This window comes from Streptomyces sp. NPDC005728 (assembly GCF_040630895.1).
Lineage (GTDB): Bacteria > Actinomycetota > Actinomycetes > Streptomycetales > Streptomycetaceae > Streptomyces.
The window spans coordinates 1-54,001 of record NZ_JBEXYL010000035.1 but is presented as its reverse complement, the minus strand read 5'-3'; the positions used below and the strand labels follow the sequence as shown (position 1 = coordinate 54,001).

The window sequence follows — 54,001 nt, the reverse complement described above, 5'->3', positions numbered from 1 at the left end:
GCCTTGTTGTCCGCGTCGACGTACAGCATCGCGGTCGGCAGTCCCTGCCCGGCCAGGTGGCGCAGGCCGATCGTGGTCAGGGCCTTGCCGAGGCCGCCGCCCTGCCGGCCGGGCCGGACCCCGAGCACGTACACCTCGCCGAGCCCCTCCTCGGCATGCACCTTGGTCCAGTGGAAGCCGACCAGCTCGCCGTCCCGCTCGGCCAGGAAGAACCCGGCCGGGTCGAACCACGGTTCGGCCTTGCGGTCGTCCAGGTCGCGCTGGGTCAGCGAGCCCTGTTCGGGGTGGTGCGCGAAGGCGGCCGCGTTGACGGCGAGCCAGGCCGTGTCGTCCTTGCCGGGCTCGAAGGTGCGCACGGTCACGCCCTCCGGCAGCGTCGGGTCGGGCAGCTCCAGGTCGGTCAACGACCGCCGCATCTGGCGCAGTTCGCGGAAGAGCGTGAGCCCCAGGACCTGCGCGAGGTGCCGCGCCGCGGAGTGCCCGCCGTGCGCCCACACCCGTAGCCGCTTGCCGGACGCGGCGAGCAGCGCCGAGCCCAGCGCCCGCCCGTGCCCGTGCCCGCGGTGCGCGGGGTGGACGACCAGTTCGGCGGCCGGCGCCTCCACCGGGTCGGTGTCCTCCAGCTGGGCGTAGCCGACGAGTTCGTCCCCGACGGTCAGCAGCAGATGCGACACGCCGGGGCGGGCACCCCCGCGCAGCTGGAGCCGCCCCTGCTCCGACACGGACTGCTGCCCGTCGACATGGGCGGCCTCGGCGAGCAGCCCGAGCACGGCCTCGGCCTGGTCCGGGTCGAGTTCGGAGCGGGTCTCGATGGCACGGGAGGTATAGGGCCGCAGGGCGTCGTCGCTGCTCATGCGTACGAGGGTACGGGGCGGCCGGGGTGAAGTGCCGACAGCGCAGCAGGTAAAGGAATAGGCAAAGGGAAACCAGGATGTAACCGGGAACCACCTGTCGCGCTACGCGCGTTGACCCTAGGCTGCGCGGCGAACGGGCCACTAACCACAGTCGACCCACAGGGGGGTCCCATGACAGCCGCGCCCCGGCGCACCAGACGTCGTACCTACGCGTTCCTCGGCACGGCCGCCGCGCTCGCCACCGCCGCCGCCCTGGCCGCCGCGCTTCCCGCGCAGGCACACGCCGACCAGAGCGGGCACGGGCGCCCGAGCCGTTACCAGGACGTCCAGCTCCTCTCCTTCAACGACCTGCACGGCAACCTCGAACCCCCGTCCGGTTCCTCCGGCCGGGTCACCGAACTCCAGCCCGACGGCACGACGAAGACGATCGACGCGGGCGGTGTCGAGTACCTCGCCACCCACCTCCGCCAGGCCCGCGAGGGCCACCCGTACTCGGTCACCGCGGCCGGCGGCGACATGGTCGGCGCCTCCCCGCTGCTGTCCGGCCTCTTCCACGACGAGCCCACCATCGAGGCGCTCAACAAGCTGAAGCTGGACGTCACCTCGGTCGGCAACCACGAGTTCGACGAGGGCGCGAAGGAGCTGGGCCGCCTGCAGAACGGCGGCTGCCACCCGACGGACGGCTGCTACACGGACAAGAGGTTCAAGGGCGCGAACTTCCCGTACCTGGCCGCGAACGTCCTGAACGAGAAGTCCGGCAAGCCGATCCTGAAGCCGTACTGGGTCTGGAAGAAGAAGGACGTCAAGATCGGCTTCATCGGCGTCACCCTGGAGGGCACGCCCGGCATCGTCTCCGCCGACGGTGTCAAGGGTCTGACCTTCAAGGACGAGGTCGAGACGATCAACAAGTACGCCAAGGTGCTGCAGCGCCAGGGGGTCCAGTCGATCGTGGCCCTGATCCACGAGGGCGGCTTCCCGGCGTCCGGCGCGTACAACTACGACTGCGACTCACCGGGCGCGGGCAACGGCATCTCGGGCCCGATCACGGACATCGCGAAGAACGTGACGCCCGCCGTCGACGCCCTCGTCACCGGCCACACCCACGCCGCCTACGTCTGCACGATCCCCGACCCGTCGGGCCGGCCCCGCATGGTCACCTCGGCGGCGTCCTTCGGTCGCCTCTACACGGACACCACGCTGACGTACGACCGCTACACCGGCGACATCGCGCGTACGGCCGTGAAGTCCGCGAACCGCGTGGTCACCCGGGACGTCCCGAAGGCCGCGGACATGACGGACCTGATCTCCCGCTGGAACACCCTGGCGGCCCCCATCGGCAACCGTGCCATCGGCTACATCTCCGCCGACGTCAACAACACCGGCACCGAGTCCCCGATGGGCGACCTGATCGCAGACGCGCAGCTCGCCCACGGCCGGGAGCTGGACCCGAAGACCAGCCTCGCCCTGATGAACCCGGGCGGCGTGCGGGCGGGCCTGACGTACGCGGCCAAGGGGGCGGAGGGCGACGGGGTCGTCACCTACGCCGAGGGCTTCACGGTCCAGCCCTTCGCCAACACCGTGAACCTCCAGGACTTCACCGGCGCGCAGCTGATCCAGGTGCTCAAGGAGCAGGTGAGCGGGGTCAACGCGGCGGCCCCGAAGATCCTGCAGCCCTCGGCCGGTCTCACGTACACCCTGGACCTCACCAAGTCCGGCGCGGACCGCGTGGTCACCGACTCCATCCGCCTGAACGGCGCCCCCGTCGACCCGACGGCCACCTACCGCGTCGCCACCAACAGCTTCCTGGCGGGCGGCGGCGACGGCTTCCCGACCCTGGGCCAGGGCACGAACGACCTGGTGGGCAGCGACGACCTGGGCGCCCTGGAGAAGTACCTGACGGCGAACTCCTCCGCCGCCTCCCCGCTCGCACCGCCGGTGGCGAACCGGATCACGGTCGTGCAGTAAAAGCCGTGCTGTGAATTCCGTGCAGTAAAACCTGTGTGAATACCACTGTAGTTCCGGAATGACCCTGAGAATTGATCTCAGGGTCATTTCATTTAAGTCTCAGCAGAATTGGCCTTTTCTGGCTCCCGGCTCCCGTAATGTTTTCCATGTCGAAAGCGAACGACTCGGAAAGGGAAATCCAATGAGCCTTCACAAGATCGTCCCGGTCAAGAAGCACTGCAAGCCCGCCTCGGCCCCGAAGAAGGCGGCTCCGAAGAAGCCCGCGCCCGCGCCGAAGCGCCGGCCGGTCGGGAACAAGGGCTGAGGCAGATCGCCGCGAGGCGGGGTCACCGGGTGCGTGCTCGTACCGGTGCCCCCGCCTCGGCCATATCCACAGCTGTGGAAAGGAAAGGGTCGATGGTGAGGGAAGCCCGCGAGGCGTTCCGCCGGTTCTGGCCGCTGACCCGCGGCGACCGCGGATGGCTGGCCGTGATCGTGGCCTGCGTGGTGGTCGCCGCGCTCGCGGAGACCGCGGCGATCCTGCTGTTCGCCCAGTTGACCGACCACGCCTTGAAGGCCGGTTCCCTGGCTGCCTTCTGGGGCCCGGCCGGCGCCTGTCTCGGGGTGGCCGCGCTGGCCGCGCTGGTCGGCTATCTCGGCAACTCGCTGGCCACCTGGACCGCGGAGAGATTCGTCCTGCGGCTGCGGGCCGGCGTGTTCCGGCATGTGCAGGACCTGCCCCCGCACTTCTTCCAGAAGCACCGGCAGGGAGACCTGGTCGAGCGGCTCACCGGGGACGTCGAGGCCATCGAGCAGATGGTGGTGTCCGGTGTGGTGGGCGCGGTCTCGGCGGGCTTCTCCGCCGTCTTCTACGCGACCGCGGCCCTCTGGCTGCGCTGGGACCTGGCGCTGGCCACCTTCGTCCTCGCGCCCCTGTTCCTCTTCGCCGCCCGCCGCTTCTCCGGGCGCATCCAGGAGGCGTCCCGGGACGAGCGGGCCGCCGACGGCGCGATCACCTCGGTGGTGGAGGAGGCACTGGGCAACGTCGTGCTCACCCAGGCCTACAACCGGCAGCGGGACGAGGAGCGGCGGCTCGACCGCGAGGCCCGCGCCTGGATGCGGGCCAGTGTGCGCGGGGCCCGGCTGAGCGAGCGGTACGAGCAGTTCGTCGAGGTCGTCGAGACGCTGTGTGTGCTCGCGGTGATCGGCCTCGGGGTGTGGGAGATCTCGGCCCACCGGATGAGCCTCGGTCAGCTGCTCGCCTTCGCCGCCTTCCTCGGGTATCTGTATCCGCCGATCCGCAGCCTCGGCGTGCTCGGGCTCACGCTCACCGCGGCCACCGCGGGGGCGCGGCGCATCGGGGAGATCCTCGACGCCGAGCCCGCCGTCGCGGACCCCGCCGAACCGCTCGCCCCGTGGTCGGTGCGCGGCCGGGTCGGCTTCCACGGCGTCTCCTTCCGTTACCCGGAGTCCCGCCGCGCCGGCCTGCGGGACGTGAGCCTCACCGCGGGACCGGGCGAGCTGGTCCTGGTCACCGGCGCGAGCGGCGCCGGCAAGTCCACCCTCGCCAAGCTCCTGACGCGCTTCTACGACCCCTCGGCCGGCGTCGTCACCCTCGACGGCGTCCCGCTCACCGACGTACCCCTGCACTTCCTGCGTGAGCAGATCGCCCTGCTGCCGCAGCAGACGCTGATCCTCAACGGCACCATCCGCGAGAACATCGGCTGCGGCCGCCCCGGCGCCACCGACACCGAGATCGAGCAGGCGGCCCGGGAGGCGGCGGCGCACGACTTCATCACCACCCTCCCCGAGGGCTACGACACCCCCCTCGCCCCCGGCACGGCCGCCCTCTCCGGCGGTCAGCTCCAGCGCATCGCGATCGCCCGCGCGATGCTCCGCCGTGCCCCGGTCCTCGTCCTGGACGAGCCCACGGCGGGCCTGGACGCGGTCGCCGCCCGGCAGGTCGTACAGCCCCTGCGCCGGCTGATGGCGGGCCGTACGACGATCATGATCACCCACGACCTGAGCCTCGCGCCCGACGCGGACAGGATCCTCGTCGTCGACCGTGGGCGGCTGGTGGAGACGGGCACCCATGAGGAACTGGTCGCGAAGGGAGGTGCCTACGCGGCGCTCGCCGAGCCGCTGCCGGACGCCGTGGCCGACGCGCCGCCGGCCACCGACGAGACCATGGTCCTCAGGTGGTAGCCGATCGTCGGGCAGTGCTCCTGAGGGTGTGACCCACGGTCTCGGGAAGGGCGGTCCTGTCAGGGCGCCGGCGGCTTGTCGGTCGGGGTGCATTCCGTGTCGTGCTGGCGGGGGATCTTTCCGCAGATCGTGATGGTGGAGGCGGGGGCGCCGGCGGTGGAGAGCATGCGGGTGTAGGTGTCGGTGCCGACCCGGATGGTGGCGTCCTCGGTGCGGCCCCAGCGGTCGGTGATGGAGACGGCGTCGCCGACGGTGCCGTTTTCTATGCGGCCCCAGACGGCTTTGCAGCGGGCGCTGTAGCGCAGCTGGATCTGCAGACCGCGCAGCCAGGTCTCGCGTGCGGTGACGGCATCCCACTGGCAGTTCTTGGCCTGGGGTTCGCCCTCGAGGCAGCTGTCGCCCCGGCAGTCGGGTTCGGGGTCGGGGGAGGCGGCCGCGACGGGGGCGGCGATCCCGCGGGCCGGGTTCGACCGGGGCGTGGTCGTGGCAGCGTGGCCGTTGTCCGTGAGCAGGACGGTGCCGAGGGCCCCGAGGAGGGCGCCGGAGACGACGTAACAGAGGGGCAGGAGCCGGTGCAGCCGGTGGCCCCGGTTTTCCTTGGGGGCGACAGCCTCCCGGTTGTCGTCCATGGCCGGGAGCGTGTCCCGCGGTGTCTCGGCCAGCTCGCGGGACATCGTGTCGAGGGCGTCCCAGAGGGCGAGGAGCGGGGCGGGTTCCTCGCCCACGGCGGCCGCCAGCTGCTCCACCGCGACACGGGTGGGCAGTTGCTTGCCGTTCAGGAACCGCTCCCACGACGAGCGGCTGTAGTGCGTACGGCTCGCGAGGCGCCCGTAGCTGAGTCCGGAAGCGTCCTTCATCCGGCGCAGCTCCGCGAGCAGCCGTTCTCTGGCACCGACGGACGAACCGCTGTCGCCCTTGTCCCCCACGCTCACAAGTCCCCCTGGTTTTCTCCTGGTCATGAGCATTTTGCGGGCGCCCACCGACACCCCGACGCCGCCCAGACGGTGATGTGCGTCACGGGATGTCCCAGACGTCTCTGGGATCCCGTGAACCCTGGTGGGACGACGCCCCGCCGACCACGCTGGTGGACGTTTCCCGCCACTCGTTCAGGAGCGTGACGTGACCCATTCCTCCCTCGACCGCCGCGGTTTCCTCCGCCTCGGCACCGGCGCCGTCGCCGCCGCGGCCGGACTCGCCGTCGTCGCGGACCTCGGCCTGGCCGGCCCTGCCTCCGCCTACGGCTGGGGCCGCACCCTCTCGCAGGGTTCCTCCGGCGGCGACGTCGCCGAACTCCAGATCCGCGTTGCGGGCTGGGCCGCGGACTCCGCGTCGCAGACCTACGTGGCCGTCGACGGCTCGTTCGGTCCGAGTACGGACGCGGCGCTGCGGCGCTTCCAGTCGGCGTACGGGCTGTCGGCGGACGGCATCGCCGGGCCGCAGACGTTCTCCGTGCTCAACAGCCTGGAGAAGTCCGACGGTTCGACCGCGCACTTCGACTTCTCGGAGTTCACCAGCCACGACGGCTCCGGCTTCGGCGGCGGCAAGGTCGGCGCGAGCGAGGTGAAGGAGAACGTACGGCGGACCATGTACAAGCTGGAGGCGCTGCGCAAGAAGGCCGGCGGCAGCGCGGTCACCATCAATTCCGGCTTCCGCAGCGTCGCGTACAACGCCTCGGTCGGCGGTGCGTCCAACTCGATGCACGTCTACGGTGTGGCGGCCGACCTCGCCGTCTCCGGCCACTCCACGCTGCAGGTGTACCGGATCGCCGAGACGTGCGGCTTCTCGGGCCTGGAGACGTACACCGTGTCCTGGCAGCACGTGGACAGCCGGGTCGAGCACTCCGGCTACGGTTCCGGCTTCTGGTGGTGGCAGGACGGCGTGGCGTAAGCAGGCCGCGCGCGGACGAGGGTGCCCCCGCAGAGCAGGTTCTGCGGGGGCACCCTCATGTCGTCGTACGGACGACGTGTCTCACGCGCGTCTCATGCGCGTCTCATGCCACCAGGCGGCTCCAGGTCCGCGCGTCCACGACGCCGTCGGCGGGCAGGCCTGCCGAGGACTGGAAGGATCGCACCCCGGCGGCGGTGTTGGGCCCGAAGGCGCCGTCCACCGTGGTGGCGATGGAGTGGGCGGTGAGCTGGCTCTGCACCGCCTTCACGGCGCTGCCCGAGGCGCCGTTCGCGAGCGGCGCCACCGCCTGGTTCCACGTCTGGTTGCCCGCGATGCCGTCGGCGGCGGCGTGCGAGGTGTTCTGGAAGGCGGTGACCGCGGCCTGCGTGGCCGGACCGTAGGAGCCGTCGACGGTGAGCGACTGCCCGCGCTGGACCAGCAGATACTGCAGCGTCCGCACCCTCTCGCCGGTTGCACCGACGGAGAGCATCGGCCAGACCGGGGCGGTCGGATCACCGCCGATGCGGGCGGCGACGTCCTTGCGGATCTGCGGGATGAGCGCATAGAGGCGGTCGCCCGGGCACTCGGTGTTGTTGAAGTCCCGGTGCCCGTAGACCTGGTAGGCGCGCAGGCCGTACTGCCGGCAGATGTACGTGATCAGGTCCACCAGAGCCGCGTACTGCGTGCCGAGCGGATCGACCGTGCTGTACGTGCCCTCGTTCTCGATGCCGATCGCCACCGTGTTCTGCCCGGTGCAGTGCGCCGACTCCACATGCTGCGTGCCCGACTGCAGCGTGGACAGACTGCTGTGACGGCCTTCCGCGATGTAGCCGCCCCGGCTGATCGTGAAGTGCTGCCCGGTGTCGATCCAGCCCTCGCTGTCCATCTGGTACGTCTGCATCGCGCGGGCCAGCGCGTAGGCGTGGGCCTGGGAGTAGTCGGTGACGTTGTCGGTCGCGGTGTGGTGGACGATGACCTTGTCCGGGGCGCTCCCGATGACGTTGAGTGCCTTCGACGGCGGCCGGGCGCCCCACGTTTCGGTCCCGGCGATGGTCGGACCGCTCGCGGCCCGCGCGGTCCCGGCGCCGAGCCCCGACGCCATCAGGGTGCCGGCACCGATCGCGAGCGCCCCGGTGAGGACCGTACGGCGGCGGGGTGTGGGCGTCGGCATCAGCAGGGCTCCAGTCCGGCGGGCGGGTCGGAGGGGGTGTTGACGTTGCCGCCCCACGAGTAGACGTCGTAGTACTGGGTGCTGGTGCCGGGGTCATGGACGTTGCCCTTGTACCAGACGTCCGTGTGGTAGTGCCCGTCGTCCACGTAGGTGCCGCGGGAGTAGCAGTAGATCCAGAAATCCAGCGTCTGGGTGGTGATCCCGCGCGACCCGCTGGAGGTGGAAGGGCCGTTCCGCAGACGCGAGTTGGCGTCGATCGGGTAGTGCTGCCAGTCGTACGCCTGCGCCGTCGGCGCGGAGACGGCGAGGCCGGCCATCGAGGTGAGGGCGACGGTGAGGGAGGCGGCCGCAGTGCCGGCCTTGTGTCGGAAACGCATGTTCAGCTCCATGGGAAGGTTCAGAACCAGTCCGTGCAGATCTTGTTGTTGCCGTGGTCGTCGTACTGGCAGGCGTGGGACTGGAGATCGGCGTCCTGGATCATGGCCGTCCACTGGCTGTATGTGCCGGTGGGGATGAAGGAGTAGCCGAAGTACCGGTTGTTCATGACCTCGTACTTGTAGAAGGGCACGGGGTTCTTCACCCGGGCCCAGGCGGTACGGCAGTACGGGCTGTAGCGCAGTTCGACGCCGGTGTACGTGGTGTGCACGGTCTCCGCGTCGTTCTGGCAGACGGTGGTGGCGGGGTCCAGGCCGTCGCACAGGTCCGTCTGGCACCAGGTGGCCGCGGACGAGGGCGAGGCGGCGCCGAGGACCAGTCCGGACGCGGCGAGCAGCAGCGAGGCGCCGAGCGGGGCGAGCCGCCGGGGAAGGGTGCGCATGGCGGGGTGGGTCCTTCCGGGGGCCGTCAGTACTTGGCCGTGCAGTTGTAGCCGCCGTCGACTCCGACGCTGTCGCAGGCCCGGGCCCAGATGTCCTTGTCATTCACCATCGCGGTGAAGTAGTTCCCCGACGCGTTGCTCGGGACGTCCACGGAGTACGCCTGGCCGTTCTCGTTCTCGACCCAGAGCGAGTCCACACCGCCGTTGAGCCCGCCGGCCCGTCGCCCCCAGGCGGCACGGCAGGTGGGGCTGTAGCGCAGCTCGATGCCGCTCCAGGTCGTGTCGATCGTTCTCGCGTCGTTCGCGCAGATCGTGTTGGCTGGATTGAGGCCGTCGCAGGTGGACCCGTAGCAGCGGGTCGCGGCCGAGGCGGGCGACGCGACGCCGAACAGCAGGCCGGAGGCGGCGAGGGCCATGACGGCGCCGGTCGTACCGAGACGGCGGGGCAGGGAAGGCATGCGGAACTCCGTTGTCTTCAGAGGGAGATCGAGCTGGCTCGGTTACCGAGCCAGCTCAATCTCCACCGCCGCTCCGCGTCCCGGTAACCGTCCCGCGTCCAAGGGACGTCCCAGAGACAGCCGTTGGGTTGGCCTTCGGGTGGTCAGGAACCCGTGGGGGTCCAGTCCCCGAGCCAGTCCGCGACCTCCTGCTGCGCGGCCTGGGCGTCGGTCAGCTGCGGCCGGTCGGCGCTCCCGCTGCCCGCTCCCGCCCCGCTGTTCCTGTACTCGGCGAACCGGTCGTCCTTCCAGGAGAAGCCGCCCATGTCCGACCAGGGGATGGACCTGATCGCCGCGTTCAGGGTGCTGTTGCGGACCGTGGTCTGCGGGTCGACGGTCGTGTCGCCGCCGGGGTGCCAGTTGCGGCCGAGGAAGAAGGAGGCGGCGGAGACGTCACCGTTCACCGTGGACCGGTTGATCAGGATGCCCTTGCGGCCCGAGGGGGTCGAAGGGGCCGTGACATAGCCGGCGGAGGTGCCGTTCCAGCGCTTCTTCAGCGTGATGACCGATCTGTCGATGACGGCGGTGGCCCGGCCGAAGACGAAGTCGACGTTGCCGGTGATGTAGGAGTTGGCGACGTAGACGCGGCCGGGCTTGTCCTTGGCGGCGGTCTCCATCTCCAGGGTGTCCTGGTCGCCGTTGACGATGACCGAGTCGAGCACGACCTTGTCGGCCGACGTCAGCAGCGCGACCGCCTGGCCCGCGATGTCCTGGTGCTTGGCCTCGTCGAAGTCGTTGGTGACGGTCAGGTTGCGCAGCTGTGAGTCGTCGGCCTGCACCGAGACCGTGGCGCTGCCCGGGGTGCCGTAGGTCCCGGAGCCGTCGGGCTTGGTGGTCCCCGCCGCGTTGTTGTAGACGATCACCGTGTCCCTACGGCTGCCGCCCGCTCCCTGGATGGTGACGTGCGGCTTGCCGGCCGGCACCTTCACGGTCTCCCGGTACGTGCCCGGCTTCACGGCGATGACGACCCGGGAGGGGTTGTTCGCGGGTACGGCGTCCACAGCGGCCTGCACGGTCCGGTACTGCCCGGAACCGTCCTGGGCGACGGTCAGGGTGGTGACGGCGGCCTTGGTGCTGTCGGCCGTGCCGAGTGAACTGCGTGGCCCGGCACCGGACGTGACGAGAGCCGGGACATCGGCGGCCTTGTCGAGGGTGTAGCCGTAGAAGCTCTTCGGGTTCCAGGACGCGCCCGTGCCCCCGCTCTCGTTGCGTCCGCTCGTCCCGGAGAACACGTTGCCGCGCTGGACGAGCGTGGCCGTGCCGTCCCTGATCACCGGGTTGTTCATGCCCTGGAAGTAGGAGTTCTCCAGCAGCATGTTGGTCTTCCCGCGGGAGTAGTTGCCGTACGAGGACGTGATGTCCGTCCCCGCCACGTCCTCCAGGAAGTTGTTGTAGAGGTGCGCGTGGGCCACGTTGTCCGTGGACGGGTTGCGCTGCTCGGTCTCGCGGATCCAGTTGTGGTGGATCGTGAGGTCCGCGGTGACGTGGTCGGTCCAGCCGATGCCGAAGGCCTTGTTCTCCTGGCTGAGCTTGTTCCACGACACGGTCAGGTAGGTGGTGTCCTTACGGCTGTCGATGAGCCCGTCGGCCATGTGCCGGATGTCGTTGTGGTCGATCCAGACGTGGTGCGCGCCGTCCATCTGGATCCCGTCGAAGTCGTGCTCCTTGTCGTTCCACTCGCCCTGGTACGCGTCCCGGATGGTCAGGTTCCGGATGATCACGTTGTGCACGCCCGGCCCGAGGAAGAAGCCGCCGCCGACGATCTGCCCGGTGGTACCGGAGCCGATGATGGTCTTGTCCGACCGAACCTTGATCTCCTTGCCGACGGGGTCCATGTCGATGGCGGCGGCGACGACGATGATGTACGGATCGGCGGCCGTCGCGTACTTCTCGAGATCGGCGAGGGTCTTCACCGTGACGATCCGGCCGCCGCGCCCTCCGTATGTCCCCTTCTGCCCGAGGGCGTCGACGGAGGCGAACCCGTCGGCCGTGGCGGTGGCCCATGCGGGTACGGCGGTGGCGGCGGAGGCCTGCGGCTGCGTGCCGGCACCGAACAGGCCGTACGTCACGGCCCCGGCGGCGGTCAGCGCGAGCGGCAGCCCGAGGGCGAGGGTCCTGCGGCGCCGGCGGTGGCGGGGGGTGCGGGTGCTCATGGGCGACTCCAGTCCCGTTGGTCGTGTGGGGTGACCTGGAGTCGCCGCGAGGCACGGGAAGGTTGCCGCTAGGCCGCTTCCGGCGGCCGGGTCGGTGCGCCCGGCAGGCGTACGGTCGCCACCGTGCCGCCACCCTCCGCCCGTGCCAGGGTGACCTGGCCGCCCGCCTGCTGGACCGTGCGGGCGACGATGGAGAGGCCGAGGCCCGAGCCGGGGAGGGCGCGGGCGCTGGGGGAGCGCCAGAAGCGGTCGAAGACGTGCGGGAGTTCGTCCTCCGCGATGCCGGGGCCGTGGTCCCGTACCGTCAGTACGCCCTCGCTCAGCTGCGCCTCGATCGTGCCGCCGTCGGGGCTGAACTTCACCGCGTTGTCGAGGATGTTGACGATGGCCCGCTCCAGCGCGGAGGGCTCCGCCCGGACGAACCAGGGCTTCAGGTCGGCGGTGATCGTCAGCTCCGGGCCGCGCAGGCGGGCGCGGCCCAGGGCGGCTTCGACGGTGTCCTGGAAGGAGACCACCTGGACGCGTTCGCCGCGCTGGCCCTCCGAGCGGGACAGTTCCTGCAGGTCGCCGATCAGCGCGGCCAGCTCCGTCATCTGCGCCTTCACGGAGGCGAGGAGTGCCTTGCGGTCCTCCGGGGGGAGCGGGCGGCCCGTCTCCTCGCTCCGGGTGAGCAGTTCGATGTTGGTGCGCAGGGAGGTGAGGGGGGTGCGCAGTTCGTGGCCGGCGTCGGCGATCAGCTGCTGCTGGAGGTCGCGGGAGCTGGCGAGGGAGGCGGTCATCGAGTTGAAGGACCGGGAGAGCCGGGCGACTTCGTCCTCGCTGTCGTCCTCCACGGGGATGCGGATGGCGAGGTCCTCGGTCCGGGCCACGTGTTCCACCGCCTCGGTGAGCTTGTCGACGGGGCGCAGACCCGCGCGGGCCACGGCGAGACCCGCGGCGCCCGCTCCGATCACTCCGACGCCGGAGACGAGGAGCAGGATGAGGGCGAGGTCGTTGAGGGTCTTCTGGGTGTCCGCGAGGGAGACGGCGGACATGACCGCGATGCCCGGGTAGGGCTCGATCTCAGGGCCCATCGCCACCGGGACGGCCGTGATCATCACCCGGACGTCGTTGCCCTTGCTGTCGGTGCTGTTGTGGAAGATGTGCTTGCGAAGGGCGGGGTTCTTCGTCGCGTTCCGGTCCGTGGTCGTCACCTTCACCACGCCCTCGGAGTTCGGCACGACGCAGGTCTTTCCGTCGGCCGTCACCACCTGGAGGTAGAGGAAGGAGGGACGGCCGTCCGAGTCGTCGGCCGTCTGGGGACACGCCGCCACCAGCGCGGTGACGTCGTCGGCGGACAGCATCCGCCCGGCGAAACCCGAAAGACGGTCGTCGACCTGGTCGTACAGCTTCTGTTGCACGATGAACCAGCACGTCACCGATACCGCCGCCACCGCGAACGCCACCGCCGCCGCCACCAGCACCGCCAGTCGCGCGCGGATCGGCAGGGCCCGGTACCGGCGTACCAGCTTGTTCACTCCGCGCCGCCCTGTCGGAGCACGTACCCCACGCCCCTGACCGTGTGCACGAGGCGCGGCTCGCCGCCGGCCTCCGTCTTGCGGCGCAGGTACATGACGTAGACGTCCAGGGAGTTGGACGACGGCTCGAAGTCGAAGCCCCACACCGCCTTGAGGATCTGCTCGCGGGTGAGGACCTGGCGCGGGTGGGCCATGAACATCTCGAGGAGGGTGAACTCCGTGCGGGTCAGTTCGACCTGGCGGCCGCCCCGGGTGACCTCGCGCGTCGCCAGGTCCATGCGCAGGTCGCCGAAGGTCAGCGCCTCGTCCTCCTGGGCCTCGGGGGAGACGGCCACCGCGTAGGAGCTGCGGCGCAGCAGCGCGCGGATGCGGGCGAAGAGTTCGTCCAGTTCGAAGGGCTTGACGAGGTAGTCGTCGGCGCCCGCGTCCAGCCCCGTCACGCGGTCGCCCACCGTGTCGCGGGCCGTCAGCATCAGGATCGGTGTGGTGTCACCCGCGCCCCGGATACGGCGCGCCGCCGTCAGCCCGTCCATCCTCGGCATCTGGATGTCCAGGACGACCAGGTCGGGCTGGTAGGCCGTGGCCTTGTCCAGCGCGTCCGCGCCGTCGACGGCGACCTGCGTGTCGTACCCCTCGAAGGCGAGGCTGCGCTGGAGCGCCTCGCGGACGGCGGGCTCGTCGTCGACGATCAGGATGCGCTGGGTGTCACGGTCGCCTTCGGCGGGGCTCATCGCTCGAGATTCCTCGGGGTGCGGTGGGGGGTGGGGGTGGTGGGTCGGGTGGTCGGAGTGTCTCTCAGCGTCGCATGTTTCCGGGCCGCCCGGCATGCGCGCCGGGCGGCTCAGCCCTCCAGCGCGGTCAGCTCGCGGATCGCCGTGAGGCGGTGCAGCGGCACCTTGCGGCGGTGCGGGCGGTCGGCGGAGGTGCGCAGGCCCATCAGCTGGGGGACCGGGGGGACCTCCGGGGAGCGCGGGGCCGAGGTCGGCGCGTGCAGTTCGTACGCGACCGAGAGTGCCAGGGTCAGGTCGGCCGGCCCGATGCCGGCGATCGCGTGGAAAGCCTGCTTGATCATGACGTTCTCCCTCTGCTCCCCTGCACCCCGCACGGGGGTGTCAGCTGGTGGAGCCCGCCCGCAGCTTGGCCAGGTCGGACTTGACGGTGTTGATCGGGATCGCGAAGCCGAGGCCGATGCTGCCCGCGTCCGAGGAGGACGAGGCCTGTGAACTCGACGAGTACATCGCGGAGTTGATGCCGATGATGTTGCCGTTCGCGTCGATGAGCGCGCCGCCGGAGTTGCCGGGGTTGAGCGAGGCGTCCGTCTGGATCGCCTTGTAGGTCGTCGTGGACGAGCCGGTGTCGCCGTTGAACTCGCGGCCGCCGAACTGGAACGGCCACTGCCCGTCGCCGCCCTGGCCCTGGCCTTGGCTCTCGTCCGTGGAGACGGTCACGTCACGGTCGAGCGCGGAGACGATGCCGCTGGTGACGGTGCCGGTCAGGCCCTCGGGGGAGCCGATCGCCACGACCGTGTCACCGACCTGGACGCCCGACGAGTTGCCGAGCGAGGCGGCCTTGAGGCCGGAGGCGCCCTTCAGCTTGATCAGCGCGAGGTCCTTGGAGCTGTCGGTGCCGACGATCTCGGCGGTGTAGCTCTTGCCATTGCTGGTGCGCACCTTGATCGAGGTGGCGCCGGAGACGACGTGATTGTTGGTGACGATCTCGCCGTTGCCGGTGATGACGACGCCGGAGCCGGTGGACGAGCCGTTGCCGAGCGTCGCCTGGACCTCGACCACGCTCGGGCTGACCGCGGAGGCGATCGCCGCGACGTCGCCCTTCTTGCTGGAGGGCACCACGTTGGTGGTGGCACCGGCGGAGTCGACCGTGTCCTTGCCGGTCAGCTCCTGGAAGGCGTAGGCCGTGCCGCCGCCGACCGCGGCCGCGACGATCGCCACCGCCGCGAGCAGTCCGATCGGGCGGCGGGCGCGCTTCTTCCTCGGCTCGGGGTCCGGGGCCGCCACGGGCTGGTACGGCGGCGGGGGCGGCCACTCGGGGTTCACGGGAGCGGAGTAGAGGTGCTGCTGCTGGGTGTATGAGCCCTGGCTCTCGGTCATGACAATGAGCATGTCCCGCAACCATGAGAGCTTCCTGAGTGCTCCCTGAGAAGCCCGGCAGAACCTCGTTTGCCCGATATAAAGGCGGCTCGGCCCCAGCTCGTGCGGTTGTGGTCAGCAGCCGCAGCTCGTGCGGACCACCAGCCGGGACGGGAACGTCTTCAGGCGCTCGCGCCGCGAACCCGCCACCCTGAGTCCGTCGTCCAGGACGAGGTCCACCGCGGCCCGGGCCATCGCCGAGCGGTCCGAGGCGACGGTCGTCAGGGGCGGGTCGGCGAGCGCCGCCTCCTTGATGTCGTCGAACCCGGCCACCGCCAGCTCACCGGGCACGTCGATGCGCAGCTCGCGCGCGGCCCGCAGCAGGCCGATCGCCTGGTCGTCGGTGGAGCAGAAGACCGCGGGCGGCCGGTTCGGGCCGGACAGGACCTCCAGGGCCACGCGATAGGCGTCGTAGCGGTTGTACGGCGCCTCGAACAGCCGGCCCTCGGTGGTCAGGCCCGCCTCGTCCATGGCCCGCTTCCAGCCGTCGACGTGGTCGGAGACCGGGTCGCCCACGGCCGGCGTCTCCGCCGTACCGCCCATACAGGCGACGTACTCGTAGCCGTGCTCCAGCAGGTGGCGTACGGCGAGCTGGGCGCCGCCCAGGTCGTCGGTGACGACGGCGACGTCGTCGATGGCCTCGGGGCGCTCGTGCAGCAGCACCACCCGGGCGTCCCAGGCCTCGATCTCGGCGGCCGCGAGGTCGTTCAGGGCATGGGAGACGAGGATCAGGCCGGACACCCGCATGCCGAGGAACGCGCGCAGGTAATGGACCTCGCGTTCGCCGATGTAATCGGTGTTGCCGACGAGCACCATCTTCCCGCGCTCGGAGGCGGCCTGCTCGACCGCGTGCGCCATCTCGCCGAAGAAGGGCTGGCGGGCGTCCGGGATGATCAGACCTATGAGATCCGTGCGCCGGGACGCCATCGCCTGGGCGACCCGGTCGGGGCGGTACCCCAGTTCCTTGATCGCCGCGAGGACACGCTCGCGCGTGGCCGGGGCGACCGGCCGGGGTCCGTTGTTGATGACATAACTGACGACGGCGGTGGAGGTCCCAGCCAGCCGTGCCACATCATCCCGAGTCACCTTGGCCACGCGCGGAGTCTACGCGGATTGACCCGCTCTGGGCAGGGCGTATCGCATCCCGGCTGTGCGGAAGCAATGCCCCGCCGGAGCGGTGGTCATGCGTCTGCTAGGCGTCCGCGTGGAGCTCGGAGCCGTCCAGGGCGGCGGATGCGTCCGCATCCTCCGTCTTTGCCCGGTCCGCCTTGGCCTTGGCCTCGTCGCCGGACCGGTCGCCCTTCTCGGGCGTAACGAATCGATAACCGACGTTCCGGACGGTTCCGATCAGCGACTCGTGTTCGGGGCCGAGCTTGGCGCGCAGCCGCCGTACGTGCACGTCCACGGTCCGGGTGCCGCCGAAGTAGTCGTAGCCCCACACCTCCTGCAGCAGCTGGGCGCGGGTGAAGACCCGGCCCGGGTGCTGGGCGAGGTATTTGAGCAGCTCGAACTCCTTGAAGGTCAGGTCGAGGACCCGGCCCTTGAGCTTGGCGGAGTAGGTCGCCTCGTCCACGGAGAGGTCGCCGTTGCGGATCTCCATCGGCGAGTCGTCGTTGACGATCTGCTGGCGGCCCATGGCGAGTCGGAGGCGGGCCTCGACCTCGGCCGGACCCGCGGTGTCGAGCAGAACGTCGTCGATGCCCCAGTCGGCGGTCACGGCGGCCAGGCCGCCCTCGGTGACGACGAGGACGAGCGGACAGCCGGGGCCGGTGGAGCGCAGCAGCTGGCACAGGCTGCGCACCTGCGGCAGGTCGCGGCGGCCGTCGATGAGGATGACGTCGGCGCCGGGGGTGTCGACGAGAGCGGGTCCCTCGGCCGGGGCCACCCGCACGTTGTGCAGGAGCAGGCCGAGCGCGGGCAGCACCTCCGTCGACGGCTGGAGGGCGTTGGTCAGGAGCAGCAGAGAACTCATATGTCTGGTTCCTCCTCGGTCCCTGCGAGGACGTGTGCGGTGCGGCACTGCTCTGCGATCCCGGTGGCCCCGTACACCTGCGGTTTCCCGCTTCGTATACAACGCTTCCGAAAGCACAAAAGGACCCGGGGGCTACGCTGCCCGAGTCCTCTGCCCAGCAGAATAGCCCACATGAGCAACCGTCCGGCAGGTCATGCGGCACGTTCCACCGTTCGTCCGAATACCGAGACAGGCAGACAGGGCCCTATCCGGACGTTTCTGCGCACGGCCGACGGAGTTCCGGTCGATTCCGTATACAACCCGACCGCGGTCGTATACGAAGCGGCGCCGGACGCCTCCTGTCCACCCTCCCGTGACCTCGTGTTCGTGATCGCCCACGGCTTCACCGGGGACGTGGACCGGCCGCACGTACGAAGGGTGGCGGGTGTCCTCGCCCGTTACGGCGCCGTCGTCACCTTCTCCTTCCGGGGCCACGGTGCCTCGGGCGGCCGGTCCACGGTCGGCGACAGGGAGGTCCTGGACCTGGCCGCCGCGGTGGAGTGGGCGCGCGGCTTCGGGCACGCGCGCGTGGTGACCGTCGGCTTCTCCATGGGCGGCTCCGTGGTGCTGCGGCACGCGGCCCTGCGGCCGGGCACGGTCGACGCGGTGGTGTCGGTCAGCGCCCCCGCGCGCTGGTACTACCGGGGCACCGCGCCCATGCGCCGCCTGCACTGGCTGGTCACCCGCCCCGAGGGCCGCCTGGTCAGCCGCTACGGACTGCGCACGCGCATCCACCACCGCGACTGGGACCCGGTGCCGCTCTCCCCGGTCCAGGCCGTCCCGAGGATCGCCCCCACCCCGCTCCTCGTCGTGCACCGCGACCGCGACGGCTATTTCCCGCTCGACCACCCCAGGATGCTGGCCGAGGCCGCCGGCGAGCACGGCCAACTCTGGGTGGAGCCCGGCATGGGCCACGCCGAGCACGCGGCGGACGAGGCCCTGCTGGCCCGGATCGGGAACTGGGCCTGCACCCCGGTGCCTTAGCCTGGCAGCGTCCGTCCCTACTCTTCCGCCGTTGATAGAGGAACCAGATGCCCAAGGTCACGGTCCGCTACTGGGCCGCTGCCAAGGCCGCGGCCCAGGTCGCCGAGGAGCCGTACGACGCGGCCACACTCGCCGACGCGCTCGCCGCGGTGCGTGAGCGACACCCCGGTGAACTCACGCGCGTCCTGCAGCGATGCTCCTTCCTCGTCGACGGTGACCCCGTGGGGACCCGCGCGCATGAGACGGTACGGCTGGCCGAGGGCGGCACGGTCGAGGTGCTCCCGCCGTTCGCAGGAGGGTGAGGCGATGAGCGACCAGCCGTATCAGGGCGGGCCGTACGAGGGGTACGACCCGTACGGACAGCAGCAACAGCAACAGCAGCAGAACCACCAGCAGCAACAGCAGCAGGCGGCGCAGGCGTGGTCCGGGCAGCCCCAGGGCGGGTACGACGCGTACGGGCAGTACGGCCAGTACGCCGACCCGTACCCGCAGGCCGGGTACGACCCGCAGCACACCCAGCAGTGGCAGGGCCAGACCTGGGAGACGCAGACGCACGCACACGTGCAGGCGGCGGAGCCGGCGTACCTGCCGCCGCAGGAGCCGTACGCCCCGCAGGCCCCGGCCCCCGAACCCCAGCGGCACCAGCAGCCGGAGCCCGCCCCCGCCCCCGGTCCCGAACCGGAGGGCGAGCCCGGCTTCGGACCCGCCACCCTCGCCGGGAACTCGCGCGTCACCGACGCCCAGCGGGCCCGTCTGGAGGGCCGCTCCCCGATCATCGAGCCCGGCATGCAGCCGGCGCTGCTCACCGCCGTGCTGGGCCTGCTGCTCGCCGCGACGGCCCCGATCGCCTCGTACGCCCTCGTCGTACCGCTGGTCCTGCTCCAGGCCGTGACGGCAGCGGGCTGGTTCCGGCTGAACGGCATGTGGCCCGCCCGGCAGGGCATCGCGCTGGCCTTCGCGGGCGGGCTCACCGCGGACGTGGCGGTCCTGGCCGCGGGCCGCGACCACGCGCCGGCCGCGATCCTCGGCCCCCTCGGCATCTGGGTCCTGCTGGCCCTGGTCCTCCAGCTGCGCTCGCACGCCTCGCCCGACGAGCGGATGTACGGCCTGATGGCGACGGTCGCCTCCTCGGCCCTGGCGGTCCTCGCGACGGGCTACCTGGCCGCCGACCCGCACGCGGTGTCGGTGGGCGCGGCAGCCGTGGCGGTGGCCGTCCTGGCGCGCGCCCTGCCCCTGCCCACCCCCGCCTCGGTCGTCGTCTCCCTGCTGGCCGCGGCGGGCGCGGGCATCGCGGTGGGCGGCATGACGGACTTCGGCACCAAGGGCGCCGCCCTGGGAGCGGCGGCAGCGGTCTGCGCCCTGATCGGGCACCGGGTCGCCAGCTACGACTACCCCTCCCGCTTCGTCCACTTCACAGCGGGCGTGGCGCTGCCCTTGTCGGCGGCGGCCCCGGTGGTGTGGCTAGTGGGACGTGCGCTCGGCTGAGCGCCTGAAAGGGGCGCGGGCAACTGCGCGACCAGCCACGATGCACCCGCAGTCAGGAACGGCGAAACACCCCCACGGCGCATGCCCGAAGGGCCGCATCCCCCTCCACCGGTGTCCGACCCGGAGGGGGATGCGGCCCTTCAGCCGTCACAGGGAACCCACTCAGACCGCGATCGCGACCTCCGCAAGCCCACCATGCTGGGCGACGACCGTACGGTCGGCCGTCGCACCGGGGACGAGGGCGCGGACGGTCCAGGTGCCCTCCGCCGCATAGAAGCGGAACTGCCCCGTGGCGGAGGTGGGGACCTCCGCGGTGAACTCGCCGGTCGAGTCCAGCAGACGGACGTAGCCGGTCACCGGCTCGCCGTCGCGGGTCACCTGACCCTGGATCGTGGTCTCACCGGGCTTGATCGTCGAGGCGTCCGGGCCGCCGGCCTTCGCTCCACACATGACTGTCTCCAGAGGGGTCTGACCAGAAGGTCGGTCGGGATGGGTTACTTGTTGGCGCCGAGCTCGATCGGCACGCCGACGAGGGAGCCGTACTCGGTCCAGGAGCCGTCGTAGTTCTTGACGTTCTGGACGCCGAGCAGCTCGTGCAGCACGAACCAGGTCAGGGCCGAGCGCTCACCGATGCGGCAGTAGGCGATCGTGTCCTTGGCGAGGTCCACGCTCTCCTCGGCGTACAGCTCCTTCAGGTCGTCGTCCGACTTGAAGGTGCCGTCGTCGTTGGCGTTCTTCGACCACGGGATGTTGCGGGCGGTCGGGACGTGGCCCGGACGCTGCGACTGCTCCTGCGGCAGGTGGGCCGGGGCGAGCAGCTTGCCGGAGAACTCGTCGGGCGAGCGGACGTCGACCAGGTTCTGCGCGCCGATCGAGGCGACCACGTCGTCACGGAAGGCACGGATGGAGGTGTCCTGCGCCTTGGCCTTGTAGTCGGTCGAGGCGCGCTCGGGCACGTCGGAGCCGTCGACCAGCTCGCGGGCGTCCAGCTCCCACTTCTTGCGGCCACCGTCGAGAAGCTTGACGTTCTCGTGGCCGTACAGCTTGAAGTACCAGTAGGCGTACGACGCGAACCAGTTGTTGTTGCCGCCGTAGAGGATCACCAGGGTGTCGTTGGCGATGCCCTTCTTCGACAGGAGCTTCTCGAAGCCGTCCTGGTCGATGAAGTCACGGCGGACCGGGTCCTGGAGGTCCTTGGTCCAGTCGATGCGGATCGCGTTCTTGATGTGGTTCTTCTCGTAGGCGCTGGTGTCCTCGTCGACCTCGACGATGGCGATCGTCGAGTCGTCCAGGTGGTCCTGCAGCCAGTCGGCGTCGACCAGGACGTCGCTGCGGCTCATGCTCTTTCTCCTCCGGGGCAGTTACGGCGGGGCGTACGAGTGCGAGGGGTGCGTGCCCGGGACCGAGCGACGCACGGGTGCCCTTCGAACAGGGCGGGTGAGGGATGCGGAAGTGCGCGGACTTCGGCTCAGAAGGGGCGACAGAGCATGGCGGCAACGCGGCACAGGTCCACTGCCCGCCGCTTCGTGAGATCCGCCTGTCGCTTCATGGCCCCGATCGTAGGGACGTCCGGGCGGGCGTGTCACCGGTGTGTCGAATTTTGAGACGCGATCGTCCGAATGGCGGAACGACAGAGCGCCCGGGCCGTCGCGGGACGGCTTCCGGGCGCTCGTGTGGGTCCATGCATCTGCGGTGCGGACGCGCGTGTCTCGACTTTCGGACACGCGCGGTTTCACCGGCAGTCGTACTACCCCGCCAGCTTGACGTCCGAACCCTTCACGCTGATCTCCACACCGTTCTCGGCGGCCTGCACCTTGTCCAGCTTGATGCCGCCGGGGAGCTGGTCGACGGCCTGCTGGAAGTCGGTGATCTGGCGGATGCGGCCCTCGGCGATGGCGGCGCCGCCGAGCGCGGGCAGCGAGTCGGCGTGCACCTTGACCTTGTCGTTCTCGACGGTGACCGTGCTGAGGACGTAGACCGGGTTGGGCAGCTTGGTGCCGAGGACCGTGGCGTCCACCGCGACCTTGATCTTGCCGTTGCCGCCGTCGGACAGGCCGACGACCTGGGCTGTGACGCCCGGGGCGACCGGGGTCGGCTCGGACTTGGCGGTCTTCAGCAGCTCGTCGTACGCGATCGTCGCGGTGCCGGTGGCGGTGGCCGCGGTGGCGGAGCTGTAGTCGCCGGAGAAGTCGACGCCCTTCATGTCTGCCTTGAGGTCGTCGATGCGGATGGTCTTGCCGCCGGTGCCGGTGGCCGCCTCGTAGTCCTGGATGCCGACCTCGACGTCGTCCAGGGAGCCGCCCGCGACCTGGGTGAGGAAGGGGAAGCCCTTGATGTTCACGTCCGGGGTCGACGCCAGGTTCTCCGTCGTCTTGAGCTTGTCCGCGGCCTCGCCCTCGGCGAAGTGCACCGCGACACGGTCGGCGATCACGAAGAGCCCGCCCAGGACCACGACGATGATCAGGATTATTCGCAGGGCGCGCATGTGGTGGTTCCCCCGGGTCGGCGGTGGTGTACGGCTACGCCACGGTAACCCCGCGGGGCTGGGCCGGGGCGGGTTTGTGGATCAGTTGTGACAGGCGTCGGGAGGCCTACCCTGGACTCATGTACGCACGGCGACGTCACGTGTACTTCGCCATGATGGGGACGTGCCTCACGCTCTTCGTCCTGGCGTGGGCGGTCGTGCGTCTCTGGTCGATCCCGGTGGCCGTCGGCATGTGCGTGGTGGCCATGATCATCCCGCCGGTTGCCGCGATGATCGCGAACCGGCGGGGACCGGAGGACCGCTGGTGGGACGACCCGTCCGGCGATCCCAAGTCCGACGAGTGGTGGGACGAGCTGGACGGCAAGAAGCGTCCCAGGCCCTAGCGTCCGAGGTCCTGGCGTCCGAGGTCCTGGCGTCTCAGTAGACGAGCGCCTGCGTCTCGTCCGTCAGGGCCTCCTGCACGAAGACCTGCGCGCCCGCGATCCGTACGCCCTCGATCACGTCCTTCTCCGTGATCTCCCGCCGGGCCGCGCACTGCGTGCACAGGGTGATGCGGCCGGCCGCGAGGATCGAGTCGATCAGGTCCGGCAGCGGAGCCGCGTGCGGCAGCTCGAACTCGGCGGCCCGCCCCGGCAGCGCGAACCAGGACGACTCCCCGGTCAGCCACAGCGACACCTCGACCCCGCTGGCCACAGCCACTGCCGCCACCGTGAACGCCTGCGAGCAGCGCTCGGGGGCATCGGCCCCGGCGGTCACCTTGATCACTAGCTTCTTCGCCATGCCGGAAGCGTAGCCGCGACGACGATCGCCACGAGGAGTCCGGTGACGCTGAGGGCGGTGAGTACGGCGCTCACGGTGTCGCCGCCGACGCGCCGGGCCCGTCGGTGGCGGTGCGTACCGGGGTGGAACGGCGGGAGCACGTAGGCGGGGTCGAGGGGTTCCGGTGCGCGGTCCCGCTGCGGCGCCCGTTCCTGCTGCCGCTTGCACTCCTCGTAGGGCAGACCTCGGTCGCTCGTCATGCGCGGTGCTCCCTCCGCTGGTGCTGCCGCAGCAGCACGTTGGCATCGGTCTCCGCGCTGCGGTCGTACGTGGTGCGTGCCGCCTCGCGCCGCTCCGCCAGCTCGGTGCACACCGGGCAGCCGGGAACCGGCCGGGGCGGGCGGCTGACGTCCTGCGGGTCGGGCGGTGCGCTCGCGCCGGCCGCGCGGGTGTGCGCGTTCGTCGCCCGCACCTCGGCGCTCAGCCGCTCCCGGGGCGTGACCGGGCGCAGCGAGGCGGGGTCGGCCTGCCACTCCCGGCCACCGCCGACGGGGCGCAGCATCGCGTACGGGCCTGACTTGTCCTGGTACTCACCGATCCTGCTCGTCGCCGGGTCGTAGAGGAGGGATCCGGGTTCGAGGGGCTCCGACTTCGTTGTCATCGGGCTCGCTCCTTTCCGTGAACGCCTGTGCGCAGCGCGAACGTAGAACTACGCTGCGTGTTCGGGTGCTATGAGCATGGCGCACGGAAAAGGCGTTTGGGCTGTTGAGCGGCCCAACTTCAACGCAGGGCCCGCCAAATTCAACAAATTCAACAGGAGCGGGATGCCGCAACGACTGGTGATCACGGGACGGAGTCAGGAGCCAAGGGGGCGATTCATCGAGGAGTTACGACGCCTGAGGACCGAACGGGGCCTGAGCCTGCGGGATCTCGCGAAGGAGGTGGGCTGGGACGCGTCCCAGTTCAGCAAGATGGAGAGCGGGCGGACGCTGGGCGGCCCGGAGGTCGTACAGGCGCTGGACCAGTTCTACGGGGTGCCTGGGCTACTGGTGACGCTGTGGGAGTTGGCGGCGGCGGACCCGACTCAGTTCAAGGAGCGGTACCGGCGGTACATGCTTCTGGAGTCGGAGGCGGTGAGTCTTTGGCACTACGGCGTGAGCAGGCCGCCAGGGCTTCTTCAGACCGATGCATACGCACGTGAAGCGCTCATGGCGGGCGGGATCAAGGGAATCGAGCTGGACCAGCAGGTGGAAGCGCGCACCGGTCGGCGGGAACTGCTGGAGGGAGGAGATGCCCCGACGTTCCGCAGCATTCTGTCCGAGGCGGTCCTGTGGACTCCGTTGCCCAACCGGGGCGAGTGGCGGGAGCAGTTGGAGTACCTGGTGGAGATGTCGGAGCGCCCGAACATCACCCTCCAGGTATTGCCGTTCAGCGCCAGTTTTCACGGTCTGGCGAGCACCACCATGATGTTCCTACGGTTGCTGGACACCCGTACCGTGGCATACGCCGAGAACGACGTACACGGTTAACTGATCGCAGAACCGAGCAGAGTTGAGCGTTTCCAGCGCACTTATGATGCGCTGCGCGATGCGGCCCTGTCGCCAGCCGAGTCGCGGAAGTTCATCCTGCGGATGTTGGAGGAAGAGCCGTGCGAGCCATCGACCCGAACAACCTGACGTGGCGCAAGAGCAGCTACAGCAACTCGGACGGCGGTGAGTGCATCGAGGTCTCCGACGACCTCCTTCGCACAGCCGCCTGGCGCAAGAGCAGCTACAGCAACACGGACGGCGGCGACTGCGTCGAAGTCGCCGACAACCTCCCCCTCGTCCCCGTCCGTGACAGCAAGGACACCGCCCGCAGCCCCCTGATCTTCGCGGCCTCGGCCTGGGCGGCCTTCGTGGACGAGATCAAGCGCTGACCTGGTCCGAATCGTGATCTGCTCCTCTACAACTCCATGTGCATGCCATGGGTCTGCTGTGAGGTGCAAGCACCAGAGGAATCACCAGAAGAGAGACCCGGCCGACGCGGCCGTACGACGTGGCTGCTCGGCGCCGCCGCCCTGCTGGGCCTGGTCGCCGGCACCTGTGCCGGGTACCTCGTGCAGGCCGACCGCGAGCCCACGAAACTGCCGTCGCTCTCCCAGCCGGTGATCAAGCAGGCCGAGGGTGAGGTCGAGCCGCTCTCGGCTGCGCAGGACCGCAGGATCAGGACCGACGGCGACCTGCGCAAGCTGCTGCTGAGGAAGCCGGGCGGCGCGCGTGAGGTGAACTGGGTGCCTCGCGACGGCTGGATGGACCTGGCCGCGTACGCCGAGGAATACACCGGCCCGGCCGAAGAGTTCGGCAGGCTCGTGACCGACGAGTTCCGCCGGGCGGCCGTCACCGGCTGGAAGGCCGGCGGCTCGTACCGGGTGGAGATCCGGCTGGTCCAGTACCGGCAGGAGGACTCCATGGCGGCGGTCGACGGCAGCCGTAACCTCCACGACTGGGCGGAGAAGGAGTCCGCGACCGACAGCTGGAGCATCCCCGGAACCGGTGACGGCAGGGCGTACGTCCACACCCGGCCGCTCGGCGACCCCGGATACGAGCCGCTGTACTCCGCCGAGGCGCACGCCTGGCGCGGGGACATCGCGATGGAGATCTGGGTCTACGACAGCAAGCCGATCACCAAGAAGACGATCATGGACCTGGCCGAGCGGCAGATGGAGCGGCTGTGACCGAGACACAGATCGGGCCTCCCGAGCCGACCGCGCCGAAGCCCCGCCGCCGGGGCCGTATCGCCGCCCTCGCCGGTTCCGTGCTGCTGGCCGGGGCCCTCCTCGCCGGCGTGGGCTACACGGTCGTGACCGTGGACGGCGCCGACCGCGACGCGGGCGCTCCCGTCTGGAAGTTCCCGAAGGTGACGGCCGACAAGGACAAGACGACGACGCGGAAGGGGCTCGAGGGCATGCTCGTGCCGTACGGGACCGGCGCCTTGGTCCGCGGACCCGACATCGGGCAGTTCGGCTCCGAGGCGCAGCTCAGCGGCGCCCGGGCCACGGCCCTGCGGAAGGAGTCGGTGAGCGGCCTGCCTCGGTCCCTGCGCAAGCGACTGGAGCAGCAGATCGACCGGCAGCACATCAAAGGCATGGCGATGCGCAGCTATTTCAGCCAGGAATCAGACGGCTCTCGGGCCGAGGGCATCTATTCCGTGAGCGTCACGCTGACCCAGATGGAGGACAGGGCCGCGGTCCGCTCCATCTCGACGTTCCAGAACACGTTCCTCGACGCCCTGGGCGGTCTGCGTGAGGGCCCGAAGATCAAGGGCCACAAGAACGCCAAGTGTTTCCGCTCGCCCCAGGGCGCCGACGAGGATCTCGTCATGATGCTCTGCTCCGGGTACGTCGGCGACATCCTGGTCACCACGACCGCGGACGGCCCGAAATCGCTCGACGCCGACGGGGTCGCGAAGCTCCTGCGTACCCAACTCGACCGCATCGCCGAGCCGGGAGAGGCCGTATGAGCGAGCAGCAGACGACGACCGAGACCGCCGCGCAGATCGCGGCACCCGACCTTCCCACGGCCCCGCCGCCCGCCCCCGGCAAGGACCGCCGCGTCCTGCGGGCGCTGCTGCGCTGGACCGCGGCCGTCACGGTCTTCGCGGTGGCCGGGGCGGGAACGGCGTACGGGATCACCCGGATGGACCGGGCGGACGTCCCCGGGCTGGCCACCGCGTCGGACGGCCGCTGGGCCTACCCGGAGCTGACCAGGCCGCCCCTGCCCTCCGGCAGCCCCGCACCCTTCGCCGACGCGAACCGGGCCGGCGTCCACTACGCCGACCTGCGCGCCCTGGTCCTGCCCGCGCCCGCGGGCGCCAAGGAGGACAAGGCGCTGCGCGGCACGGACGGCTGGCTGGCGACGGAGGACTACCTGGCGGAGTACTCCCTCAAGGAGGACCGCGACGAGCTGCGGCAGAAGCTCGTCGACACCGGTCTGCGGCACATCGCGGCCCGTGGCTGGACCGCCCCGGACGGCACCCGGACCCGTATCTACCTGCTTCAGTTCGGTACGGCGAACGTCGTGGAGAACCAGTTCGCGAGCGACAACGTCGCCTACAGCACCCCGGCCTACCAGGTGCGCGGCTCCGGCGAGACCGTCTACGACGAGGGCTTTCCCGAGGCGGCAGCCGTCTCGCAGGTCGAGCGCACCGCCTACGCCGAGGCGAAGCCGTACGGTGCCGAGCAGGTCCGGCAGGCCTACGTCGCCGCGGCGGACGTCTTCGCGGTGATCCTGCAGTCCCGCAAGGGCACAGCCCCCGCCGTCCCCTTCCAGCAGACGGTCGTCCTGCAGAGCCAGCTGCTCGGCTGAGGTGTACCTGGCCAGGAGCGCCGGGCCCAGGCCGCGTAAGCTGGGCCCCGGCTCTGTCGTATGCCCACCCTCGCTCAAGGAGCACCCGTGGAGATCTTCTTCGAAACCCTGCTGGTCCTGGTCTGCGTCGGCGTCCTCGCCTTCGCCGGACTGACCGTGAAGAAGCTGTACCAGGGCCAGCGCTGACCACCTCTAGGAACTTCTGCTCATGATCGAGATCCCGTCCGACCTCCACAAGGACCTGGTCCCCCTCGCCTTCCTGCTCGGCAACTGGGCCGGTGCCGGCGTCCACGACTTTCCCGGCTCGGAGAAGTGCAACTTCGGCCAGGAGGTCACCTTCACCCACGACGGCCGGGACTTCCTGGAGTACCGCTCCCACACCTGGGTGCTGGACAACGACGGGAACAAGGTCCGCCCGCTGGATTCGGAGTACGGCTTCTGGCGGATCGACGCGAACCGCAAGGTCGAGGTCACGATGACCCGCGACGACGGTGTCATCGAGATCTGGTACGGCGACATGGCCGACAAGAAGCCGCAGATCGACCTGGTCACGGACGCCGTGGCCCGGACGGCCGTCTCCGCCCCCTACAGCGGCGGCAAGCGTCTGTACGGCTACGTCAAGAGCGACCTGATGTGGGTCGGCGAGAAGCAGACCCCCGAGGTCGAGCTGCGCCCCTACATGTCGGCCCACCTGAAGAAGGTCGTCACCCCGGAGGACGTCGAGCGCTGGGCCAAGGCTCTCCCGGACGACATGCCGGACGACGGCATCGCCTTCTTCAAGTAGTCCTACACTCGTCGGTGTGGTGAGCACCGACTGGAAGAGCGACCTCAGGCAGCGCGGCTACCGGCTGACGCCGCAGCGGCAACTTGTGCTCGAAGCCGTGGACACCCTGGAGCACGCGACCCCCGACGACATCCTCAGCGAGGTGAGGAAGACGGCGTCGGGGGTCAACATTTCCACCGTCTACCGCACGCTGGAGCTGCTGGAGGAACTGGGCCTGGTCAGCCACGCCCACCTCGGCCACGGTGCGCCCACCTACCACCTCGCCGACCGCCACCATCATCTGCACCTGGTGTGCCGCGACTGCGAGAACGTCATCGAGGCGGACGTGGCAGTGGCCTCAGACTTCACGGCCAAGCTGCGCGAGCAGTTCGGTTTCGACACCGACATGAAGCACTTCGCGATCTTCGGCCGCTGCAAGGACTGCTCTCTGAAGAGTTCAACTACCACGTCGTAGGCTTGCCCGTATGAAGAGCCCCCTGCTGTCCCTGCCCGGCGCCGTCCCCGCCGAGGGCGTGGACGAAGGCGTCGCCGCCCACTACGGCGACCTGTTCCGCGAACAGCGCGCCCTCGCGGACGGCACCGGATTCGTCGATCTCTCCCACCGCGGGGTGATCGCCGTCTCCGGCGAGGACCGCCTCGCCTGGCTGCATCTGCTGCTCACCCAGCACGTCAGCGACCTGCCCGCGGGCGAGGCCACCGAGGCGCTGATCCTGTCCGCGCACGGGCACATCGAGCACGCCCTGTACCTGGTGGACGACGGCACGACGGTCTGGGCCCATGTGGAGCCCGGCACCCAGGAGGCGCTGATCGCCTACCTGGAGTCGATGAAGTTCTTCTACCGGGTCGAGGTCGCCGACCGCACGGCGGACTTCGCCGTCGTCAGCCTGCCCGCCGGCTCGATCACCGAGGTGCCCGAGGGAGTCGTCGTACGCGAGACGGCGTACGGCCGTGACCTCTTCCTGCCCCGCGCCGACCTGGAGTCCTTCGCCGACAGGTCCGGCCCCGCGGCCGGTCTGCTCGCCCACGAGGCGCTGCGCGTCGAGCACCACCGCCCCCGCCTCGGCTTCGAGACCGACCACCGCACGATCCCGCACGAGCTGGGCTGGATCGGCACCGCGGTCCACCTCCAGAAGGGCTGCTACCGCGGCCAGGAGACGGTGGCCCGCGTGCAGAACCTGGGCAAGCCGCCCCGTCGGCTGGTCTTCCTGCACCTGGACGGCAGCGAGGTCCACCTGCCGGTGCACGGCACCGAGATCCGTCTCGCCGACGAGGGCCCCGACGGCCGCAAGATCGGCTTCGTGACGACGTCCGTACGCCACCACGAACTGGGCCCGATCGCTCTCGCCCTGGTCAAGCGCAACGTACCGACCGACGCCCGTCTGGTCGCGGGGGAGACGGCGGCCGCCCAGGAGACGGTCGTGGAGCCCTAGGGCGGGTTCAGGGAGTTCGCGGTGCCGGACTGTGCGCCGGGGCGCGCGAAGGGAGCAGGGAGGCGACGGCCTTCCCGATGTCGGCCTCCGTCACCTCTCCCATCTGGGATGCGGCGATCTTCCCCGCCGGATCGACGACGATCGTGAACGGCAGGGACTGCGCGTTCACCAGGCCGCGGGGGAGACGCAGGGCTTGCCGTCCGCGCGGGTCCATGAGGGACGGGTAGCCGAGCCGGAACTCCTTCTGGAACGCACGCCCGTTGCCGCTCGTGGCGTCGTTGTTCAGGCCCAGGACCTGCACCCCGCGGTCGGCCCACGTCTGCTGGATCCTGCTCAGCGCGGGGGCCTCGGCGCGGCACGGGCCGCACCAGGAGGCCCACGCGTTGATCACCACGACCTTGCCCCGGTAGTCGGACAGACGGACCGTGCGGCCGTCCAGTGTGGTCCCGGCCAGGTCCGGCGCCGTGGGGCGCTCGCCTTCGCTCAGGGTGGTGGTGAGCGCATCGGAGGGGCTGGTGTCCTCGTAGCCGGCGGTGCCTGTGCAGCCCGCGAGCACGGCGCAGGCCGTCAGCGCCCCCGCTGCCGCCGCGTACCGGCGTGCGTAGGTGACAGCCCCGCGCCAGGTGACGGTCATGTCACGTTCCCCCCCATGTGCGATGACGGGCCATCGGCCGACGTCCTTCGACGATCATTGTCCTCCGGGCCTGCCGGAGCCGGGAGTTGGGTGGCTCGGCCGGGGGCCTGCGAGGGCGAAGCCGGCCGGGCCCGAGTGGAACCCCTCCGAACGAGTGGCCTAACGTACTGGTCAACTCGCCTGCGTCGTATGGGAAAGAAGACCGTCACCGTGCCTTCCAGCCGCCGGACCCGGCTCGTCATCGGCGTCGGGGTGTGCGTCCTGGCCTCGGCCGCCGCCGTCACCGCCTACGCCTTCCAGCACCGTGACCCCGGCGTGCCGGCCGCGAAGAACTCCGATGCCCCGCAGTGCCGCCGCATCACCGATGCCGCGCCCGACTCGCTGGGTGGTCTCTCGCGCTGGGACAGCGACGCTTCCGGTGTGGCCGTGTGGGGTGACCGGGCCATCGTGCTGCGGTGCGGGGTGACGCCGCCGGGGCTGACCCACGACCCGTGCTTCGCGGTCGACGGGGTGGACTGGGTGATCGACACGAAGCAGTCCACTCACACGCGCAAGGTCATCGTCACCTACGGCCGTACCCCGGCCACGCAGGTGGTGTTCGACGGCGGGGGCAGGACGGATGCCGCCCTGGTCGAGCTGTCCCGTCTGGTCGCCCCCATCCGGCAGGCCTCGCACTGCCTCGACTCCGCCTGAGCGGCCGACGCCGGACAGGCCCTAGATCTCCAGCAGCACGGTGAAGGGCCCGTCGTTCGTCAAGGAGACGCGCATCTGCGCCCCGAACCGGCCCGTCGCCACCGTCGCGCCCAGGGCGCGCAACTGGGCGACCACCTCGTCGACCAGCGGCTCGGCGACATCGCCGGGGGCGGCCGCGTTCCAGGTGGGACGGCGCCCCTTACGGGCGTCGCCGTAGAGGGTGAACTGGCTGATGACGAGCAGCGGGGCGTCGATGTCGCTGCACGACCTCTCGTCCTGCAGCATCCGGATCGACCAGAGTTTGCGGGCCAGCTGGGCCGCCTTCTCCTTGGTGTCCTCATGGGTCACGCCGACCAGGACGCACAGGCCCTCGCCCTCGATCGCGCCCACCGTCTCGCCGTCCACGACGACGCTCGCGCCGTCCACCCTCTGCACCACCGCACGCATGCGGACCATCATGCCGGGTGCCCCGGCCCTGGTCACGGGCGGTCCATTATTGATCCTTAAGCCCCCATCTGGGGCCGTTCGGGGGCACTCGGTCACATAGCGGCCACTTGGGGTGGCACGATGCTTCCACACGCCGGTCGAGGGGACGGTCACAAGCACATGAGCACACCGAGTACCGGGGGGCTGGAGACGTACCGGCCGCCCGCGCAGCGCGACGACAGCCCGCCGGGCCCGTCGCTGCCCGCGGAGCCGCCCGAGCACGACCTGGCCAGGCTGAGTCTGCCCGAACTGCGCACCCTGCGCCGCGACGCCCAGCGCGACGAGGCGGACCTCAGCTATGTGCGGCGGCTGCTGCAGGGCCGGATCGACATCCTGCGCGCGGAACTGGCCCGGCGCGGCCGGGCGTCCGTGCCGGCGCCCGCGGACGCCTCCGTGGTGGAGCGGCTCCCGGAGATCCTCACCGACGCCCCGGCCCGGCAGCGCTCCTCGGCCCGCCACGTCACGCTCGGCACCCCGCACAACGAGGAGTACCGGCGGCTGGCCGCGGAGATGCTCGCCGAGGTCGAGCTGTCGGACCTCGAGGCCCGTACCGACCTGGAACTGACCACCGCCATGGGCCGCCTGGTCCGCTACGAGCAGGAGGTCTCCCGGCGCCGCCAGCGCCTGCAGCGCACCACCGACGACTGCAGCGGGGAGATCGCGCGCCGCTACCGGGTGGGTGAGGCCCAGGTGGACGACCTGCTCACCTGACGGGGCGGGCGGCCGCGAGGAAATCCGGACGACACCGCCCGGGCCGCGCGCCTACGGTGAACTCATGACCATCGACGTCCGCACGGTCACCGAGGCCGAGTTCGAGGACTGGCAGCGCGCCCTGAAGACAGGGTTCCTGCATGAGCCGGTGCTGACCGCCGAGCAGCTCGACGCCCGCCGCAGACAGTTCGTCGAGGGCCGCCTGCTCGGCGCCTTCGACGGCGGCCGCTGCGTGGCGACCTTCCGCTCCTTCGCCCAGGAGGTCACCGCGGTGGGCGGCACCCCCATACCCGCGGACGCGATCTCCAACGTCACCGTCACCCCCACCCACCGCCGCCGCGGCCTGCTGACCCGCATGATGAACCGGGACTTGTCGGCGGCGAAGGAGCGCGGCGACGTCGTCGCCACCCTGATCGCCGCCGAGTACCCGATCTACGGCCGCTACGGCTTCGGACCCGCGACCTGGACGACCGAGTGGACCGTCGAGGTCCCCCGGGCCGGCCTCGACCCCCGCTGGTCGGGCCCGGAGGACGGCGGCCGGATCGACCTGGTGGACGGCGAGGACGTCCGCAAGCTCGGACCCGAACTGCACGAGCGGGTGCGCCGTACCCGGCCCGGCGTGGTCAGCCGGGACGAGCTGTGGTGGCAGCTGAACACCGGTGCCGTTCGCTTCGGCAGCAACTGGACCGAGCCGTTCTACGCCGTGTACCGCTCCGCCTCCGGCGAGGTCGAGGGACTGGTGTCCTACGAGTCGGACGACACCTGGCACGGCAAACAGCCGCACAACACCGCCGACGTCAACTGGCTGATCGGTGCGACCCCGGCGGCCGAGGGCGCCCTGTGGCGTTACCTGTGCTCGATCGACTGGATCACGAAGGTCAAGAGCGGCTGGCGCAGCCCGGACGACCTGCTGCCGTTCTTCCTGCCCGACCCGCGCGCGGCCCGGGTCACCGAGCATGCGGACTGGCTGTGGGTGCGGATCCTGGACGTCGTACGGGCGCTGGAGATGCGGACGTACGAGGGGACGGGGGCGGTGGTGCTGGAGGTCGTGGACGGAGCCGGTCTCGCCGACGGGCGGTATCTGCTGGACGCGTCCCCCGACGGTGCGTCCTGCACCCCCACCACCCGGGGCGCCGACCTCGTCCTCGACGTGGCCGGGCTGGCGTCGCTGTGGCTCGGTGACGAGTCCGCGGTGCGCCTGGCCGCGCTCGGCCGGGTGCAGGAAGAGCGGGAGGGCGCCGCCCGGAAGGCCGACGCCCTGTTGCGTGGGTCCAGGCGTCCTTGGTGCCCGGACATCTTCTGAGGGCTCCTTCCGGCCGGACTGCAGGCTCCCCTCCGGAGATGAGTCCGGCCAACTGCGAATAACTGGACCACTAAGGGTTTAGTTGGCTGCCAACTTAGCCGGGGGTGCCCCGACTGGTAAGTGACTCATAACCACCTACCGAACAACTGCCTTAAGTTGGCGCAAAGTTGTAGCGTTCCTCCGTGGACCCGGAACACGCCTCCGCCAGTGAGCGGAAGAGGCCACAGCGGTCACGCACGTCACACCGCGAGGTGGCCGACGCACTGCGCGCCCGGATCAGGTCGGGCGTGCTGCGACCGGGGCAGCGCATGCCCACCCAGGCCACGCTCGCCGACGAGTTCGGCGTGGAGCGCGGTGCCGTACGCGAGGCCCTGCGCATACTGCAGTCCGAGCATCTGCTCACCAACGTGTCCAAGGGCAGCCCCGCCACGGTGGCCGCACCCGAGGAGCACGCCGGTCCGGCGGCCGGCTCCATGGCGCCGCCGCAGCCCACCATGGTGGGCCTCGCACCCCGCATCGCGGCGGCCTTCGCCGCCCCGCACGTCGAGATCGACGCCCTCTGCCTGACCTCGGTCTCGCTGAACCTCGCGATCGCCGAGCCCCTCCGGCAGATCCACGCCGGGCGGCTGAGACCGGCCAGGGTCGACGTCCGGGTGCTACTGCCCAGCCGGGACATCGACCTCGCCTTCCCGGTGCCGGTGGACGCCTCCGACGGCGGTCTGCTGCACCGGCGCTGGCTGGCCCAGCGCAACGCCCAGGGCCAGGTGCTGCGGCACAACCTCCAGGCCCTGCGCTCCACGCACGGCATCGACGTGCAGGTCCACTTCCGGGCCCTTCCGTTCACCCCGCCGGTCAAGCTCTACCTGCTCAACGGGGCCGAGGCGCTGTTTGCGTACTACACGCTCTCCCGCCGCGAGCGGGAGATCGACCACGAGCACCTGCAGATGTACGACGCCGACGGCACGCGGTCGATGCTGTTCGCCTTCGAGCAGGGCGCGGACCTGCGCGACACCACGTACGTCGAGCAGTCCCACCTGTGGTTCAACGCGTTGTGGGAGACGATCAGTTCCGAACTGATCCTGTCGTCCTGAGGTCCCGCCCACGGAGGAGCACATGGACGTGAACGGCAGCAGGCGAGTCCTGCCCACGGAGATCGCCGACACCCTGCGCGAACGGATCCGGACCGGACAGCTCAGGGCCGGAGAGCGCCTCCCCACCCAGGCCGAGCTGGCCGAGGAGTTCGGCGTGGAGCGCGCTACCGTGCGCCAGGCCCTGCTGGCCCTTCAGCAGGACGGCCTCCTCGGCAACGTCACCAAGGGCAGCCCGCCGCGCATCGCCGAGCCCGCCCCCGCCCATGACGAACCCCAGCCGACGATGGTGGCCCTGGCTCCCCGGCTGACCGAGGCGTTCTCCGCGCCGCACGTGCGCGTCGACGCGGCCTGTCTCACCGCGGAGAGCCTCATCCCCGCCCTCGGCGAGCCGCTCCGCATGATCCACGAGGGTCGCATCCGCCCCGAGCGGGTCGACGTGCGCATCCTGCTGCCGTCCCGGGACATCAACCTGGCCTTCCCGGTCCCGGTCGACGTCCACGGCGACGACGACGCCGTGCACCAGCGCTGGCTGGCGATGCGCAACGCCCAGGGCCAGGTCCTGCAGTACAACCTTCAGGCCCTGCGCTCCACCCACGACATCGACGTACAGGTCCACTTCCGGGCCCTGCCGTTCACCCCGCCGGCGAAGCTGTACCTGCTCAACGGCACGGAGGCGCTGTTCGCGTACTACATGATCGCGCGTCGCGAGGAGCCGACGGACAGCGGAACGCTGGAGATGTACGACACGCTGGGCTCCGCGTCCCTGCTGTTCTCCTTCGAGAAGCGGGCCGGTCAGCGGGACGCCGCGTTCGTGGAGCAGTCGCAGAAGTGGTTCGACGCCCTCTGGGAAACCATCACCACGGACCTGACACTCTCCTAGTGACTTCTGATGCGACTTCTGGTGCGACGTCTGACGCGAACGAGACCGAGAAGCTACAGGAACTGATCACACGTGCCCAGGTCGTCCTGTGGGACTTCGACGGGCCGATCTGCCGCCTGTTCGCCGGGCACAAGGCGGAACGGGTGGCAGCGGAGCTGGTGGAGTGGCTCGAACTGCAGGGCATGCGCGAGCTGCTCACCGAAACCGAGCGGGGCGCGCTGGACCCGCAGGTCGTGCTGCGTGCCGTGGACCGCCGCCACCCGGGCAGCGACCTCGTCGCCGAACTGGAGGAACGGCTCACCCAGCAGGAGCTGCGGGCCGCCGCCTCTGCCCTGCCGACCGCCTTCGCCGACCCCCTGATCCGCACCTGGACGGCCGTCGGCTCGCGCCTGGCCGTCACCGCCGACAACTCCCCCCGGGTGATCCGGGCCTACCTCGACGGCCGCGGCCTCACCTCCTGCTTCGCCCCCCACGTCTACGGCCGCACGGCCGACCTGCACCGCCTCAAGCCCGACCCGCACTGCCTCGACCGCGCGCTGAACGCGACCGGTACCGCGCCGTCCGCCGCTCTGATGATCGGCGACGCACCCTCGGACCTCGCCGCGGCCCGGCGGGCCGGTGTGCCCTTCCTCGGCTACGCGCGCGACGAGCAGAAGAGGAAGCGTCTGGGCGAGGCCGGAGCCGGGTGTGTGGTGGGGTCCCTGGAGCCGTTGCTGGCGTTGTTGCGGGCGTGAGGTCACCGGGCACGTCGGCCCGGCCCAACTACTCTTTACCCAAGGAGGGGTTGGTGTGTGCCGTGACGGCCGGACCTCCCGTAGCCCGGCCGAGGCCCTCTCACTCCTTCGGCCGGACGCCGTGTGTCGGGCCTTGCCGACGCCCTGTGGGCCGTTGAGGCTGGTCGGGGTTCCCGCGGCCGGACCCGCACGCCGACCGGGGCGTACGGAGTGCGGGGCGAGCTGAGGAGCGGATGGAACGGCATGGGCGGTGCGCAGGAAGACGTCGAGGACGCCTTTGAGCTGCTGACGGACGCGGGCTGCGTCCTGTTCGACTTCGACGGTCCCGTCTGCCGGCTGTACCCCCACGGTGCGTCCATGGCCGTGGCCGTCGACCTGCGGAAGACCCCGGCCGAGGGGGCCGCCCTGGACTTCCTGACCGAGGCGGAGCGGACCGGCAAGGACCCGTACCTGGTGCTGCGGGCGGCCGACCGCGCCGGTAAGGAGCGGGACCTCGGCGATCTGGTGGAGCGCATGGACGCGAAGCTCACCGAGGGCGAGCTGGCCGCCGTCCTGTCCGCGCTGCCCACCCCCGGCGCCGACCAGCTGGTCGAGTGGCTGCACGGACGCGGGTCCCGGCTGGTCGTCGTCACGAACAACGCGGCCTGCGCGGCGGACCGGTACCTGCGGGACCACGGTCTGCGGCGTTACTTCGAGGCCATCCACGGGCGCAGCGCCGATCCCGGCCTGATGAAGCCTCATCCCGATGTCCTCCACCGTGCCCTGCGGGGTCTGCGGCTGCCCCCGGACGACGCCGTCATGATCGGGGACACGCCGGCCGACTTCGCCGCCGCCGAGCAGGCCGGGGTCCGCTTCATCGGCTACGGCCGCAACGCCGAGAAGCGGCTGCTGCTGCGCGACGCCGGGGCGAAGTGCATCGTGTCCGCGTACTCCCCGGTGCTGGCGCTGGCGCGGCACAGCGGCTGGCGGCCGGCTCGGACGCGGCACGCCGGGCCGGGTGTGGACGGTTTCTCCCCTTCCTGACCGGACCGCCACCGGGCACCATGAGGTGACCGCGCCAAGGCGCTTGCCAAAAGGGGGATTTGGTGGCGGACACCACGCTGAGAAGCAGGCTGGCGGCCCGCTGGGAGCGGGCCGAGGGCGTCCTGACAAGGGTTCTGCTGCTGGCCGTCTTCGCCGTCGGCCTGATCGCGCAGTTCGTCAAGCCCCTGGGCGACGCCCTGGAGGGCAAGGCGTACATCGGCGGGGCGCTGCTGAGCCTGGTGGGCTATGTGCTGTACAGCGAGGTGCAGCGGCTGAACTCGGCGCAGGAGGGCCAGCGGGAGATCACGGAGAGCCTGCTGCGTTCCCTGGCCTCCCTGGAAGCCCAGCAGTCGGGGGCCGACATCAGGATCGATCCGGAGAAGATCAAGGACGAACTGCGCAGTGCGCTGCGGAGCGGGGACCGCGTCGAGCTGGCCACCCTGTCCTTCACGGGCGAGAACTTCGTCGGTCTGAAGCAGTACCTGGGAGAACTGCCCCCCAACGACGAGCGCCGGATTCACATCCGGGTTCTCGTCCCCGATTTCAGCAAGTCCATCGATCTGCCCGGACTGGTGCGGGCCGACGGCACGTTGTACGACGCGGCCGGGTTCCGGGCTCACCTGAGGCGCAAGATCTCCGAGTACCAGGCGGAGCTGAAGGGGATGGAACGCCGGATGCGCCATCACCGCCTCGGGACGCTGACGGTCGAATTCAAGGTGATGCACATGGCGCCGACGCTGAAGCTGTACCTCATCAACGAGGATCAGGTGATCGAAGCGCAGTACGACAAGTTCGAGCAGAGGCCCGACGAGTACACCCCGGGCGGGGGCACCGACGATCTGCTGGACATCACCGGCCACGCATCGCCCCTCCTGCGCTGGCACCGGGACGGCGGGCCGCTGGCACGGGAGATGCGCCGTTGCCGCCGGAACCAGTTCGAGCAGTACTGGAAAGGTGCCCGCGCTCTGGCACCGGCCTCCTTGAACAACAGCCCCGTCCCCGCCCCCCAGCCCCAGGACTGACCACAGCCCCTCCGCCGGTCACTGCGTAGGCTCCCCCCATGGAAGAGATGGGCCTGCGGGAGCGCAAGAAGCGGCGGATGTACCAGGACGTGTCGGACATCGCCGTGCGGCTGTTCCTGGAGCGCGGCTTCGACGCCGTGTCGGTCGCGGAGGTGGCCGCCGAGGCGGGGATCTCCAAGCCGACGCTCTTCCGGTACTTCCCGGCCAAGGAGGACCTGGTCCTGCACCGGATCGCGGACCACGAGACGGAGGCCGCCCGGGTGGTCGCCGGGACGGCCGAGCCGCTGGCCGCGCTGCGCCGGAACTTCCTGGACGGGCTGGAACGGTCCGATCCGGTGACCGGGCTGAACGACCATCCGCAGGTTCTCGCCTTCCATCGGCTGCTGTACGGGACGCCGGCCCTGGTGGCACGGGCGTACGGCCATCAGGAGCGCTCGGAGGCGGCGCTCGCCGAGGCGCTCGGGGGCGGTCTCGACGCCCGGCTCGCCGCCGGGCAGATCATCGCCGTCCAGCGGATCCTCGCGCTGGAGAACTGGCGGCGGATCGCGGCGGGGGAGGGTGTGGAGCAGGTCCGGCCGGACGCGGTGCGGGCGGCCGAGCGGGCCTTCGACCGGCTGGCGGCGGGCCTGGTGGGCCTCACGGGCCACCTGGACGAGACTCAGTAACGTATTTAACTCGGTTACATTTTCTGGGTACGGTGGAGTCATGACGTCACTCCACCCCGCCCCCGAGGACATCGAGGCCACCCTTCACCGCGAACGCGCCTACCACGACGCCTGCCGCACCGCGCTCGCCGCCATGGTCGACGGCGCCGCCCGGCAGGTCGTCATCGGCGAGGACGTCTCCGCCTCCGGTGCCGACGCCGAGGTCCTCGGCTACCAGCTGCGCAGCCAGGCCAAGGCGCTGCGCGAACTGCCCCAGGGGCCGCTGTTCTTCGGACGGCTGGACTTCGCCGCCTCGGACCCCGAGCACGGCGGACAGAGCTACCACGTCGGCCGGCTGCGGATCACCGAGGACCCGGCCGCGCCGCCCCTGGTCGTCGACTGGCGGGCCCCCGTCTCGCGCGCCTTCTACCAGGCGGGTGCCCGCGAGCCGCAGGGCGTCGAGGTGCGGCGCCGGTTCGGCTGGGCGCCGGGCAGCCGGGGGGACTCCGCCGACCTCACCGGGCTGGAGGACGAGCGCCTGGGCCGGGGCGAGGCGCAGGTCAGCGACATCGTCGCGCGGGAGATCGAGCGGCCCCGGATCGGCCCGATGCGGGACATCGCCGCCACCATCCAGCCCGAGCAGGACGACCTCGTACGGGCCGGCCTCAGCGCCTCCGTGTGCGTCCAGGGCGCCCCGGGCACCGGCAAGACGGCCGTCGGCCTGCACCGCGCCGCCTATCTGCTCTACACCCACCCGAAGCGGATCCAGCGCTCCGGCCTGCTGATCCTCGGCCCCAACCGCACCTTCCTCTCCTACATCGCCGAGGTGCTGCCCTCCCTCGGCGAGACCGGCGTCCGCCAGGCCACTCTGCTGGACGAGATCGCCCGCCACCCGGTCACCGGCACCGACCCCACCCCCACGGCCGCCGTCAAGCACGACGCCCGCATGGCCGAGGTGCTGCGCCGGGCGCTGTACGCGCGGGTGTCCGCCGAGGGCGTGGCCGATCTCTCCGTACCGGACGGCTCCTACCGGTGGCGGGTCCCGGCGGCGGCGCTGGCCGGCATCGTCGAGGAGGTGCGCGCCGAGCAGCCGCCGTACGCGATCGGACGGGAGCGGGTGCGCACCCGGGTCGTACGACGGCTGCTGGAGCAGGTCGAGCGGCGCTCCGGGCCGCCGCCGAACGCCTGGGTGCGCCGGATCGAGCGGGCGCGGGCACTCACCGCCCGGCTCGACGAGGTGTGGCCCAAGGTCCGGCCCGAGGAGGTCCTCGCCGAACTGCTCGGCGACGCCGGCACGCTGGCGCGGGCCGCCGACGGACTGCTGGAACCGGACGAGCAGGCGGCGCTGCTGTGGCCGCGCCCACCGCGCTCGTACAAGTCCGCCCGCTGGTCGGCCGCCGACCTCGTCCTGCTGGACGAGCTGTCCGGGCTGACCGAACACCCCGAGGGATACGGCCACATCGTCGTGGACGAGGCGCAGGACCTCTCGCCGATGGAGTGCCGGGCGATCGCCCGCCGGGCCGTCTTCGGCTCGCTGACCGTGCTCGGCGACCTGGCCCAGGGCACCACCCCGTGGGCCGCCCGCGACTGGGACGTGCAGCTGCGCCACCTCGGCAAGCCGGACGCGGCCGTGGTGCCGCTGACCATCGGGTTCCGGGTGCCCGCCGCGGTGGTCGAGCTGGCCAACCGCCTGCTGGGCCGGCTGGACGTGGCCGTACCCGCCGCCCGGTCGCTGCGGGCGGACGGCGCGCTGACCGTCCGGCCCACCGACGACGTGCCCGGCACGACCGTGACGGCCGTACGGGAGGCCCTCGCACACGAGGGATCGGTAGGTGTCGTCGCGGCGGACGTGGACGTGGCCCGGGTGAGGGACGCGCTCACCGCGGCCGGCATCGAGTCGGCCGGCCCGGAGGAACTCGGCGCCCGGGTGGCCGTGGTCCCCGCGAGCCTGGTCAAGGGCCTGGAGTACGACCACGTCGTCGCCGTCGAACCGGCCGCCGTCGCGGCCGCCGAGGAGCGGGGTGCGCACCGGCTGTACGTGGTGCTGACCCGGGCGGTGTCCCGGCTGGACGTCGTGCACGGACGCCCGCTGCCGTTCTGACGCCGGCTGTTGCGTGCTCCGCCCGCAACAACGGCTTCGAAGGCCGATCCTGGGGGTGATGCTGCTCTTCCTCGATGTCGACGGTCCGCTCATCCCGTTCGGTGCGGCGCACGGCGCCTATCCGGTCTACGACCGCGCCCTGCCGCCGGGCGCCGACGGACATCCGCTGCTCGACCGCGTCGACCCGGCACTCGGCCTGCGTCTCGCGGGCCTGGGCTGCGAGCTGGTGTGGGCCACGACGCCAACACGTGCCTGGCGCCCTGGCTGGGCCTGCCCCCGCTGCCGGTCGTCCGGTGGCCGGACGAGGACGAGCCGCCCGGCCTGCTGCACTGGAAGACCCGGCCGCTGGTCGACTGGGCAGCCGGCCGCCCCTTCGTCTGGGTCGACGACGAACTGACCGAGGCCGACCGCGCCTGGGTAGCCGTCCACCACCCCGAACCGGCCTTTCTCCACCGCGTCGACCACCGCGACGGCCTGACGGAGGACGACTTCGGGGCGGTGCGGGAGTGGCTGGGGGTGCACGGCCGGTGCGGCCCTGCGGCGACCGGGTGAAGTCCGGGCGTGGCGTGGCGCACTATTGCAAGCAGGTGCTTGCAATTGTTAGCGCGAGTGTTGCAAGGTGGGGATATGGCATCGCTCAACGTCGGCAATCTCGGTGAGTACCTGCGCGAGCAGCGGCGCAACGCCCAGCTCTCGTTGCGGCAGCTCGCCGACGCCGCCGGGGTGTCCAATCCGTACCTGAGCCAGATCGAGCGCGGGCTGCGCAAGCCCAGCGCGGAGGTGCTCCAGCAGGTCGCCAAGGCACTGCGCATCTCCGCCGAGACGCTGTACGTCCGCGCCGGCATCCTCGACGCCGAACGGGACCGGGACGAGGTGGAGACCAGAGCGGTCATCCTCGCCGATCCCACGCTCAACGAGCGGCAGAAGCAGGTGCTGCTCCAGATCTACGAGTCCTTCCGCAAGGAGAACGGATTCGGGGTCGGCGAGACGGCCGAGGACCTCGGTGAGGGGGCTGCGGAGGAACGGCCCAGCGACACCGATGTCCCGAGCGACACCGCCGTACGCGGCACCCGCACGGCCGGCGGCAGTGATGCCGGTCCGCGGCGGACGGCCGGGTGAGCGGGCCCTCGACAAGTCAGCCCCCGGCCGCAGCACCGCGGACCACACCAACCTCAGCCGAACGCGAATCCGGGAGGACCATCACCATGGCCATCACCGACGACCTGCGCAAGACCCTCAGCGACCCGACCCCGCTCTACTTCGCGGCCGGCACCGCCGACCTCGCTCTCCAGCAGGCCAAGAAGGTGCCCGCCCTGGTCGAGCAGCTGCGCGCCGAGGCCCCGGCCCGTATCGACGCCGTGCGCAACACCGACCCGAAGGCCGTGCAGGAGAAGGCCGCCGCCCGGGCCAAGGAGGCGCAGGCGACCCTGCAGACCAAGGTCAACGAGTTCATCGGCACCCTCGACGTCGACCTCAAGAAGTTCGGCGAGAACGCCCAGGACCTCGCCCTGCGCGGGGTCGGCGTCGCCGCCGAGTACGCCGTCAAGGCCCGCGAGACCTACGAGAAGGTCGCCGAGCACGGCGAGCAGGCCGTGAAGACCTGGCGCGGCGAGGCCGCCGAGGAGATCGAGGACCTGGCGATCGCCGTCGAGGGCAAGCCCGAGCCGGCCGCAGCCGCGGAGGAGCCGAAGCCGGCCGAGGCCAAGGCGGAGGCCGCCCCGGCGAAGAAGCCCGCGGCGCGCAAGGCTCCGGCCCCCCGCAAGGCCACCGGCCCGAAGAAGACGACCCCGCCGGCCCAGTGAGCGTGACCGATGAGACGGATACGGGCCGGGCACCCCTAGGGTGTCCGGCCCGTTCTACGGGTACGGTGACGGCGTACGGACCGGGAGAGAGCGGGCGGTGGGCAGCATGCTGATGTTGGGCTTCGCGGGGTTCATGGGGATCCTGAAGATCGTCCTGATGGCCCTCGCCGCGTTCGGGCTGTTCGACGCCGCGTTCCGGCGCGAGGACGCCTTCCGCGCGGCGGACAAGCAGAACAAGGTCTTCTGGCTGATCATCCTCGGCATCGCCCTGGTGGTCAGCTATCTGTTCTCGCTCCTGTCGATCCTGCCCATCGCCGGCGCGATCGCGAGCATCGTCTACATCGTGGACGTGCGCCCGGCCCTCAAGCAGGCCTCCGGCGGCAGCGGCTGGGGTCGCCGCCGCGGCGGAAGCAGCAGCGACGGTCCGTACGGGCCGTACAACGGCGGCCGCTGACCCGGCCCGAGCGGTTACGGCGTGCGGTCCAGCAGGACCACGGCCACGTCGTCCGTCAGCTCGCCGCCGTTGAGGTCGCGCACCTCGCTCACCGCGGCCCGCAGCAGACTCTCGCCGCGCAGGCCCTCGGCCAGCTGGCGGCGGATCATCTCCACCATCCCGTCCTGGCCGAGGCGCTCCCCGCCCGTGCCGACCCGGCCCTCGATCAGGCCGTCGGTGTAGAGCATCAGGCTCCACTCGGCGCCCAGCTCCACCTGCATCCGCGGCCAGCGGGCGCCGGGCAGCAGGCCGAGGGCGGGGCCGTTGTTGTCGTAGGGCAGCAGTTCCGCGGCCCGGCCCGGGCGCGCGATCAGCGGGGACGGGTGGCCGGCCAGGCACAGCCCCGCGCGGCGGCCGTCCGGCGCGATGTCCACCGTGCACAGCGTCGCGAAGATCTCCTCGTCCGAGCGCTCGTGCTCCAGCACCTCCTGGAGCGTGCTCAGCAGCTCGTCCCCGCACAGCCCGGCCAGCGTCAGCGCCCGCCAGGCGATGCGCAGCTCCACGCCGAGCGCGGCCTCGTCGGGGCCGTGGCCGCAGACGTCGCCGATCATGGCGTGCACGGTGCCGTCGGGGGTGCGGACGGCGTCGTAGAAGTCGCCGCCGAGCAGGGCCCGGGAGCGGCCGGGGCGGTAGCGGGCGGCGAAGCGCAGCGAGGAGCCCTCCAGCAGGGGCGTGGGCAGCAGCCCGCGCTCCAGCCGGCGGTTCTCCTGGGCGCGCAGCCTGCCCTCGGCAAGACGCCGCTCGGCGGTGTCGGAACGTTTCCGCTCCACCGCGTAGCGGATGGCCCGGCTGAGCAGGCGGCCGTCCAGCTCGTCCCGGAACAGATAGTCCTGGGCGCCCACGCGCACGGCCTCGGCGCCGCGCTCGGCGTCGCCGGAGGCGGTCAGCGCGAGCACGGCGTGCCGGGGCGCGAGCTGCAGCACGTGCCGGAGCACGGCCAGCTCGTCGTCGTCCCCGGTGCCGCCCGGCGCCGGGAGCGCGAGGTCCAGCAGGATGCAGTGCACGTCGTCGGTGAGCAGCCGCTCGGCCTCGGTGAGGTTGCGGGCGGTGCGGACGCGGGCCGGGTTGCCGGAGGAGTCCAGCAGTTCGGGCACGATCGGCGAGCCGGCCGGATCGTCCTCGATCAGCAGCAGGGTGAGAGTGGTGCCGTTGGCGGTGCTGGCCGCGGCGCTCCGGTGAGCCTCTTCCTTGAGGGGGCCGCCTTGGGCGGCGGCCTGCGCCTGACCACTCTCCACGGCCGGGATCGCTCTCTGCCGCGGTATGGGTACGGGCATCGTCTTGGTTCCTTCCCTCCCCCCGAGGGCAGGTGGGCGAGGGACCTCGACCCACCGTCGGGTGACCATAGCGGTACTGCCCGGCCCGATGGAATGGTGTGAGCCGCGTCGCTCCGGTGCAGGCCCCTGTCATATGCCGCGTTTTGTACCGCAGTTGGACAGGCCGCCCCTGGAGCAGGGATGACGAAGCTCACGCACCGCAGGGTTCGCACGGGGGTTGGGCGTGCGGTGGGTCACACGGCAGGACCACGGCGGGGATCACGGCAGGGTCCACGGCAGGGAGTACGGCAGGGAGTACGGCAGGGATCGCGGAGGGTCCGCCGCGGGGCGTGCGGGCCGTCACATGACGTGCCTCACGCGTCCGGTCGTACGACCCCCAGGATCGGCATCGAGCCCGCGCCCGCGACCGTCACCGTTCGCCCCGGCCGCGGGGCGTGGATGATCGCGCCGTCGCCCACGTACATCGCGACATGGCTGGCGTCGTCGAAGTAGATGACGAGGTCACCGGGGCGCATGTCCTTGATGTCGACGTGCTTGAGCTGCTTCCACTGCTCCTGCGAGGTGCGCGGGACGGGACGGCCGGCCTTCGCCCAGGCCTGGGAGGTCAGGCCCGAACAGTCGAAGGAGTCGGGGCCCTCGGCGCCCCACACGTACGGCTTGCCCAGCTGGGCGGTGGCGAACTCGACCGCCTGCCTGCCCTGCTCGGAGGCCTTGCCCTTGACCTCCTTGAGGATGCCGGTGTCCAGCCACTCGGTCTGTGACTTGTAGGCGGCCTCCTGCTCCAGCTTGGCGAGCCGCTCCTTCTCCTTCTGCTCCAGCTGGGACTCGAGCTTCTCGGCCTCGGTGATCTGCTGCTTGATCTTCTTCTTGGCGGCCGCCTTGGCCTTGCGGTTGGCGTCGAGCTTCTGCCACTGCGCGGAGGCGTCCTCGGCGTAGTCCTGCAAGTCCTTCTGGGTGCGGGTCATTTCGGCGATCAGCTTGTTGGTCGCCCGCTGGCCGTTGAGCACCGTCCCGGCCCCGTCGATGAACTGCTGCGGGTCGTCGCTGAGCAGGAACTGGGCCGTGGGCGGCAGTCCGCCCGTGCGGTACTGGGCCGCGGCCGCGGCGCCCGCCTGGTTCTTGAGCTTCTCCAGCCTCTGCTGCCCCTCGACGATCTTCTTCGCCAGCGCCACGATCCGTGCGGACTGCTCCTTCGTCCGCTCCTCGGCCGCGTTGTAGGCGTCGGTGGCCACTTCCGCGTCGTGGTAGAGCCGGTCCAGCTTGTCCCGGACCTTCTGAAGGTCCTTGCTGGGCGGGGGAGTCGGCGATGCGCCCGGCGTCGCGCTCGTGCTCGGCGTGGGCGTCGGGGCGGCGAACGCCGTGCCGGGTGCCGCCAGCACGGTCACCGCGCAGACCACGGTCACGGCGGCCGTGAGCAGGCCGCGCTTGCCCGTACCCATACTCTCCCCCAAAACTGATTTACCGTCAGTAACTTACGATCGCCCAGGGATCGTGCCACGACTGCGCGCAAAGCGACAGAGGTCATGGGAAGTCGGATTTTCGCCCCGCCCCTCGTGGCGTACCTTCCCGGCTTCCCGCCCCCCTCGCGCATTTCCCCCCGGGTGTCGTCGCTCACGACGATCTCCCGCCGATGTGACGAACGACGCACGGAGTCCGTTCCCGAGGGACGGGAGGTGAGAAGAGGAAAGGGAGGTGACGGGCCGGGCCGGGTCGGGGTGGGCCGGGGCCCTCAGCAGGCGCGCGGCGCCAACGCCGCCCACGCCACGGTCACTTCCCCCTGCCGCCAGCGCGCCGGCGAGTCCGTCACCGGCCAGTCGGCCGTCAGGTCCCGGACCGTGCGGATCCAGCGCTGGCGGGCGCCGTAGGAGGCGTACGGCGCGGCGGCCGCCCAGGCGCGGTCGAAGTCACGCAGGAAGGCGTGCACCGGTTCGCCCGGCACATTGCGGTGGATCAGCGCCTTCGGCAGCCGCTCGGCGAGGTCCGAGGGGCGTTCCAGGGAACCCAGCCGGGTCGCGAAGGTCACCGTCCGAGGGCCCTCCGGGCCGAGTGCCACCCACACGTGCCGCCGTCCGATCTCGTCGCAGGTCCCCTCGACCAGCAGTCCGCCCCGCGACCCGCCGCCCGCCGGCACCAGCCGCGCGCACAGCCGCTCCCACACGGCGGCGACCTGGTCCTCGTCGTACTGGCGCAGCACGTTGGCGGCCCGGACGAGCACCGGGCGCCCGGGGACCGGGATCTCGAAGCCGCCGTGCCGGAAGGCCAGGCCCTCCCTCTCGTACGGCTTCGCCGCCGCGACCCGCTCCGGCTCGATCTCGACGCCGACCACGCGCGCGCGGGGGTCGGCGGTCCGCAGCCGGCCGAGCAGCTCGACGGCGGTCCAGGGCGCGGCCCCGTACCCGAGGTCGATCGCCACCGGATCCGCGGCGCGCCGCAGCTCGGCGCCGTGCGCGGCCGCGATCCAGCGGTCCATGCGCCGCAGCCGATTGGGGTTGGTCGTCCCGCGCGTCACCGTTCCCACGATGGGGGTCCCCCCGGCCGAGCGAAGCCGAGAGTGGGGGAGGGGCGTCGCGCGGGCTGTCATACCTACGAGGGTATGCGGGTGCCGCGGATGTGCTGGCCGTCGTGCGGGGCCGTGGTCGTGAGGCTCGGCGTGCGGGGCCGTGGACGTGATGCCCGGCGTGCGGAGCCGCGGTCGTGATGGCAGGCGTAAGGGCCCGGCCGGGGTTCCGGTCGGGCCGTTCGCCGGGTCCTGCCGGGTCCTGCCGGGTCCTGCCGGGTCCTGCCGGGGGTTCCGGTCGGGCCGTTCGCCGGGCCGCGCGCGCCGTGGGCGGCTCAGCACCGGCGCATCTGCAGGCGCGGCTCGGCGCGGGCGCACCAGCACGGGTGGCTCAGCACGGGTGGCTCAGCGCGAGCCCTGTGCTGCCTTGCGGCGCAGGGTGAGGACGATGCCGCCGCCGGCCACGACCAGGGCGGCCGCGGTGCCCGCGATCAGCTTGGTGCCGTTGCCCGCACCGGTTTCGGCGAGGTGGGTGCCGCCACCCGCGGGCGACGGGACGCTGCTCGCCGCCGGCGTGGGTGCGGCGCTGCTGCTCTGCGCGGGGGTCGGAGTCGCGGAGGAGCCGGGGACGGGCTTCGACGACGTCGGGGGCTGGGCGGGCACCGAGGCGGAGGCCGAGGCGGAGGCCTCGCACGTCACGTCCGGCACGACCACCATCGGCTTGATGTCCTCGTCGACCCTGTCGCCCGCCTTGACGTGGACCCGGAACGTCTCTCCGGGGTACCAGTCCAGGGGGGTGAGGTCGACGCTCACGCCCTCGGCGGTCGGGTGGTCGATGGTCTTCGTGTCGACCAGCCGCTCTCCCCCGGGCATGCTCAGCTGCACGTAGAGGCTGACGGTGGCCGGGGTGCCGGACGGGTCCTTGTCGGTGACGCGGATGACGCCGTGGTCCTTGGCGTCGCAGCCGGGCTCCGCGGAGAAGTCGCCGATGGTGCAGGCGAGCGCGGTGTGGGCGGCGGCGACGGAGAGCACGGCCGCGGCGGCCGAGGTGCCTATGACGCGGGCCGCCGTGGTGGCGTGACGGGAGAGGGACACGCTACGGGAGAGGGACACGCTTGTCCTTGTGGTCGATGAGCCGAGGCCCGTCACGTGTACAAGCCCTGTGACTCCTCTGTCAAAGGTTGTATCGCCGCAGGTCAAGAGCCGATGAAGGTGCGGTCGGCGACTGCTTTACGGCTGGTCAAGCGAAGGTCATGGGCATGCCGCCGAGCCGTTGCGCGAGCCGCTCCGTGAACCGGTCGGCCACGCAGCGAACGCTCGAACGGTTGAGCGATCAAAGGTCATGATTGAGTAAAGGTGCTTGATCGGGAAATGGCGGGCACCATCCGGCTGTTGCATCCCTTCGGAGGGCGAGGTCGGTCCTCCGACAGGCATGCCCGCAGCAAGGAGGAACGCCACGTGAGCCAGTACGTCAGCAGGCTCGGGCGTCGCTCTCCGGCGGCCCCCTCGCGGCTCAGGCTGCACCGCAGGCCCCGCCGCGTCGCCATGCTCTCCGTGCACACCTCACCGCTCCACCAGCCCGGCACCGGCGACGCCGGCGGCATGAACGTCTACATCGTGGAGCTGGCCCAGCGCCTCGCCGCGATCAACATCGAGGTCGAGATCTTCACCCGGGCGACGGCCGGCGGCCTCGCGCCCACCGTCCAGCTCGCCCCCGGCGTCCTCGTCCGGCACGTCGACGCAGGTCCCTACGAGGGCCTCGCCAAGGAGGACCTGCCCGCCCAGCTGTGCGCCTTCACGCACGGCGTGATGCAGGCCTGGGCCGGCCACCGCCCCGGCCACTACGACCTCGTGCACTCCCACTACTGGCTCTCCGGCCACGTCGGCTGGCTCGCCGCCCAGCGCTGGGGCGTCCCGCTCGTGCACGCCATGCACACCATGGCCAAGGTCAAGAACGCCAACCTGGCCGACGGCGACACCCCCGAGCCCGCCGCCCGGGTCATCGGCGAGACCCAGATCGTCGCTGCCGCCGACCGGCTCATCGCCAACACCGCCGAGGAGGCCGACGAACTCGTGCGGCACTACACGGCCGACCCCGCCAAGGTCGCCGTGGTCCACCCCGGTGTGAACCTCGACCGCTTCCGCCCCGCCGACGGCCGGGCCGCCGCCCGCGCCCGCCTCGGGCTGCCCCAGGACGCCCTCGTCCCGCTCTTCGCCGGCCGCATACAGCCCCTGAAGGCTCCCGACGTGCTGCTCCGGGCGGTGGCCGCGCTGCTGGACGAGCGCCCCGAGCTGCGCTCCCGGATCGTCGTACCCGTCGTCGGCGGGCCGAGCGGCAGCGGTCTCGCCAAGCCCGAGGGCCTGCAGAAGCTCGCCGCCCGGCTCGGCATCGCCGACGTCGTACGGTTCCGCCCGCCGGTCGGCCAGGAGCAGTTGGCGGACTGGTTCCGGGCGGCCTCCGTCCTCGTCATGCCGTCCTACAGCGAGTCCTTCGGGCTGGTCGCGATAGAGGCGCAGGCGGCCGGCACGCCGGTGCTCGCGGCCTCGGTCGGCGGCCTGCCGGTGGCCGTGCGCGACGGCGCCACCGGCTTCCTCGTCAAGGGCCACAACCCGGCCGACTACGCGCGCGTGCTGCACCGGTTCGCCGACGAGCCGTCGCTGACGGCGAGCATGGGTGCGGCCGCCGCCCGGCACGCGCAGTCCTTCGGCTGGGACGCCTCGGCGGCCGCCACCGCCGACGTGTACACGGCCGCGACCCAGTCCCACCGCCGTCGCGTACGCTCCCAGCATGGGTGATGTGGAGAAGGCTGCGCAGGTCATCGAGGGTGTCCTGAAGGACGCCGAACTGGAGTGGGAGCGTCCGGAGTCCGGCACCTTCGTCGTCAAACTGCCCGGCACCCGCAAGCTCTCCACCACGGTCTCCCTCCTGGTGGGCCGCCACACCCTCTCCGTCAACGCCTTCGTCGTCCGCCATCCCGACGAGAACGAGGCGGGCGTCCACCGCTGGCTGCTGGAGCGCAACCTCAAGCTGTACGGCGTCAGTTACGCCGTCGACCGGCTCGGTGACGTCTACGTCACCGCCCGCCTGTCCCTGGCCGCCGTCACCCCCGAGGAGATCGACCGCCTCCTCGGCCAGGTCCTGGAGGCGGCGGACGGCGCCTTCAACACCCTGCTGGAGCTGGGCTTCGCGTCCGCGATCCGCCGGGAGTACGCGTGGCGGGTGTCCCGGGGCGAGCCGACGCGGAACCTGGATGCGTTCAAGCACCTGATCGAGCGCCCGACCGACTGACCCCGGGCCGGCGAGACGGTCAGGAGGGGTCCGGCTGGGGCTGTCCGCCGCCGCTTCTGTCGAGTTCGTCGGCGAAGGCCCGCAGGGCGTCGGCCAGTTCCTTCTTGGTCGGCAGCTGGTCGACCTTCCGGTCGAGTTCCGTGATGCGCCGGTTCAGCTCGGCCAGGTCGCCCGGCGGGGTGGGCTCGCCCGAAGGGTCGGGATCGGGGATCGGGGGGTCGTCGGGCGAGGTGGACGTCGGGCTGGGATCGGCGCCGCCGGTGCTGCCGCTTCCGCCGACGGTGCCCCCGTCGGTGCCGGCGCTTCCGCTGGCAGTGCCTCCGTCGGTGCCGCTGCTTACGCCGACGGTGCCCCCGTCGGACGTGCCCGCGGAGTCCGTGTCCGGCGGGACGGTGCTCGTGACGCTCTGCCCGGGGCCGGGGTCGTCGCCCGAGGTCGCCGCCAGGGCCACGCCGACGCTGAGGGCGACCAGGGCCACGGTACCCGCGACGGCGGTCGCAAGACGTCCGAGCGGCAGGGAGCGGGTACTGATGGATGGATCGCGAGGAGTCTGTGGTTCCTGTGCTTTCTGTGTGTCATCCATGGCGGGGACGCCAGCCCGCGGTGATCACCGGACGGGGGACTTCCGCTGATTCCCGACCGTGCGCTCAAGGAGATGATCCGGAGTGCGGCCGCCTGATCCCGTGTGACCTCTTCCCCGCCCAGGGGTGGGAATGGCATGCTCACCGCCAACGCATTCCTGAACGTCGTTCATATCCATGAATACGAAGGGGCGGCTGGACATGCACCACGAGCACGTCAGCAGACGGACACTCCTCGCCGGCGCCACCGCCGTGGCCCTGGGTGCGGCAACCGGCACGGCGGCAGCGGCGTCGACGGAAGTCCCTTCCCTCTGGCGGGAGTTCACCCGCTCCCCCTTCACCCACCCGCAGATCCCGTACGTCGGCCGGGCGGGCCAACGCGCCGGATCCCGCCGCTTCCCCCGCCCCCGCACAGTCACCGACGTCACCGACCACGGTGCGGTACCCGACGGGACCACGGACTGCGCCCCCGCGATCAACCGTGCCGTCGCCGCAGCCGGAAGGGCCGGCGGCGGCACGGTCACCATCCCGCCCGGCACCTTCCGCATCGACGACGTGATCCGCATCGCCGACTCGAACGTCGTCCTGCGCGGCGCCGGCAGCGGCCGTACGACCCTGTACGCCACGAAGAACCTCACCGAACTGATCGGCGCCTACGGCTCCCGCTACGGCGGCGACAAGTCGTCCTGGTCCTGGGCCGGAGGCCTGATCTGGCTGGCGCCGAGGGCCCGCCTGGACTCCCTGGTCGCGGCGATCCGCGCCAAGTCCTGGCCGTTCGAGGGCTGGACCGGCAACAGGCGGGACGAGTGGACGACCCTCACGACCGTCGAGCCGGCCCGCCGGGGCTCCTGGACGGTGACCGTGGCCGACGCCGGCGGGCTGAGGCCCGGTCAGCTGGTCCTGCTCCGCCTGGCCGACGACCCCGCCCACACCCTCCTGCAGCACATGGCGGGCGGCGGCCCCGGCCCCTCGGCCTACACCTGGGACGACAAGACCAAGCTGACCTCCTACGTCCCCTACGAGTGGCCCGTCCGCATCGCCCGCGTCCACGGCCGCCGCCTCACCCTGGAACGCCCGCTCCCGCTCGACGTCCGCCCGGAGTGGGACGCCAGACTGACCACGCACGTCCAGGAGCTGACGGGCTCCGGCGTGGCGGGCCTGACCCTGGAGGCGGTGGAGACCCCACAGTCCCCGCACCTGCTCGACAAGGGCTACAACGGGGTCGTCCTGCAGTGCGCCTACGACTGTTTCGTGGACGACGTCGCGGTCCGCCACGTCGACAACGGCTTCGGCCTGGTCGCGGCCTCCGCCTGCACCCTGCGTCGCACCCGTGTGGCCGGCCGCGGCTCCCACCACCCGTACTTCTGCCGCGAGGGCTCCCATGACAACCTGATCGAGGACTTCACGATCGAACAGCGCACGGTCCCCGCGCCCGCGAACACCCAACTCCACGGCATCAACGTCGAGGGCCTGTCCTCCCACAACGTCTGGTCGCGCGGCGAGATGCAGATGGGCACCTTCGACAGCCACCGCGGCCTGCCCTTCGCCGACGTCCGCACCGACATCACGGTGAACAACAACGGCCGCCACGGCGGCGACGCCAGCGCCGGCCCGCTCTTCGGCGCCCGCTTCACCCACTGGAACATCAGGGTCACCAACGGCCGCGCAGGCCTGATGAAGATCGACGGACTGGCGCCCTACTCGGCGACGGTCGGCCTCGACACCGTCACGGAGTCCGACCAGATCGACGTCCCGGACTTCACCGGCGACCTGCACTCCCGGCTGGAGCTGTACGGCACCAGGGACGTCGTACGCCCGCGCAACCTGTACGACGCTCAGCGCGAACTGAGCCGGTAGCGCCCCGGGGTGACCCCGACGAGCTTCTTGAAGTGCCGGGTGAGATGGGCCTGGTCGCAGAACCCGGTCGTCGCCGCCACCTCGCCCGGCGCCAGCCCGTCCAGCAGCAGCCGCCGGGCCCGCCCGACCCGGCGGGACATCAGGTACTGGTGCGGCGCGATGCCGTAGGCGGCGCTGAACGCCCGTACCAGATGGGCGGGATGGGCGTGCAGCACCCGCGCGGCGTCGGCGAGCGTGAGGCCCTCGGTGACGTGCGCGTCGAGAAGCTCGCGCAGCGAACGTGCGAGGACGGGGCCGGGGCGGCCGGCGCTGCTCTCCCGGTGCCGCAGATGGTCCCGCAACCGCTCGCCGACGAGGGCCAGCCGGCTCTCCGCCTCCAGCTCGTCCCCCGGCCGCCCGAGCGCGCCGTGCACCTGTCCGACCCGCAGCCGCAGCACCGGATCCCTGAGGTCGGGCCCGTCGACGGCCGGACCGATCAACTCGTCCCCGAGGAGGCTGCCGTCGAGGTAGAGCACGCGTTTCCGGAAGCCGTGCGGGGTGGCGGGGGAGCCGTTGTGCGGGACGTGCGGCGGCAGCAGCGAGACCGTGTCGTGCGGGGTCCCGTGCTCATGCCGGTCGAGTTCGTACCGTACGGCCCCGTCGTCCACGATGAGCAGCGTCCAGGCGTCGTGCACGTGCATCGGGTACGCGTACTCGGTGAAGTGGGCGTGGAAGACCTCCACGACACCCGGGACGCGCGGGCGCCAGGCGGAGACGTCCGGCCGAGCTGCGGTCACGCAAAAAACGTACAAGACCGCCCGCCGGGTCGCGCGGCAGTCTCACTGCATGAACACCGAGCCGATGCGTTTTGACACCAAGATCGCCGTACTGCTCCGCGAGGACCTGGAGCCCTGGCAGCGCCTCAACGTGACGGCCTTCCTGGTCAGCGGGCTGGGCAGCCGGATCCCGGAGGTGATCGGCGAGCCGTACGAGGACGCCGACGGCGTCTCCTACCTGCCGATGTTCCGCCAGCCGGTACTGGTCTTCGAGGGCACGAAGGAAACCCTGGAGGCGGCCCACGGAAGGGCGTTGAGCCGCGCTCTGCCCCGCGCGGTGTTCACCGCCGACCTCTTCACCACGGGCAACGACCGTGACAACCGGGCCGCCGTCCGCGCGGTCCCCACGGCCGACCTGGACCTGGTGGGCCTCGCGGTCCACGGCCCCCGCAACGGCGTGGACAAGGTGCTGAAGGGGGCGCGGATGCATCCGTGAGGCCGCCTCCCGGCGTGGAGGCCTCCACGCCGGGGCTGTCACCCCCTCGCCGGGACGGCCGTCGATCAGCCGAACTGGCCCGCCGCCCGTACGACCTCCGGCACGCCGGGGTGTCGTTCTGGCTCAGTTCCGGGGTGGACGCCATGGAGTGCGCCCGCC

At 71.2% G+C, this 54,001-nt stretch carries 60 protein-coding genes and 2 pseudogenes (1 of these 62 cut by a window edge); 34 read left to right on the top strand and 28 right to left on the bottom strand.

The window, feature by feature from the left end:
* On the bottom strand, positions 1–854 hold the 5' portion of the coding sequence (mshD, locus tag ABZ471_RS23740) for a mycothiol synthase (RefSeq protein ID WP_359068795.1). It extends 73 nt beyond the left edge of the window; the window shows 854 of its 927 coding nt (coding positions 1–854); the start codon lies at positions 852–854; the stop codon falls past the left edge of the window.
* Between the two features lie 171 nt (positions 855–1,025).
* Here mshD and ABZ471_RS23735 point away from each other — a divergent pair, with 171 nt between their 5' ends.
* From ABZ471_RS23735 to ABZ471_RS23725, 3 genes are all read left to right on the top strand, one after another.
* Entirely contained in the window at positions 1,026–2,819 is a 1,794-nt protein-coding gene (locus ABZ471_RS23735) for a bifunctional metallophosphatase/5'-nucleotidase (protein ID WP_359068794.1), read from the top strand.
* Between the two features lie 181 nt (positions 2,820–3,000).
* A complete protein-coding gene (locus ABZ471_RS23730; RefSeq protein WP_359068793.1) occupies positions 3,001–3,123 on the top strand; it encodes a hypothetical protein in 123 nt (40 codons plus the stop codon).
* Between the two features lie 92 nt (positions 3,124–3,215).
* On the top strand, positions 3,216–5,003 hold the full coding sequence (locus ABZ471_RS23725) for an ABC transporter ATP-binding protein (protein ID WP_359068792.1): 1,788 nt from the start codon (positions 3,216–3,218) through the stop codon (positions 5,001–5,003).
* Positions 5,004–5,062: 59 nt separating this feature from the next.
* On the opposite strand, the gene ABZ471_RS23720 is transcribed toward ABZ471_RS23725, so the two are convergent.
* Positions 5,063–5,935, bottom strand: coding sequence for a helix-turn-helix domain-containing protein (locus ABZ471_RS23720; RefSeq protein ID WP_359068791.1), 873 nt, complete (start codon positions 5,933–5,935; stop codon positions 5,063–5,065).
* 187 nt (positions 5,936–6,122) lie between these two features.
* Between ABZ471_RS23720 and ABZ471_RS23715 the strand changes: the two genes are divergently transcribed.
* Positions 6,123–6,890: a D-Ala-D-Ala carboxypeptidase family metallohydrolase gene (locus ABZ471_RS23715; RefSeq protein WP_359068790.1), complete on the top strand. Its 768-nt coding sequence runs from the start codon at positions 6,123–6,125 to the stop codon at positions 6,888–6,890.
* A gap of 103 nt (positions 6,891–6,993) precedes the next feature.
* Here ABZ471_RS23715 and ABZ471_RS23710 read toward each other — a convergent pair whose 3' ends face one another.
* The 11 genes from ABZ471_RS23710 to ABZ471_RS23660 form a co-directional block, all read right to left on the bottom strand.
* A complete protein-coding gene (locus ABZ471_RS23710) occupies positions 6,994–8,061 on the bottom strand; it encodes an N-acetylmuramoyl-L-alanine amidase (RefSeq protein ID WP_359068789.1) in 1,068 nt (355 codons plus the stop codon).
* Positions 8,061–8,438: a hypothetical protein gene (locus tag ABZ471_RS23705; RefSeq protein WP_359068788.1), complete on the bottom strand. Its 378-nt coding sequence runs from the start codon at positions 8,436–8,438 to the stop codon at positions 8,061–8,063. The genes ABZ471_RS23710 and ABZ471_RS23705 overlap by 1 nt, the downstream gene beginning before the upstream one ends.
* 20 nt (positions 8,439–8,458) lie before the next feature.
* Positions 8,459–8,878 carry a DUF2690 domain-containing protein gene (locus ABZ471_RS23700; RefSeq protein ID WP_359068787.1) on the bottom strand — a complete coding sequence of 140 codons (420 nt, stop codon included), beginning with the start codon at positions 8,876–8,878 and terminating at the stop codon, positions 8,459–8,461.
* Positions 8,879–8,904: 26 nt separating this feature from the next.
* Complete coding sequence (locus ABZ471_RS23695) at positions 8,905–9,336, bottom strand: DUF2690 domain-containing protein (protein ID WP_359068786.1); 432 nt, start codon at positions 9,334–9,336, stop codon at positions 8,905–8,907.
* A gap of 143 nt (positions 9,337–9,479) precedes the next feature.
* Entirely contained in the window at positions 9,480–11,528 is a 2,049-nt protein-coding gene (locus ABZ471_RS23690; RefSeq protein WP_359068785.1) for a pectinesterase family protein, read from the bottom strand.
* 68 nt (positions 11,529–11,596) lie between these two features.
* A complete protein-coding gene (locus tag ABZ471_RS23685) occupies positions 11,597–13,045 on the bottom strand; it encodes a HAMP domain-containing sensor histidine kinase (protein WP_359068784.1) in 1,449 nt (482 codons plus the stop codon).
* Positions 13,042–13,776, bottom strand: a complete 735-nt coding sequence (locus ABZ471_RS23680) for a response regulator transcription factor (protein WP_359068783.1) — start codon at positions 13,774–13,776, stop codon at positions 13,042–13,044. The genes ABZ471_RS23685 and ABZ471_RS23680 overlap by 4 nt, the downstream gene beginning before the upstream one ends.
* 110 nt (positions 13,777–13,886) lie before the next feature.
* Positions 13,887–14,117, bottom strand: a complete 231-nt coding sequence (locus tag ABZ471_RS23675; protein WP_359068782.1) for a hypothetical protein — start codon at positions 14,115–14,117, stop codon at positions 13,887–13,889.
* Positions 14,118–14,157: 40 nt separating this feature from the next.
* Positions 14,158–15,153 carry a trypsin-like peptidase domain-containing protein gene (locus tag ABZ471_RS23670; protein WP_359068781.1) on the bottom strand — a complete coding sequence of 332 codons (996 nt, stop codon included), beginning with the start codon at positions 15,151–15,153 and terminating at the stop codon, positions 14,158–14,160.
* Positions 15,154–15,267: 114 nt separating this feature from the next.
* Positions 15,268–16,287: a LacI family DNA-binding transcriptional regulator gene (locus ABZ471_RS23665; RefSeq protein ID WP_359068780.1), complete on the bottom strand. Its 1,020-nt coding sequence runs from the start codon at positions 16,285–16,287 to the stop codon at positions 15,268–15,270.
* A gap of 97 nt (positions 16,288–16,384) precedes the next feature.
* On the bottom strand, positions 16,385–17,164 hold the full coding sequence (locus ABZ471_RS23660) for a response regulator transcription factor (RefSeq protein ID WP_359068779.1): 780 nt from the start codon (positions 17,162–17,164) through the stop codon (positions 16,385–16,387).
* A gap of 171 nt (positions 17,165–17,335) precedes the next feature.
* On the opposite strand from ABZ471_RS23660, the gene ABZ471_RS23655 reads away from it, so the two are divergent.
* Genes ABZ471_RS23655 through ABZ471_RS23645 form a run of 3 tightly spaced genes read left to right on the top strand, consistent with a single transcriptional unit; the run spans position 17,336 to position 19,672 of the window.
* On the top strand, positions 17,336–18,187 hold the full coding sequence (locus tag ABZ471_RS23655) for an alpha/beta fold hydrolase (RefSeq protein WP_359068778.1): 852 nt from the start codon (positions 17,336–17,338) through the stop codon (positions 18,185–18,187).
* A 47-nt stretch (positions 18,188–18,234) separates the two neighbouring features.
* Complete coding sequence (locus ABZ471_RS23650) at positions 18,235–18,489, top strand: MoaD/ThiS family protein (protein ID WP_359068777.1); 255 nt, start codon at positions 18,235–18,237, stop codon at positions 18,487–18,489.
* Positions 18,490–18,493: 4 nt separating this feature from the next.
* Positions 18,494–19,672 (top strand): hypothetical protein, encoded by a 1,179-nt coding sequence (locus ABZ471_RS23645; RefSeq protein ID WP_359068776.1) that lies wholly within the window; start codon positions 18,494–18,496, stop codon positions 19,670–19,672.
* A gap of 162 nt (positions 19,673–19,834) precedes the next feature.
* Here ABZ471_RS23645 and ABZ471_RS23640 read toward each other — a convergent pair whose 3' ends face one another.
* The 4 genes from ABZ471_RS23640 to ABZ471_RS23625 all read right to left on the bottom strand — a co-directional run bounded on the left by ABZ471_RS23640 (position 19,835) and on the right by ABZ471_RS23625 (position 22,157).
* Complete coding sequence (locus ABZ471_RS23640) at positions 19,835–20,122, bottom strand: DUF1416 domain-containing protein (RefSeq protein ID WP_359068775.1); 288 nt, start codon at positions 20,120–20,122, stop codon at positions 19,835–19,837.
* 44 nt (positions 20,123–20,166) lie between these two features.
* Positions 20,167–21,012 carry a sulfurtransferase gene (locus ABZ471_RS23635; RefSeq protein WP_359068774.1) on the bottom strand — a complete coding sequence of 282 codons (846 nt, stop codon included), beginning with the start codon at positions 21,010–21,012 and terminating at the stop codon, positions 20,167–20,169.
* Positions 21,013–21,140: 128 nt separating this feature from the next.
* The gene (locus tag ABZ471_RS23630) at positions 21,141–21,221 is read right to left on the bottom strand and encodes an Ms5788A family Cys-rich leader peptide (protein WP_350751515.1); all 81 of its coding nucleotides are present in this window, start codon (positions 21,219–21,221) and stop codon (positions 21,141–21,143) included.
* Positions 21,222–21,419: 198 nt separating this feature from the next.
* Positions 21,420–22,157: a DUF2993 domain-containing protein gene (locus tag ABZ471_RS23625; RefSeq protein ID WP_359068773.1), complete on the bottom strand. Its 738-nt coding sequence runs from the start codon at positions 22,155–22,157 to the stop codon at positions 21,420–21,422.
* A 119-nt stretch (positions 22,158–22,276) separates the two neighbouring features.
* On the opposite strand from ABZ471_RS23625, the gene ABZ471_RS23620 reads away from it, so the two are divergent.
* Positions 22,277–22,540 (top strand): DUF3099 domain-containing protein, encoded by a 264-nt coding sequence (locus tag ABZ471_RS23620; protein WP_359068772.1) that lies wholly within the window; start codon positions 22,277–22,279, stop codon positions 22,538–22,540.
* Between the two features lie 34 nt (positions 22,541–22,574).
* Here the strand turns inward: ABZ471_RS23620 and ABZ471_RS23615 are convergent, their stop codons facing one another.
* The 3 genes from ABZ471_RS23615 to ABZ471_RS23605 are packed head-to-tail and all read right to left on the bottom strand — an operon-like array spanning position 22,575 to position 23,577.
* Complete coding sequence (locus tag ABZ471_RS23615; protein ID WP_359068771.1) at positions 22,575–22,937, bottom strand: DsrE family protein; 363 nt, start codon at positions 22,935–22,937, stop codon at positions 22,575–22,577.
* Positions 22,922–23,176: a hypothetical protein gene (locus ABZ471_RS23610; protein WP_359068770.1), complete on the bottom strand. Its 255-nt coding sequence runs from the start codon at positions 23,174–23,176 to the stop codon at positions 22,922–22,924. Before ABZ471_RS23610 ends, ABZ471_RS23615 begins: the two co-directional genes overlap by 16 nt.
* Positions 23,173–23,577 carry a hypothetical protein gene (locus ABZ471_RS23605; RefSeq protein WP_359068769.1) on the bottom strand — a complete coding sequence of 135 codons (405 nt, stop codon included), beginning with the start codon at positions 23,575–23,577 and terminating at the stop codon, positions 23,173–23,175. The genes ABZ471_RS23610 and ABZ471_RS23605 overlap by 4 nt, the downstream gene beginning before the upstream one ends.
* A gap of 163 nt (positions 23,578–23,740) precedes the next feature.
* On the opposite strand from ABZ471_RS23605, the pseudogene ABZ471_RS23600 reads away from it, so the two are divergent.
* From ABZ471_RS23600 to ABZ471_RS23565, 8 genes and pseudogenes are all read left to right on the top strand, one after another.
* A pseudogene (locus tag ABZ471_RS23600) lies at positions 23,741–24,592 on the top strand (helix-turn-helix transcriptional regulator).
* The gene (locus tag ABZ471_RS23595; protein WP_359068768.1) at positions 24,565–24,834 is read left to right on the top strand and encodes a DUF397 domain-containing protein; all 270 of its coding nucleotides are present in this window, start codon (positions 24,565–24,567) and stop codon (positions 24,832–24,834) included. The pseudogene ABZ471_RS23600 and the gene ABZ471_RS23595 overlap by 28 nt, the downstream one beginning before the upstream one ends.
* Positions 24,835–24,897: 63 nt before the next feature.
* Complete coding sequence (locus ABZ471_RS23590) at positions 24,898–25,632, top strand: hypothetical protein (RefSeq protein WP_359068767.1); 735 nt, start codon at positions 24,898–24,900, stop codon at positions 25,630–25,632.
* Positions 25,629–26,417 carry a hypothetical protein gene (locus ABZ471_RS23585; protein ID WP_359068766.1) on the top strand — a complete coding sequence of 263 codons (789 nt, stop codon included), beginning with the start codon at positions 25,629–25,631 and terminating at the stop codon, positions 26,415–26,417. Before ABZ471_RS23590 ends, ABZ471_RS23585 begins: the two co-directional genes overlap by 4 nt.
* The gene (locus ABZ471_RS23580) at positions 26,414–27,262 is read left to right on the top strand and encodes a hypothetical protein (protein ID WP_359068765.1); all 849 of its coding nucleotides are present in this window, start codon (positions 26,414–26,416) and stop codon (positions 27,260–27,262) included. The genes ABZ471_RS23585 and ABZ471_RS23580 overlap by 4 nt, the downstream gene beginning before the upstream one ends.
* Positions 27,263–27,470: 208 nt before the next feature.
* Positions 27,471–28,046, top strand: coding sequence for an FABP family protein (locus ABZ471_RS23575; RefSeq protein WP_359068764.1), 576 nt, complete (start codon positions 27,471–27,473; stop codon positions 28,044–28,046).
* Positions 28,047–28,062: 16 nt separating this feature from the next.
* Positions 28,063–28,500: a Fur family transcriptional regulator gene (locus ABZ471_RS23570; protein WP_359068763.1), complete on the top strand. Its 438-nt coding sequence runs from the start codon at positions 28,063–28,065 to the stop codon at positions 28,498–28,500.
* A 10-nt stretch (positions 28,501–28,510) separates the two neighbouring features.
* Complete coding sequence (locus ABZ471_RS23565; RefSeq protein ID WP_359068762.1) at positions 28,511–29,476, top strand: folate-binding protein; 966 nt, start codon at positions 28,511–28,513, stop codon at positions 29,474–29,476.
* A 7-nt stretch (positions 29,477–29,483) separates the two neighbouring features.
* Here ABZ471_RS23565 and ABZ471_RS23560 read toward each other — a convergent pair whose 3' ends face one another.
* Entirely contained in the window at positions 29,484–30,110 is a 627-nt protein-coding gene (locus ABZ471_RS23560) for a TlpA disulfide reductase family protein (RefSeq protein ID WP_359068761.1), read from the bottom strand.
* Between the two features lie 189 nt (positions 30,111–30,299).
* On the opposite strand from ABZ471_RS23560, the gene ABZ471_RS23555 reads away from it, so the two are divergent.
* Complete coding sequence (locus ABZ471_RS23555) at positions 30,300–30,803, top strand: DUF3515 family protein (RefSeq protein ID WP_359068760.1); 504 nt, start codon at positions 30,300–30,302, stop codon at positions 30,801–30,803.
* Positions 30,804–30,824: 21 nt separating this feature from the next.
* Here ABZ471_RS23555 and dtd read toward each other — a convergent pair whose 3' ends face one another.
* On the bottom strand, positions 30,825–31,250 hold the full coding sequence (gene dtd / locus ABZ471_RS23550) for a D-aminoacyl-tRNA deacylase (RefSeq protein WP_094217403.1): 426 nt from the start codon (positions 31,248–31,250) through the stop codon (positions 30,825–30,827).
* A 159-nt stretch (positions 31,251–31,409) separates the two neighbouring features.
* On the opposite strand from dtd, the gene ABZ471_RS23545 reads away from it, so the two are divergent.
* The 13 genes and pseudogenes from ABZ471_RS23545 to ABZ471_RS23485 all read left to right on the top strand — a co-directional run bounded on the left by ABZ471_RS23545 (position 31,410) and on the right by ABZ471_RS23485 (position 43,054).
* Positions 31,410–32,000, top strand: coding sequence for an aerial mycelium formation protein (locus ABZ471_RS23545; RefSeq protein ID WP_359068759.1), 591 nt, complete (start codon positions 31,410–31,412; stop codon positions 31,998–32,000).
* Positions 32,001–32,064: 64 nt separating this feature from the next.
* Positions 32,065–33,303, top strand: a complete 1,239-nt coding sequence (locus ABZ471_RS23540; RefSeq protein ID WP_359068758.1) for a GNAT family N-acetyltransferase — start codon at positions 32,065–32,067, stop codon at positions 33,301–33,303.
* A gap of 182 nt (positions 33,304–33,485) precedes the next feature.
* The gene (locus ABZ471_RS23535) at positions 33,486–34,394 is read left to right on the top strand and encodes a GntR family transcriptional regulator (RefSeq protein WP_359068757.1); all 909 of its coding nucleotides are present in this window, start codon (positions 33,486–33,488) and stop codon (positions 34,392–34,394) included.
* Positions 34,395–34,422: 28 nt separating this feature from the next.
* Positions 34,423–35,274, top strand: coding sequence for a winged helix-turn-helix domain-containing protein (locus ABZ471_RS23530; protein ID WP_359068828.1), 852 nt, complete (start codon positions 34,423–34,425; stop codon positions 35,272–35,274).
* Entirely contained in the window at positions 35,274–36,008 is a 735-nt protein-coding gene (locus ABZ471_RS23525) for an HAD family hydrolase (RefSeq protein ID WP_359068756.1), read from the top strand. The genes ABZ471_RS23530 and ABZ471_RS23525 overlap by 1 nt, the downstream gene beginning before the upstream one ends.
* Before the next feature lie 243 nt (positions 36,009–36,251).
* Entirely contained in the window at positions 36,252–37,031 is a 780-nt protein-coding gene (locus tag ABZ471_RS23520; protein ID WP_359068755.1) for an HAD family hydrolase, read from the top strand.
* A 62-nt stretch (positions 37,032–37,093) separates the two neighbouring features.
* Positions 37,094–38,053: an ATP/GTP-binding protein gene (locus tag ABZ471_RS23515; protein ID WP_359068754.1), complete on the top strand. Its 960-nt coding sequence runs from the start codon at positions 37,094–37,096 to the stop codon at positions 38,051–38,053.
* A gap of 38 nt (positions 38,054–38,091) precedes the next feature.
* The gene (locus ABZ471_RS23510) at positions 38,092–38,718 is read left to right on the top strand and encodes a TetR family transcriptional regulator (RefSeq protein WP_359068753.1); all 627 of its coding nucleotides are present in this window, start codon (positions 38,092–38,094) and stop codon (positions 38,716–38,718) included.
* Positions 38,719–38,758: 40 nt separating this feature from the next.
* Positions 38,759–40,798 carry an AAA family ATPase gene (locus ABZ471_RS23505; protein ID WP_359068752.1) on the top strand — a complete coding sequence of 680 codons (2,040 nt, stop codon included), beginning with the start codon at positions 38,759–38,761 and terminating at the stop codon, positions 40,796–40,798.
* 58 nt (positions 40,799–40,856) lie between these two features.
* Positions 40,857–41,350 (top strand): annotated as a pseudogene (locus ABZ471_RS23500) (hypothetical protein).
* Between the two features lie 75 nt (positions 41,351–41,425).
* Positions 41,426–41,917: a helix-turn-helix transcriptional regulator gene (locus ABZ471_RS23495; protein WP_359068751.1), complete on the top strand. Its 492-nt coding sequence runs from the start codon at positions 41,426–41,428 to the stop codon at positions 41,915–41,917.
* A gap of 86 nt (positions 41,918–42,003) precedes the next feature.
* Entirely contained in the window at positions 42,004–42,600 is a 597-nt protein-coding gene (locus tag ABZ471_RS23490) for a hypothetical protein (protein WP_359068750.1), read from the top strand.
* Between the two features lie 106 nt (positions 42,601–42,706).
* Positions 42,707–43,054, top strand: a complete 348-nt coding sequence (locus ABZ471_RS23485) for a DUF2516 family protein (protein ID WP_359068749.1) — start codon at positions 42,707–42,709, stop codon at positions 43,052–43,054.
* Positions 43,055–43,068: 14 nt separating this feature from the next.
* Here the strand turns inward: ABZ471_RS23485 and ABZ471_RS23480 are convergent, their stop codons facing one another.
* From ABZ471_RS23480 to ABZ471_RS23465, 4 genes are all read right to left on the bottom strand, one after another.
* Positions 43,069–44,367 carry a fused response regulator/phosphatase gene (locus ABZ471_RS23480; protein ID WP_359068748.1) on the bottom strand — a complete coding sequence of 433 codons (1,299 nt, stop codon included), beginning with the start codon at positions 44,365–44,367 and terminating at the stop codon, positions 43,069–43,071.
* 353 nt (positions 44,368–44,720) lie between these two features.
* Positions 44,721–45,806, bottom strand: coding sequence for an NlpC/P60 family protein (locus ABZ471_RS23475; protein WP_359068747.1), 1,086 nt, complete (start codon positions 45,804–45,806; stop codon positions 44,721–44,723).
* Positions 45,807–46,096: 290 nt separating this feature from the next.
* A complete protein-coding gene (locus ABZ471_RS23470; protein WP_359068746.1) occupies positions 46,097–46,885 on the bottom strand; it encodes a class I SAM-dependent methyltransferase in 789 nt (262 codons plus the stop codon).
* Between the two features lie 384 nt (positions 46,886–47,269).
* The gene (locus ABZ471_RS23465) at positions 47,270–47,977 is read right to left on the bottom strand and encodes an LAETG motif-containing sortase-dependent surface protein (RefSeq protein ID WP_359068745.1); all 708 of its coding nucleotides are present in this window, start codon (positions 47,975–47,977) and stop codon (positions 47,270–47,272) included.
* 345 nt (positions 47,978–48,322) lie between these two features.
* Between ABZ471_RS23465 and mshA the strand changes: the two genes are divergently transcribed.
* Positions 48,323–49,660 carry a D-inositol-3-phosphate glycosyltransferase gene (gene mshA, locus ABZ471_RS23460; protein ID WP_359068744.1) on the top strand — a complete coding sequence of 446 codons (1,338 nt, stop codon included), beginning with the start codon at positions 48,323–48,325 and terminating at the stop codon, positions 49,658–49,660.
* Positions 49,653–50,153, top strand: a complete 501-nt coding sequence (locus tag ABZ471_RS23455) for a YbjN domain-containing protein (protein ID WP_359068743.1) — start codon at positions 49,653–49,655, stop codon at positions 50,151–50,153. Before mshA ends, ABZ471_RS23455 begins: the two co-directional genes overlap by 8 nt.
* Positions 50,154–50,172: 19 nt before the next feature.
* Here ABZ471_RS23455 and ABZ471_RS23450 read toward each other — a convergent pair whose 3' ends face one another.
* Complete coding sequence (locus ABZ471_RS23450; protein WP_359068742.1) at positions 50,173–50,736, bottom strand: hypothetical protein; 564 nt, start codon at positions 50,734–50,736, stop codon at positions 50,173–50,175.
* Positions 50,737–50,935: 199 nt separating this feature from the next.
* On the opposite strand from ABZ471_RS23450, the gene ABZ471_RS23445 reads away from it, so the two are divergent.
* Positions 50,936–52,591, top strand: coding sequence for a glycosyl hydrolase family 28-related protein (locus ABZ471_RS23445; protein WP_359068741.1), 1,656 nt, complete (start codon positions 50,936–50,938; stop codon positions 52,589–52,591).
* Here the strand turns inward: ABZ471_RS23445 and ABZ471_RS23440 are convergent.
* Positions 52,570–53,367: an AraC family transcriptional regulator gene (locus ABZ471_RS23440; RefSeq protein ID WP_359068740.1), complete on the bottom strand. Its 798-nt coding sequence runs from the start codon at positions 53,365–53,367 to the stop codon at positions 52,570–52,572. The genes ABZ471_RS23445 and ABZ471_RS23440 overlap by 22 nt on opposite strands.
* Positions 53,368–53,416: 49 nt before the next feature.
* Between ABZ471_RS23440 and ABZ471_RS23435 the strand changes: the two genes are divergently transcribed.
* Positions 53,417–53,842 carry a DUF2000 domain-containing protein gene (locus ABZ471_RS23435; protein ID WP_359068739.1) on the top strand — a complete coding sequence of 142 codons (426 nt, stop codon included), beginning with the start codon at positions 53,417–53,419 and terminating at the stop codon, positions 53,840–53,842.
* Positions 53,843–54,001: the final 159 nt, after the last annotated feature.

Coding starts and splice junctions, on each gene's coding strand:
- ABZ471_RS23635 (WP_359068774.1), bottom strand. CDS start 21,012: ATGAGCCGCAGCGACGTCCTGGTCGACGCCGACTGGCTGCAGGACCAC.
- ABZ471_RS23505 (WP_359068752.1), top strand. CDS start 38,759: ATGACGTCACTCCACCCCGCCCCCGAGGACATCGAGGCCACCCTTCAC.
- ABZ471_RS23565 (WP_359068762.1), top strand. CDS start 28,511: ATGAAGAGCCCCCTGCTGTCCCTGCCCGGCGCCGTCCCCGCCGAGGGC.
- ABZ471_RS23615 (WP_359068771.1), bottom strand. CDS start 22,937: ATGGCGAAGAAGCTAGTGATCAAGGTGACCGCCGGGGCCGATGCCCCC.
- ABZ471_RS23700 (WP_359068787.1), bottom strand. CDS start 8,878: ATGCGCACCCTTCCCCGGCGGCTCGCCCCGCTCGGCGCCTCGCTGCTG.
- ABZ471_RS23690 (WP_359068785.1), bottom strand. CDS start 11,528: ATGAGCACCCGCACCCCCCGCCACCGCCGGCGCCGCAGGACCCTCGCC.
- ABZ471_RS23650 (WP_359068777.1), top strand. CDS start 18,235: ATGCCCAAGGTCACGGTCCGCTACTGGGCCGCTGCCAAGGCCGCGGCC.
- ABZ471_RS23710 (WP_359068789.1), bottom strand. CDS start 8,061: ATGCCGACGCCCACACCCCGCCGCCGTACGGTCCTCACCGGGGCGCTC.
- ABZ471_RS23555 (WP_359068760.1), top strand. CDS start 30,300: ATGGGAAAGAAGACCGTCACCGTGCCTTCCAGCCGCCGGACCCGGCTC.
- ABZ471_RS23540 (WP_359068758.1), top strand. CDS start 32,065: ATGACCATCGACGTCCGCACGGTCACCGAGGCCGAGTTCGAGGACTGG.
- ABZ471_RS23510 (WP_359068753.1), top strand. CDS start 38,092: ATGGAAGAGATGGGCCTGCGGGAGCGCAAGAAGCGGCGGATGTACCAG.
- ABZ471_RS23485 (WP_359068749.1), top strand. CDS start 42,707: ATGCTGATGTTGGGCTTCGCGGGGTTCATGGGGATCCTGAAGATCGTC.
- ABZ471_RS23435 (WP_359068739.1), top strand. CDS start 53,417: ATGAACACCGAGCCGATGCGTTTTGACACCAAGATCGCCGTACTGCTC.
- ABZ471_RS23490 (WP_359068750.1), top strand. CDS start 42,004: ATGGCCATCACCGACGACCTGCGCAAGACCCTCAGCGACCCGACCCCG.
- ABZ471_RS23455 (WP_359068743.1), top strand. CDS start 49,653: ATGGGTGATGTGGAGAAGGCTGCGCAGGTCATCGAGGGTGTCCTGAAG.
- ABZ471_RS23575 (WP_359068764.1), top strand. CDS start 27,471: ATGATCGAGATCCCGTCCGACCTCCACAAGGACCTGGTCCCCCTCGCC.
- ABZ471_RS23560 (WP_359068761.1), bottom strand. CDS start 30,110: ATGACCGTCACCTGGCGCGGGGCTGTCACCTACGCACGCCGGTACGCG.
- ABZ471_RS23645 (WP_359068776.1), top strand. CDS start 18,494: ATGAGCGACCAGCCGTATCAGGGCGGGCCGTACGAGGGGTACGACCCG.
- ABZ471_RS23630 (WP_350751515.1), bottom strand. CDS start 21,221: ATGAAGCGACAGGCGGATCTCACGAAGCGGCGGGCAGTGGACCTGTGC.
- ABZ471_RS23495 (WP_359068751.1), top strand. CDS start 41,426: ATGGCATCGCTCAACGTCGGCAATCTCGGTGAGTACCTGCGCGAGCAG.
- ABZ471_RS23580 (WP_359068765.1), top strand. CDS start 26,414: ATGAGCGAGCAGCAGACGACGACCGAGACCGCCGCGCAGATCGCGGCA.
- ABZ471_RS23680 (WP_359068783.1), bottom strand. CDS start 13,776: ATGAGCCCCGCCGAAGGCGACCGTGACACCCAGCGCATCCTGATCGTC.
- ABZ471_RS23675 (WP_359068782.1), bottom strand. CDS start 14,117: ATGATCAAGCAGGCTTTCCACGCGATCGCCGGCATCGGGCCGGCCGAC.
- ABZ471_RS23450 (WP_359068742.1), bottom strand. CDS start 50,736: ATGGATGACACACAGAAAGCACAGGAACCACAGACTCCTCGCGATCCA.
- ABZ471_RS23725 (WP_359068792.1), top strand. CDS start 3,216: ATGGTGAGGGAAGCCCGCGAGGCGTTCCGCCGGTTCTGGCCGCTGACC.
- dtd (WP_094217403.1), bottom strand. CDS start 31,250: ATGCGTGCGGTGGTGCAGAGGGTGGACGGCGCGAGCGTCGTCGTGGAC.
- ABZ471_RS23735 (WP_359068794.1), top strand. CDS start 1,026: ATGACAGCCGCGCCCCGGCGCACCAGACGTCGTACCTACGCGTTCCTC.
- ABZ471_RS23545 (WP_359068759.1), top strand. CDS start 31,410: ATGAGCACACCGAGTACCGGGGGGCTGGAGACGTACCGGCCGCCCGCG.
- ABZ471_RS23445 (WP_359068741.1), top strand. CDS start 50,936: ATGCACCACGAGCACGTCAGCAGACGGACACTCCTCGCCGGCGCCACC.
- ABZ471_RS23520 (WP_359068755.1), top strand. CDS start 36,252: ATGGGCGGTGCGCAGGAAGACGTCGAGGACGCCTTTGAGCTGCTGACG.
- ABZ471_RS23705 (WP_359068788.1), bottom strand. CDS start 8,438: ATGCGTTTCCGACACAAGGCCGGCACTGCGGCCGCCTCCCTCACCGTC.
- ABZ471_RS23610 (WP_359068770.1), bottom strand. CDS start 23,176: ATGACGAGCGACCGAGGTCTGCCCTACGAGGAGTGCAAGCGGCAGCAG.
- ABZ471_RS23625 (WP_359068773.1), bottom strand. CDS start 22,157: ATGCGCGCCCTGCGAATAATCCTGATCATCGTCGTGGTCCTGGGCGGG.
- ABZ471_RS23640 (WP_359068775.1), bottom strand. CDS start 20,122: ATGTGTGGAGCGAAGGCCGGCGGCCCGGACGCCTCGACGATCAAGCCC.
- ABZ471_RS23480 (WP_359068748.1), bottom strand. CDS start 44,367: ATGCCCGTACCCATACCGCGGCAGAGAGCGATCCCGGCCGTGGAGAGT.
- ABZ471_RS23730 (WP_359068793.1), top strand. CDS start 3,001: ATGAGCCTTCACAAGATCGTCCCGGTCAAGAAGCACTGCAAGCCCGCC.
- ABZ471_RS23605 (WP_359068769.1), bottom strand. CDS start 23,577: ATGACAACGAAGTCGGAGCCCCTCGAACCCGGATCCCTCCTCTACGAC.
- ABZ471_RS23695 (WP_359068786.1), bottom strand. CDS start 9,336: ATGCCTTCCCTGCCCCGCCGTCTCGGTACGACCGGCGCCGTCATGGCC.
- ABZ471_RS23475 (WP_359068747.1), bottom strand. CDS start 45,806: ATGGGTACGGGCAAGCGCGGCCTGCTCACGGCCGCCGTGACCGTGGTC.
- ABZ471_RS23660 (WP_359068779.1), bottom strand. CDS start 17,164: ATGAGTTCTCTGCTGCTCCTGACCAACGCCCTCCAGCCGTCGACGGAG.
- ABZ471_RS23670 (WP_359068781.1), bottom strand. CDS start 15,153: ATGACCGAGAGCCAGGGCTCATACACCCAGCAGCAGCACCTCTACTCC.
- ABZ471_RS23620 (WP_359068772.1), top strand. CDS start 22,277: ATGTACGCACGGCGACGTCACGTGTACTTCGCCATGATGGGGACGTGC.
- ABZ471_RS23655 (WP_359068778.1), top strand. CDS start 17,336: ATGAGCAACCGTCCGGCAGGTCATGCGGCACGTTCCACCGTTCGTCCG.